This is a genomic window from Aliinostoc maniaoense (assembly GCF_058172895.1).
In genome coordinates, this window is sequence record NZ_CP187952.1 from 1384117 (window position 1) to 1440957 (window position 56841).

The following is a 56841-nucleotide window of genomic DNA, read 5'->3' on the forward strand; positions in this document are numbered from 1 at the left end:
CATACCAACCAGCAAAAATCACTGTCCCAGAATCGGCGGCGCGGATGGTACTTCCGTAGCTAGCAGCAAAATCTAAACCAGCATGAAAGCGGCGATAACCCAAAATCGGATGTACGCGCCAGCCAAAGGAACTGCTAGTAGGTGCATCACTGGGAAAGGCAAATATTCCTGTACCCTTAGCAAAAATATTTCTTTCACGGTTGGCTTTAGCTTGTGCTGCTGCTATCTTTTGTTGAATTAAGGTTTCTAAATTTTTGGAATCTTTCTCTAGTTGATTTTGTGCAGCTTCTAAAGCTAGGCGATCGCTATTTAATCTTTGCACTAATTCAGACTGAGATGTTGCTTGCGCTTGATAATCAGCTTTTTGTGCCAATAATTCCCCTCTAATTAAAGCAATTTCATTTTTCTGTTCTTCTAATTGTGTTTTTTGCTGATTAATTAAGTTGGCTTGAGTTGCTAATTTACCCAAAATTTGCTGGTCTGCCTGATAAACTAACTTTAATTGATAGCGACGACTGATAAAATCACTGAGATTACGGCTTTGTAATAATACTGCCCATCCTTGACTGATTGGCGATCGCTGGAGATACCTTAACCTAGCTATAGTTGCTAGTTGGCGTTCTGTGTAGGCTTTTTCTGCTACAGCTAAATCAGCTTCTAGTTGCTGAAGCCTTTGAGTAGCAGCTTGTAACCGCCTCTCACTCTCTTGAATTTGGCTGTTGGTAGTTTGCAGGTTATTGGCTATTCCAGTCAGCTGATTTTGCGCCGCTTGTTGTATTCTAGTTAAGCGATCACGTTCCTGAATCACGTTCTGGCGTTCTTGATTAATTTGTTGCTGTTGTTGTCGGAGGTTGTTAATTGTCTGTGCAGGTGTTGCAGATATCGGTAGCCAAACCAAAATCCAGCAAAGTATCAACAAACACCAGCCAAATTTCCAGAGTCGAATCAATGGCGTTTTCATGCCGTTTAGTCAAGGGATTGCCAGCATAGATAGCATTGTTCCCAAAACTCAGGCACATATAACACAATACAGGTTCAGCTGGTGCAAGATATCAGGACTTCCGCCAGCTAGTTGTCATCCGCCAGCGTACATTGGGTAGTGCGGGTGCAAGAAACTAATACCAATTCTCCAAAATAAAGCTACACATAGACAGCAGGGGGCAGGGGGCAGGGGGCAGGGGGCAGGGGGCAGGGGGCAGGGGGCAGGGGAAGAATTATCTGTAGCCGGGATTTAGAGAAATGGTATAAAGCAGTAGTTGCTGTAGCGATCGCAGTAGTATTTAAAATATCTCGACTTTTCATATAGCAGTTTGGAATTAATTTAAATTAATTTCCTGAATAATCGTCAATAACTGCTGTTAATTGCACATTAAGGTTATTTTGGGTTTAATTATCAATTTACGTTGACATAAATTGGGGGCAAAATGCAAGCTACAACTAGGGAAAAACCAAATGTGCCTCAACCACCAACTTTTAATTCTGTTGCGGAAGCTAGGTTACATCGCCAACAACGACTAGCAGCAGCTTTCCGCCTATTTTCTCGGTTTGGGTTTGATGAAGGTGTTGCAGGCCATATTACCGCCCGTGACCCAGAAAACCCCAATCATTTTTGGGTGAATCCTTTCGGGATGCACTTTGGCTTAATTAAAGTGAGTGATTTAATTTTAGTTAATCATGAAGGGGAAGTAATTTTTGGCGATCGCCCCGTCAATCGTGCGGCTTTTGCTATTCATTCCCAAATTCACGCAGCCCGTCCCGATGTAGTCGCGGCGGCTCATGCTCATTCACTTTATGGTAAAACCTGGTCTAGTCTTGGTCGTCTGCTTGACCCCCTTACCCAAGACGCTTGTTCTTTTTATCAAGACCATAGTATTTTTGCAGATTATACCGGCGTAGTTCTCGACCCCCAAGAAGGTCAACGTATAGCCCAAACTTTAGGTAATCATAAAGCCATTATTTTACAAAATCATGGTTTGTTAACAGTTGGGCAAACTGTTGATGAGGCGGCTTGGTGGTTCATCACTATGGAACGTTCTTGTCAAGCCCAATTATTAGCGGAAGCTGTTGGTAAACCGACATTAATTCAACCAGAATTTGCTAGTGTGGCACACAGCCAAGTCGGTTCAACTCAAATGGGTTGGTTTAGTTTTCAACCTTTATATGACATGATTGTGCGTCAAGAACCGGATTTGTTGGATTAGGGGTGTGAGGGTGTAGGGGTGTAAGGGTGTGAGGGTGTGAGGGTGTGAGGGTGTAAGGGTGTAAGGGTGTAAGGGAAGAAAGAATGTATTTTGTTCTTTCCCCTACACCCCTATACCCCTATACCCCTATACCCCTATACCCCTATACCCCTATAAATTCGCCTTCCAACTAGCCAAATCACCCAAAGAGCGATCGCGGTAACGTCCGTAGCGTTCCTGTTTATTTTTGATTTTCACGCCTAAATCGGGAAAAATGCCAAAATTCGGCGGCATTGGTTGAAAGTGTTTAGGTGAGGCGGAACTGATAAACTCAAATAATGCCCCCATCATGGTTGTGTTGGGCATTGTCAATGGTTCTTTACCCAAGGCTAACCGCGCCGCATTTATTCCCGCCAAGCAACCACCGGCGGCGGCGGCTGTGTAACCTTCAGTCCCTATCAATTGTCCAGCCGCCAATAATGTGGGACGCTGTTTAAATTGCAAAGTCGGTAGCATTAATTGCGGCGCATTAATAAAGGTGTTGCGGTGCATCACTCCCAACCGCACAAATTCCGCCTTTTCTAAACCGGGAATCATTTGGAAGACTCGCTTTTGTTCCCCCCAACGTAAATTGGTTTGAAAGCCAACCATATTCCACAAATGACCGGCTTTATCTTCTTGGCGTAACTGTACCACGGCATAGGGACGTTCTCCAGTCCGGCTATCAGATAAACCGACTGGCTTTAAAGGCCCGTAGCGCATGGTGTCTTCTCCCCGTTGTGCGAGTTCTTCAATGGGGAGACAGGCTTCAAAAAATTTGGCTGTTTCTCGCTCAAAGTCTTTGAGTTCTGTTTGTTCCGCTTGACAAAGTGCCTCCCAAAACCGCAGATATTGTTCCTTATTCATGGGACAATTCAGGTAGGCGGCTTCACCTTTGTCATAGCGTGATGCCATAAAAGCAATATCGCGGTTGATGGACTCTCCGACAATAATCGGACTAGCGGCATCAAAGAAACTCATGTATTCCATGCCGGTGAAGCGGTGCAAGTCCTCTGCTAAGTCGGGACTGGTTAACGGGCCACTGGCTAAAACGACAATTCCGTCGGGAATAGCTGGAACTTCCCCGCGCCGGAACTCAATTAAAGGATGATTTGCTAAAGTTGCGGTTAAATCTTGCCCAAATTGTCCTCTATCTACAGCCAGCGCACCCCCAGCCGGAACAGCGTGTTCATCGGCTTTAGATATGACTATAGAACCGAGTTGGCGTAATTCTTCGTGCAGCAAACCCGCCGCGCGATCGCTTGCCATTGCCCCAAAGGAATTACTACAAACTAACTCGGCTAAATGTTCTGTGTGGTGGGCAGGGCTGAAACGTTGGGGACGCATTTCATGTAAAATTACTGGCACTCCAGCTTGGGCTATTTGCCAGGCTGCTTCTGTTCCAGCTAGTCCACCTCCAATTACTTGTATCGGTTGTTTGTCCATAGTTACTTTGAATTGATTTAAGTAAGTCGCTCAGAAAAAACCTAACTATCTTAAGAAAGGTAAACTAGGCTAAAACCCTCTTTCCCCCTGCTCCCTGCCCCCTTGCCCCCTGCCTGATGAGAACTACAAATATTTACCCTGTTCTACTTAGTCGCTACGTAAAGCGATAATAGGATCTAATTTGGCGGCGTTTCTGGCGGGAATGACTCCGGCTACTAAGCCAACGGCGAAGGAGAGAGTAAAGCCAACAAACACTGATAAGCCGGAAATCACAAAGGGAAATTTGAAAATAGTGGCAGATACAAAGGCAATGACAACTCCGCTAACAATTCCTACACAACCACCAAGAATAGAAATGACGATCGCTTCGGCTAAAAATTGAGTGAGAATCGCGGAATTAGTCGCGCCTAATGCTTTGCGAATGCCAATTTCTCTCGTTCTCTCAACTACAGAAACTAACATAATGTTAGCAATGCCAATACCACCAACCACGAGGGAAATACCTGCGATCGCTACCACCATAATCGTAAATAAACCGACCACATTTGTAAATGTATTGACAATATCTGCTTGGTTCGTTAAGCGAAAATCATCGGCTTGGGGTGGATAGATATTGTGACGCAGGCGTAAAAGATTGGTAACTTGGAATTGTGCAGCTTCTAACTGTTCCTGATTTTGGGCTTTGACGAGAATCCCACTGACGGAAATACCTGTCAGGGCATTGTTTCCTACCAGTCGCTTAGACATACTAGTCAACGGAATGAAGATTTGGTCATCTCGGTCGATTGGCCCTTGAGAACCTTTAGCCTCCATAATACCAATGACTTGATATGCTTCTCCCTGAATCCTAATTCTCTCACCTATGGGGTTGCCTCTTTCCCCAAATAGGGTTGTTTTAGCTGTCGGCCCAATTACTGCTACTTGTGCAGCCGTCTCCAGTTCTTCTTCAGTGAAAAATCTTCCCTCTTGGGGATAGGTATTTCTTGCCTCTGGGTAATTTAAATCTGTGCCGTAGATGGTGGTGGAGGTATTTGCACCGTTATAGACTACTTGTGCATTGCGTTGTAAGTAAGCCGAGACAATTTCAGCTGATGGTGCTTGTTGAGCGATCGCTTGAGCATCTTCCCAAGTTAAGGTACTAGTAGAACCCACCCCTCGACTAATATTGCCACTCCTAGCCGCCCCTGCCAGAATTTGCAGCACGTTTGTTCCCAGAGCTTGAATTTGCTGCTCTACACTTTTCTGCACACCTTGTCCCACAGAAGTAATCGCAATCACAGAAGCAATCCCAATAATTACCCCTAACATTGTCAATCCCGTGCGTAATTTATTACTCCACAGGGTTTCCGTGGCCATGCCAAAAATCTCTAAAAACGTCACGCGACGACGATGATTTTTTCTATAAACACGCCGTTTCATATAAATTGAGTAATAAGTAATGAGTAATAAGTAACAAGTAATAAGTAATGAGTGATTTTTTCTCCCCTGCCCCCTTGCAATCAAAGCAATAGGATACTTTAATAACTAATAACTGATTTAACGTCCCGCACCTCTAGAAGAACGACCACCACCTCCTGTCCCCGGTAGCAGTCCGCGTCTTGGTCTGGACTGGGTGCGTGTTCCTGGGGGGAAACTGAGCAGGACTTGTTCATCACCGGTTAATCCCGATTTAACTTCAGTAAATTTATTTACCGTTACTCCAGTTTCAATAGGGGTAAACACTGGTTGATTATTTGCACCCATAACAAATACACCTGTGGCATTTTCTTGACGTACTACGGAGGCGGTGGGTATGACTAGAGCATTTTCTAATTCACCGACTTGAAAATCTGCTTCTACATTCATTCCTGATCGCAGTAAATTTTCTGGGTCAGAAAGTGCTACTTTAATTTGAAAGCTGGTGACGTTCTGCTCGACTGTGGCTTGTGCAGCAATTTGACTGACTTCACCTGTAAAAGTTTTGCCAGGATAAGCATCGGCTCTAATTGTCACTTTTTGACCTAAACGAATTTTAGCCACATTAGATTCTGATAAATTTGCTACCACTTCATTAGTTGCGGCTAAAGCCAAAATTGAGGAAGATGTAGCCGAAGAAACCGCACTACCGGAAGTTGTGGGGGTGACGAATGCTCCAGGATCAGCATATTTTTGTGTGACTACACCATCAAAAGGGGCGCGGAGTATGGTGTCATTAATTTGAGACTGAATATTTTGCAGTGAACCAAGAGCAGACATAACTTGAGCGCGGGCTACATCAATATCTTCTCGGCGTGTTCCAGCTTGGAGTAATGCTAAGGCTTCTTGTCTTTGTTTAACTATAGCCCGTACTTGGGCAATATCTTCGGGACGTGAACCAGCTTGTTGTAGGGCTAATGCTTGCTGGGCTTCCTTAACTTGAGCTTGCGCGCTATTGCGATCGGCGCGTTTTTGGTTGAGAATTTGGAGAGCGATCGCTCCAGCGTTGTAAAGTTCCTGATTACGCCGAAAATCATCTTCTGCTTTTTGCAAATTCGCTTGACTACTAGCTAAACGTGCTTGGGCTTGGGCGATATCTTGGGGACGATTTCCCGCTTCAGCTTTTCGTAAATTTGCTTGGGCTTCTTCTAATTGGGCTTGAGCTTGGGCAATATCTTGGGGACGATTTCCCGCTTGGGCTTTTTGCAAATTAGCTTGGGCTTGTGCTAGTTGTCCCCGTGCTTGGGTAAGTTGCCCTTGCAAGTTAGAATCATCCATATAAGCTAGAATTTGCCCTTGTCTGACGGCATCTCCTTCTTTTACTAATAGTTTTTTCAGAATACCAGAGTTTTTAGGACTAACATTAATTGAGCGTTCCGGCTTCACAGTTCCATTCGCAGCCACCGTAATGGTTAACGTCTGCCGTTCTACAGACTGCGTCAGGACTCTGCGCCTTGCTTCCTGACGAGGACTAATAACTACTTGGTAATAAATTATGTAACTAATTCCACCTAAAAGACTCAAGGCAATCAACCAAGATAGCCAATTATTGATGATTTTTTTTTTAGTTTGTCGCACTAATGGCGGTGAGTCTACAGGGTTTGATGTGTCAATTGTCATGTCTAATCCTGTATTAAAAAGAGGTGTAGAAGAAAATTTCAAACAATTTTGGATTTTGGATTTTAGATTTTAGATTGACTTTCTTAATTTTGACATCAGTTCTATGACCTCTCCCCAACCCCTCTCTCTTGAAAAGTTCTGTACGGAGGAAACCTCCGCTCAGACTTTTCGCTCCGACGCGGAGAGGGGCTTTAAACTCAACCAAAAATTAAGGTTTTGAAGCCTCTCTCCTTGTAGGGGAGAGGTTTGGAGAGGGGTTTTTCTCAACCGTCGAACTCACATCACGTTAATTGTGAATTGGCATAACACTGTGATTGATTGTATGGAAAAAATGGCTACAGAGCTAGTTAGTTAGAACTAGGACTGTAACCGGTAAACTCCTTGATGTGAATTTTTGTTTACATTAAATATCAAATTTCTAGAGTCTGATTAATATTCCATTGGGTAATCTAATAAAACCGTTGCTTTGTCTAACTAACCTTCTGGCAGGAACGATTTCTTGAGTAGGAAGAATAATATCACCGTTAGGTAGTCTCCAGTAACCTGGGTTACGGAGTCTGACTATTCTTCTCGATGAAACTATACTTCCATTAGGCAGGCGATAGTCACCATTACGAAGTCTAACTACTTTTTGATAAGATTCTCTATTTCTTGTTTGGTAGACATCTCTATGACGATATCGGCTTTGGGCTTGGGCAGGTGTAGCCATTACCATAGGAGCAAATATTAAAGCAGCAGCCAATAGCATGGTTGCACGGTTTTGTTTCAACATGAAACTGTCTCCTTGTGTGTACTGTGGTTGCTAGATGTTGGGTGTGATACTAATTCAAAATTCAAAAATTCTAGTGAATTAGTGTCTGTATAGGGAAAATATCCGGCTATGGCAGTAATTATCGACTCAGTAGCCATGATTTTATAAGTGAAGAAAGTAACGTATATTTACTAATTGACGTATGCAAAAAGTCATGGATGGGTATATCACTAATTTCACCTCCCTGTCTGCCCTGTATCCCCACACCTTTTAAGTCCAGGTTTTTGCTGCAAATAATTCAATGAAAACTCTGAACCCTAGGAAATCATGAGACTTTCAACCACCCCTACACCCCTAATACCGATTCTCCAAAATAAAGCTACACATAGACAGCAGGGGGCAGGGGGCAGGGGAAGAATTATCTGTAGCCAGGATTTAGAGAAATGGTATAAACCCCTATACCCCTATACCCTTACACCCCTACAACCCCAAGCCCTGTTTTTGACATCTCATGAAATTGCCTTTCACCTCAAGCGGATATCGTTTAAGCTAGCTGAAAGATTATTTGATATGTGATTTAAGAGGCGGTATTGTGCCTAAATACTTTCGGTTAATTTCTCTTTTAGTAGTCTGTGGTTTGTGGAGTATGCCTAAAACTGCTCAAGCTCAGGCTTTGATACCTCATGCTTTACAGTTAGATACTGCCAAATTAGAGAAGCAGGGGTTAGCTTTAGCACAAGAAGCGGCGCAACTAGGCCAGTTTCAGCAATTTGAGTTGGCTTTGCCACGAGCTAGACTAGCTACTCAGTTAGCCCCTAAGAATGACAAGGTGTGGTTTTTGTTGGGTGGTTTGCAGCTGCAAGGCAAAAATTATGATGCAGCGATCGCATCTTTAAATCAGGCTAAATCCCTGAATCCTCAAAATGCGGATGTTTTGTTTGCTTTGGGTTCAGCTAATTTTCAACAAAAAAAATATCAAGCCGCCATAGAAAATTACCAAGCAGGTTTGAAATTAAAACCCAAAGATCCAGAGGGGTTGTTTGATTTAGGCAACGCTTACTATATGGTGGGACGCTTACCAGATGCGATCGCTGAATATAACAAATCTGTTGCTCAAGATCCAAAATTCTGGCCATCTATTAACAACATTGGTTTAATTGAGTACGAACAGGGTAACGTTGATGCTGCCATTAAACGGTGGCGAACTGCTATCAGTATTGATAAGCAAGCCGCAGAACCATTATTGGCTTTAGCTGTAGCCCTATACACTAAAGGCGATCTCAAACAAGGTGAATCCTTGGGAGAAGCTGCTCTCCGCATCGATCAACGCTATGCCAATTTGGATTTTCTCAAAGAAAATCTCTGGGGCGATCGCTTGCTGTCTGACACCAAAAAATTCCTAGAGTTACCCCGCATCCAAGCCGCCTTGGAACAGCGAGAAAGTACACCTAGGTAGGGGGCTTAATTAATTCAAAATTCAAAATTCAAAATTCAAAATTAGGGGGCAGGGGGCAGATAACAAGTGTAGGTTTTTTACCAAGCAGTAAGTAATGAATCTCAGACTAACGAAAGAATCATTGTTTTACTAACCCCTACACCCCTACACCCCTACACCCCTACACCCCTACACCCCTACACCCCTACACCCCTACACCCCTACACCCCTACACCCCTACACCCCTACACCCCAAAACCAAGGTTTTTGGTACACACCGTCAAAAACCTACACCTGTCAGGCAGGATGAGGAACTTAAATTAGTTAACAGTCCCTTGCGAAATCCCCAGATTTATAGTACATATATACTGTTATGAGGAATTGTTCACCAGAAACATTAGTGAAGGAAGATTCCTCAGAAAATGTCGGAAGTTTTTATTAGTTGTCTGAAGGGAGAAGTGCCACAATTTGATCAACAAATTGTTGATGGTCTACCACGGGCTTAGAGATGTAACCATCAGCACCACTGAGCTTAAGAAAGTTTTCACGATCGCCTTCCATTGCGTGGGCTGTGACTAAAATCACAGGTAAATTTGCTGTTTGGGGGTCAGATTTTAACATTTGGGTGATTTTAATTCCATCTACAGACTTACCTTGATAAACACTTCTAGATAAAGAAACATCCATTAAAATGAGGTCTGCTTCTCCTGCTTGGGCAATTTTCATAACTTCTTCGACATTTTCAGTATGTTTAACGCCTAAACCACCTCGTTTGGTCAAAATTTTAGAAAAAACGCGAGCATTAATCAAATCATCTTCAACAATCAAAACAGTTTTCATGAGAATTTAATGTATAGAGGTAAGGGGGACAAATTAAGTCAAAAGTTAAAAGTCAAAAGGAGTCAGTGAGTTGGGGAGACAAAGCCGTCGGCGGGTTTCCCGATTTGAGGCGACTGTGGTTGGCTGTGCCGACTCAAAGCAACTGACCAGCAAAAGTTACAGCTAAAGAAATCCAATCATAGCAACTATCTTGAGTAGGGAAGTGTATATGAGTTAAATTCGGTGAAACTGAATAATAACTTGATGAAACTACTTACATCTTTTGTAATAGTGTATGTAGATACTTTCCATCAAGGATGATACTACGGCTTTTTATACTGTAATAATCAAGATTGTGTTATGAATCCCCTTACATCCGTTATGCTTTGTTTGCTGCATTATTTAGTAACACCGATTTTTGTGTAGTTCAATCTCAGGGAAAAAACTCATGGCAAAACAGTTAAACCTTCTCTCAAAGGGACAGGTAATTACAACAGCCCTGCACACGGAGATGCAACGGTCTTACCTAGAATATGCCATGAGTGTAATTGTCGGGCGGGCATTACCAGATGTGCGTGATGGTTTAAAGCCAGTGCATCGGCGGATTTTATACGCTATGCACGAACTGGGGTTAACACCCGATAGACCTTACCGAAAATGCGCTCGTGTAGTGGGGGATGTATTAGGTAAATACCACCCACATGGTGATCAGGCTGTTTATGATGCCTTGGTGAGACTGGTACAGGATTTTTCTAGTCGTTACCCTTTATTAGCAGGACACGGTAACTTTGGTAGCGTGGATAATGACCCGCCGGCGGCGATGCGTTACACAGAAACCCGTCTTGCACCGATTAGCCATGAAGGAATGCTAACGGAAATTGGGGAAGAAACTGTAGAATTTGTGGGTAACTTCGATAATTCCCAGCAAGAACCGACTGTTTTACCTGCACAGTTGCCTTTTCTATTGCTTAATGGCTGTGCTGGTATTGCTGTGGGTATGGCCACAAATATTCCACCCCATAATTTAGGGGAAATTGTCGATGGTTTAATTGCCCTGATTGATCAACCGGATTTGTCAGATGAAAAGCTTTTAGAGTTAATTCCGGGGCCGGACTTTCCCACAGGGGGGGAAATAGTTGGTGATGCAGGGATTCGAGAAGCTTACATCAGTGGTAAAGGTGGAATTGTCTTGCGGGGAGTCGCCACAATTGAAGAAGTTCCCGGCAGTAGAGGTAGCAAGCGACGGACAGCAATTGTAGTCACGGAATTGCCCTATCAAGTCAATAAGGCTGGATGGATTGAAAAAATTGCTGATCTAGTCAATCATGGTCGCTTACATGGTATTTCTGATATTCGGGATGAAAGCGATCGCGAAGGGATGCGGGTGGTGATAGAACTTAAACGGGATACTAGTCCCCAAGAAGTTCTCCAGCATTTATATCACCAAACTGCTTTGCAAACTAACTTTGGGGCAATTTTGTTGGCTATAGTTGATGGACAACCTCGTCAGTTGAGTTTGCGGCAACTTTTATTAGAGTTTTTAGAGTTTCGAGAACATACCCTCAACCGTCGTTATAGTTATGAGTTGGGGAAAGCCCAAACTCGTTTGCATACCGTGGAAGGGTTACTAAAAGCTTTATCTCATGTGGATGAAGTTATTGAAATTTTGCGACAAGCGGCTGATGGTAGTAGTGCCAAAGTGATCCTTGCTAGCCGACTGGAGTTAAGCGAAAGTCAGGCTGATGCAATTTTAGCTATGCCATTACGTCGTTTGACGAGTTTAGAACAGCAGAACTTACAGCGTGAGTTTGAGGAACTGACTAGCCAAATTGCCTTACTAGACAAATTACTCAGCGATCGCAAAGAATTACTCAAGGCTTTAAAAAAAGATTTGCGATCGCTTAAAAAGAAATATGGTGATTCCCGCCGCACTAAATTAGGGGCAGTCATTACCGAGGAATTACCAAAAGGCAAAGCTACAGACGGACAAAAAAGCTCAAGCAAAATAGCAGCAGAATTAGAACCAGCCGAACCTCTAGAGGAAGTAATTTTAGAATCTACTCACCGGGGTTATGTACGGCGCATTCAACTATCTGGGAAAAAGTCAAAATTAGACAATGGTTTAACTGATAATGATTTCATTATCCAAACTGAATTAACCGACACCCACAAAGATTTATTAGTTTTGACAAGTAGTGGTAAACTCTACCCCGTCAAAATTGGAGATATTCCCCCCACTACAGGACGTTCACCACGGGGAACACCTCTAATTACCATGCTCACAAGTACAGCCCAAGGTACTCAAGAACCTGTGGTTAGTCGCTTTATCCTGCCGACAGATTTAAACACTCAGCAAATAGTTCTCTTGACTAAACAGGGAAGAATTAAGCGTCTGTCTTTAGACGAACTGACTAACCTGACACGGCGAGGCATTACGATTATTAAACTCAAAGATGATGATGAATTGTTATGGACACAATTCACCAAATCTGGGGAAAACTTGATTTTAGCTAGTTCTGGCGGAAGATTGCTGCGTTTTCCAGCCAATGACGAACAACTACCCATCATGGGACGCACAGCAATGGGTTTACAAGCATTACGCATCCTCAGACATCAACACATGGTTGGCTGTGTGAGTGCATCGGCAGCTACACATTTATTGTTAGTCACTGAAGAAGGATATGCTAAACGCTTACCGCTAAATCAAATAAAGCCTGCTAACCGTGCTGATTTAGGTACACAAGCCATAAAATTTGCCACTAAAACAGACAAACTGGCGGCAATGGTAAATGCGATCGCTGATTCTGAAGTAGCACTTGTAACTAATAAAGACCGAGTTTTGCGGATACCTACAGACACTGTACCGATTTTACCCAGAGACGCTAAAGGGGAAAGTATCCTGCAACTCAACCGCGATGAAAAAATTATTACCGTTTCTCCAGTGCGCTCATCTTGAGTAATGAGTAATGAGTAATGAGTAATGAGTGTATTAGATGTAGGTTGGGTTGAGGAACGTAGGCGCAGCCTTCTCGTTCGCGTAGCGTCCCGGAGGGAAGAGTAACCCAACATAAATATCGAAAACTTAACATGGATGCTGGTGTTGGGTTTCCTCGCGTCAACCCAACCTACAATTTCTTTGCAACATTTTAGGCTTGTCAGTTCAGTAGGGTGTGTTAGGCGTAAGCCGTAACGCACCAAAGGCTTTGGAGGAGGTGCGTACTCTTGCTGGAAACACACTAGACTGTCAAATGTCAACTATCAACTGATGTATATCGTGTTTTTACGTAGCTTAAAAAATAAGTGTTGTTATATTACGTCCGAGTTATAACTCATCTGTACACGCTACTAAAAATCAAGTAACTCTCTAAAAGAGCTAAAAAGCTGATAGAACAAGCTTTATTCTAGTAATACTTTGCATTTGCGTTCATTATTTTCTGGGTAACACTGTAAATACCGTAGTAACTATCCACAAAAAACACATGATCATGATATTTTCTTTACTGCTACTTCATAAAGTTGGCGTGAATTGAGAAATCTAAGTAAAGATACTAGTTTGCGATAGCTGTGTTTTGTATGAGGTGTTATATATTATCGACAGGTTAATCAAGACCAGCTTAAGAAATTTAACTGGAATAAATAATGTCAGCACAGCTATTAATATCTGAGCATTCCAGGATAGTAGTGAGTAAAGAGCAGGTTTACTCAGAACTACAGGGAGAAGCAGTCATCCTTGATATCAAATCAGGAGTTTACTACGGATTGAATCAAGTAGGGGCTAGCATCTGGAATTTGATTCAAGTGCCTAAAACTATGGACGAAATTCAAGCCGCATTGCTAGCAGAGTATGATGTTGAACCTGAAACTTGCAAGCAGGAAGTTCTGGTTCTACTGCAAGATTTAGCAGCTAAGGGATTGATAGATATCACCAATGACGCGCCTGCTTAAGTTTTTCCGCCTTGATGATAGCGATCGCTATTTGTTGATCAATACTTTAATTTTATTAGGGTTTGTCAACTTAGGATTATGGTTACTGCCGTTTAGCACCCTACGACAAATTCTAGAGCGGATAGGTCAACCAAACTTTAAAGCTTCACAACCTTCTGTGCATAAAATTATCTGGGCTGTCAATGTCAGCACTAATTTTATACCGGGAGCAAAGTGTTTAGCCCGTGCGTTAACCTGTCAAGTTTTAATGAACCAACGGGGTGAATCGCCACAACTTTGCATTGGAGTCGCTAAGGATGAGACAGGAAAACTCAAAGCTCATGCTTGGCTAGAACACCAAGGAAAGATTGTCATTGGCTATCTAAGTAATCTTTCAACTTATACACCCCTACCTACTTTGCCGAGGAATTAATTATGAGCGGTATTGTTGGGATCTACCATCTCAATGGGCAACCAGTAGAGCATGAAAAACTTACCTGCATGGTAGATGCGATCGCTCATCGGGGAAAAGATGGGGCGGATATCTGGTATTCTGGCTCTGTAGGCTTGGGGCATCGGATGTTGTGGACGACTCCTGAATCTTTGCAGGAGCAGCTACCCATGCTCAACGCCGCCGGCAATTTAGTGTTGACAGCCGATGTCAGGATAGATAACCGCGATGAATTAATCTCTGCATTACAAATCCAGGATTATCCCGCCGAAAAAGTCACCGATAGTTATTTGATTTTAGCCGCTTATGAAAAATGGGGTGAGTGCTGCCCTAAATATCTGATAGGTGATTTTGCCTTTGCCATTTGGGATCAGCGTCAGCAGCATTTATTCTGTGCTAGGGATGCAATGGGAGTTAAACCCTTGTATTACTACAGGTTTCAAGAAACATTTATCTTCGCGTCTGAGATTAAAGCTCTGTTGACATTTCCTGGCGTGCCTTGTCAGATTAACGAAGCAATGGTTGCAGATTATCTGGCGAAAATTTTGTTTTGTGGACGCAAAGAAGATTCATTTTATACAGATATCCGAGAATTGCGGGCGGCGGAAAGTTTAACGATTAATCCCCATCGGATGGACATTAAATCTTATTGGTGTCCTGATCTCAACTATGAAATTAGATTATCCTCAGATGAGCAATATGTAGAGGCTTTTCGAGAAATTTTTATGGAAGCAGTCCGATGTCGGTTGCGGAGTGCTTTTCCTATTGGTTCTACCCTCAGTGGTGGTTTAGATTCCTCCTCAATTGCTTGTACAGCTAGGCAATTATTAGGTGATCAAGGTAAGCAAAAATTACATACTTTCTCAGCAATTTTTCCCAGTTTAGTAGAGATATCCCCCAAAATTGATGAGCGTCCTTACATGGCGGCGGTTTTAGCTCAAGGTGGCTATGCGGCGCACAATATCTATGCAGATCAGTTAAGTCCATTGATGGATGTAGATCAAGTTTATTGGCATGGAGAAGAACCAATCCCCGCACCGAATTTTTATATGGATTGGGCTGTGTTTAAAGCTGCATCTGAACAGAATTTACGGGTTTTATTCACGGGGATTGATGGTGATACAACAATTACCTATGGATTTCAGTATTTATCAGAGTTAGCCGCTTCTGGGCGATGGCTGAAGTTGCTAGAAGAAGGGAAAAGTTTAGCGAAAGTCTGGCAGAAATCCCCCCGTCATGTCATTTGGAACTACGGTTTAAAGTCCGTTGTGCCTGAACCAATGGTAGGAGTTTTACAAAGATTGCGGGGTAGTTACCAAACAGATAATTCTCTACAAGAGTCTTTAACTTTACTCAATCCCGAATTTGCTCAACGAGTGGGGATGAGAGCCAGGATTGCCAGCGAGACAGTAAAATCTTTAATGGATCAAAAGTCTTCTGTATCGGCGAGAGAAGCCCACTGGCTAGCACTTAATAATGGTTCAGTCAGGTACGCTTTGCAATGGTTAGATAAAACCGCAGCCGCCTTTGGTTTAGAAGCTCGTCATCCATTTTGCGATCGCCGTTTGATAGAATTTTGTCTAGCTCTGCCATCAAGTCAAAAATTACACAAAGGCTGGACACGCTCCATTTTACGCAGAGCAATGGAGGGAATTTTACCGAGGGAAGTGCAGTGGCGAATAGGTAAAGGTAATCTCGGTGCTAACTTCCGCCTGAGACTTTTAGGAGACGAAAAAGCGACTCTAGAGCAAGTAATTTTTCAAGAATCCCATCTCATTGAAAACTATGTCAATATACCTGCCCTCAAAACAGCATACTCCCGCTATGCAGCTAATCCCAACGCCGCAGATCCAGAATCGGTAGATATTTTTGTCGCCGTCAACCTCGCTTTATGGATTAAACAATCGGGAGCAATTCGTAATTCGTAATTCGTAATTCGTAATTCGTAATTACTTGGTGTAACGGGGATTTGAAGACAATTAAATACAGTTATTTATTTGATTTTGGATTTTCACATAGTAATTATACTGGGGTCAATATGAGAAATTATGAATTGGCTACTAGGGGTTTTGCTTAAAATCTCTAGGTACATTCTCAAATAAGGAAGATAAACAATGAATAAAAAAGTTTGGACAGCACCTACTGTTACCGTCTACGGTGACGTTGAAGCCATTACAGAGCAAATTAAACCGAAAAAACTCGGCGCGTCTGATGACTTTGGTGTTGCTGGTGTCAGTGACGCTTAGTGATATCCCTTGAAAATATCTTGACTAAGCGATCGCACATCCCTATGATGATGAGCGTGTTTCCCTAATTAGCGTCTGGTTTTACTGAATTTACAAACAGGAGTAGAGTTCATGAGTAAAAAAGTTTGGACAGCACCTACTGTCACTGTCTACGGTAACGTTGAAGCCATCACAGAACAAATTAAGCCCAAAAGACTCGGCGCGTCTGATGACTTTGGTGTTGCTGGTGTCAGTGACGCTTAGAGGAATTTTTCTGAGGATAAACGGCTAATTATATCCTCAGAAAAATATTGAATCTGACTTTTCACGCTATGTAGAAAACTTAACGTGAAACCTAACCCCCAACCCCTTCCCTTGTAGGGAAGGGGAGCAAGAATCAAAGTAGAGACGTTGCATGCAACGTCTCTACAGTTGCAGGGGAGAGGTACTCTAACGAGAAGCCGCTCCGCGTCTTTGGAGAGGGGTTTTTTATATCCCGTGAAAAGTCAGGTATTGAATCACGTTCGTAGTCAGGACTTCAGTCCTGATTTTAGGACTAATACCAATTCATGAAAAGAATGAAACAGATGCGTAGGTTGGGTTGTAGCTTGCTTCCACGGAGTGGTACGAAGTGAAACCCAACAATCACAAGACTTTGAGGTGTTGGGTTTCGTTCCTCAACCCAACCTACATTTGCATCATATTTTTTGTGAAATGGTATAAAGTCCTTACTACGAACTGAATTTTCATGCTCCTGCATTGCATATATCAAAAATAATTTCCAAATGTATAAATACTCGGCGTATGGTTTAGGTATACATTCCCATCTAGTTTTACCTGAGCTACTGGAAGCTGATACAGACTGTGATATCACTGTCACAGTCAAAAATAGTAGTCTGGGATATGTTGAACCTTCTGAGCCTAGAGAATATCTGCAAGTTTCACCACAGGAAACGATAGTTGCAATGAAGGGTGTGGGTATCTTTCACATCCTCAACGGGAAGGAAGTTATTGTCACCCCCGCACCCAATGCAGACAAACGACTGATGCAATTGTGCCTTGCCGGTAGTGCAATGGGGATTTCGCTCTATCAACGGGGTTTTTCACTGTTATTACACGCTAGTGCAGTAGCGGTTGATGATCAAGTTATCTGTTTTCTCGGACATTCTGGTGCGGGTAAATCTTCCGCCGCCGCCGCCATGTTGGCGCGTGGTCATCAGATTGTATCAGATGATATAGTACCTGTGGTTTTGACCTCTCCAATTCAGGTAGTACCCGGCTATCCACAAATGAAGATGAGTCCAGAAGTGGCTACTACCTGCGGTTATGATTTGGAATCGTTGATTTATTTGCATCCTTTGTTGGGTGAGTACGCTTATCGCCGTGAACAGGATTTTGTTGGCACGCCGCAACGGTTGCATAGTTTGTATGTACTGGTGGATAGTGATGAGTTAGCAATTGAGCCGGTGAGCGCGCAAGCTGCGATATTGGAATTAATTACTAATTCTTATGGGATACGTTCTCTACAGCAGGCTATTAACCGTGAACGGCATTTGAGTGCGTGTGTGGAAGTTTTGCAGAGTGTACCTATTTATAGGCTGAAAAGGCCTCGTTCTTTGCCTCTGTTGTCGGAGGTAGGGAGGTATGTGGAGGATTATGTGTGTTCTCGGATGGAACGCAAAGTGGCGCAAAGGTAAACGCGGAGGTACGCAGAGGGGTTTATGGTGAGGAAGTTACGGTTGGTGGGTGTTTTGCCGGCATTGGGTTTAGTGTGGCAAAGTAGTCCTCGGTGGGCGATCGCGCGTACACTGATTTTATTTATTCAGGGTATATTACCTTTAGTATCTATATATATAGCTAAACTGATTATAGATACGGTGGCGGCTAGTTTTAGAAGTGGTGATCAAACGGCTGCTATTAATCAGGTGATATTTTTAGTTATTTTGGCGGGTGTTGTTACTATCACTACTGTTGTCTGTAATGCTTTGGCTGAGTTGGTAAATAATGCCCATTCTCAACGGGTGACAGACTATATTCAAGATATTCTCCACGCTAAGTCTATAGCAGCTGACCTGGAATACTACGAAAATTCTCACTATTACGACACGATGCAACGAGCGCAGCAAGAAGCTCGTTATCGACCACCTTTAATTATCAATCGTCTGGCGCAATTAGGGCAAAGTAGTATTTCTCTGTTAGGGATGATTGGTTTATTGTTATCTTTACATTGGTCTATTGCTGGGGTGTTAATTGTTATTTCCCTACCAGCGATGTTAGTGCGTGTGAAATATGCACGTGTGGTGTATGATTGGCGACGCAAGAAAACATCAATGGAACGCCTATCAGAATATTTAGGTTGGATACTCACATCAGAACAATTTGCTAAGGAAGTTCGCTTATTTAATTTAGGAGATTATTTTGGTCAATGGTATCTCCGTATTAGAAGACAGATATATAAAGAAAGTCTTGCTATTGATAGTAGACGGGCTATTGCTAATTTTATTGCTCAAACTATTTCAGGTGTTGTAGTTTTAGGAGTGTTTACATTTATTATTTTTCAAACTATTCAAGGTGTTTTAAATATAGGAGATTTAGTATTATATTCCCAAGCCTTACAACGAGGGGAAAGTGATATTAAAAGTTTGTTGAGTAGTATGTCGGCTCTCTACGAAGATAATCTATTTTTAGCAAATCTCTATGAATTTTTGGAACTCAAACCCAAGTTAGCTGATCCTGTCAATCCTGTTCCTTTTCCACGTCCTATCCAAAAGGGTATTGTAGTGGAGAATGTGGAGTTTAAATATGCTAACAGTAGTCGTCAAGCGATTAAAAATGTTAACTTGACTATTAAGCCAGGGGAAGTTGTGGCTTTAGTTGGTGAAAACGGTTCAGGTAAAACTACATTAATTAAACTTCTCTGTAGATTATATGATCCGACTTCCGGCTCAATTACTATTGATGGTGTTGACATCAGAGAATTTAAAATTGCCGAATTACGCCACGAAATTAGCGTGATTTTTCAAGATTATGCCAAGTATAATTTCACAGCCCAAGAAAATATTTGGTTCGGCAATATTGATTTACCACCAGCACCAGAAAGTATTATAGCTGCGGCGCAACTTTCCGGTGCTGATGATGTAATTACCAAATTACCCCAAGGTTATGATACTACCCTGGGGCAATTGTTTTCTCAAGGAGAAGAATTAAGTATTGGTCAATGGCAAAAAGTAGCTTTAGCTAGAGCATTTTTAAGAGATTCCCAGTTAATTGTTTTAGATGAACCGACTAGTGCAATGGATGCTAAAGCTGAGTATGAAGTGTTTGAAAAATTCCGCCAACTAATTAAAGATCAATCTGCTATTTTAATTAGTCATCGTCTATCTACTGTCAAAATGGCCGATCGCATTTACGTGATGGATAATGGCACAATTGCAGAAAGCGGTACTCATGAGCAACTCATGGAGATAAATGGGACTTACGCCCACTTATTTGAAACTCAAGCACAACAATATCGTATTTAGGAGGTAGGAAAAAGGTAAGTCAACATAATTTATTAGACATATTTTTCTCCTGTTACCTAATCTACAACCTTGAGCAATCCTCTTTTTATGCCATCTAATACTCTACTAATTTGTTGGCGTTCTCTTTCATTTAAGTCTTCTTTAGATAGCAGTGTGGACATAAGTAACTGCTGATCACATCGCGTAATTCTGCCAAGAGAAAATATGTGTTCTAAAACTGTCTCTAAAGAGATGGGGGTTGAAGTACTGGTGGCTTGCATATTTCTCACCAAAACTTTATGTTTTTTAAAACTAAGTTATTTCAAAATAACAATTTTTCATAAAGTGTGACATTAGTAGTGACACGGAATCAGGGCAGTTGAAACGTTATGATTTTTATGCCTCCTCTGATACTCGCCTTTTCGGTAAAATAACTAGGCACATTAGCAAACAATAGGTTCAAGCTCATGGCGATCGCAAAGATTGGAATTATTGGTGGTAGCGGTTTATATCAAATGGCTGCCTTGAAAGATGTGGAGGAAATACAAATTGAAACGCCTTTTGGTTCACCTTCTGATGCGTTAATTCTCGGAAATTTAGAGGGAGTTAAAGTAGCTTTTTTAGCTCGTCATGGGCGTAATCATACGTTGTCACCTTCCGAGTTACCCTTCCGTGCCAATATCTATGCCATGAAACAGCTAGGTGTAGAGTATTTAATTTCTGCTAGTGCGGTGGGTTCTTTACAAGCGGAAGCAAAGCCACTAGATATGGTAGTGCCAGATCAGTTTATTGATAGAACCAAAAATCGGATTTCTACATTTTTTGGGGAAGGTATCGTTGCACACATTACCTTTGGTGATCCGATTTGTCAAAATTTAGCGATGGTGTTAGGGGATGCGATCGCTTCTCTCAATTTACCAGATGTTACCCTCCATCGTGGTGGTACTTATGTTTGCATGGAAGGGCCAGCATTTTCCACCAAAGCTGAATCAAATCTTTATCGCAGTTGGGGTGCAACCATTATCGGTATGACTAATTTACCGGAAGCTAAGTTAGCCAGGGAAGCAGAAATTGCTTATGCAACCTTAGCACTGGTAACAGATTACGATTGTTGGCATCCAGATCATGATAGCGTCACAGTAGAAATGGTAATTGGTAATTTAAAACGTAATGCTGTGAACGCGCAAAAAGTGATTCAAGAAACCGTGCGCCGCTTGAGTGAAAATCCACCACACAGTGATGCACATTCTGCTTTGAAGTATGCAATTTTAACCAACTTAGCTAAAGCACCTGCGGAAACAAAAGAAAAGTTAGGTTTATTGTTAAAGAAATATTTGTAGACTTACCCTAAAATCATCTAGAGACGCGATTTATCGCGTCTCTCAAGAGCAATTTTCTCACCTATTAAAGCACTCCTAAATCTCTCATTACCTCCACCCATTTATCTGGGGTTGGTAAAGTTTCTTTGAGAAATTCAACGGTAAGATGACTGGCGTTAGCTTTATATAAAAGGGTAGCGTAGGTAAAAGAACTAGCTGGTTTCTTGAAATTATCTTGACCATGAATATAAATCAATTCTGCCAGTTTTTCTTCTACTTTAATAATAGCAGTGGGGGCAAGGCTAAGTAAATCATTCATCCATTGTTTTTTTTGCTGCATAAAATCAACTAATTCTCTATCAGCAGCATCTTTAAAATCACCACAAATCGCCTGAATTTTTTGCCATTTATAACTACCCCAGGGTTTAGCCTTCATTACTGGTAACTGCCATTTCACCATTTCTTCTTGCCAATAATCTTTACTGGCTTCTACTTGGAAAATCTCAAAACTTGGTAAAATTAACCCAGTTAATCTACCACCGTGGCAAGCTCCTGTATCAATGCCATAAGTTTTTGTAGGAATAATCAGTGGTTCATTTCCCACAACGTGATGACCAAAAATAACTGGTTTTCTGCCAGTATACAATTGACTCCAATATGTCTTGCCATAGCGTTTTTCTAAGTGCTTTTCTCCGGCAGTACAACCACATAAAACCTCTGGTTTTTGCTGGTGAATTGGTATCCCATCTTCTACCGCCGCATGAACAAAAATCGCGTCTTCAGTTTCGTGATAATAAGGTAAATTATTAACCCATTCTAAAAATTTTGGATAGCGATCGCCAAATTGTAATTTGACAATTTCCTGAGAATAAGAGAGCGTTTGACGTAGGTGTTTACGTTCGTGATTACCCATCAACACGATCGTGTTAGGACGATGTTTAAGAAACTCATAAACTTTTAAAGAATCAACCCCACGATCAACAATATCTCCCAAGGAAATTAAGAAATCTTCCTCTGTAATTTCCACTTTTGCTAATAACTGCATCAGTTCTGCATAGCAACCATGAATATCACCAACTACAATTGTTCGCATAGTTCAAATTTAATTAAATGTTTTAATATAACAGATTCGATGTTTATGAGGTACAGCAACTGATTGAAAAAAGTAATGAATAATGAGTCACAAGTAAGAAATTTACTCATTACTCATTACTCATTACTCATTACTCATTAGACTTATCGCGTCACGTACCAACCATACACTGTGACACTTGCGTAAGTCCTGATGACATGAAAATTATTACTAGATTAGCATTATGTATCACTGTAGTCATTTGTACAGTCGTGTTGATGCTCAGTATTTACCCTACTACGCTTACTAATTCTCAGCTAACCAATGTTTTCCGTTGTCTCAATTATAACGTTGGTATTGGTAGGACGACGGGTAAATTTAAGAAATATTCAGATTCCTTGGCGGAGTGTGGGAGCGATCGCTACTATATTCCTGTTTACTGACTAATTAATCAAGTTCCTATTCAGGACTAAATTTCTGACTACAAACCTTTAATTAGGTTATAACCGTTAACGATAAATTTATTTCTTTTTACTCTCATGAACTCTCTACAAAACATCCTGAAAATATTAGTTTTACTGAGTTTCATCACCTATATCCAAATACCTCCGGCTGCGGCTGATGTTTTACCTCCCGGAGAATCTCCAGTTTCTTATTGTTTTCAAGTAGCAAATCTTAATAAATATCCAAATCATTTATTAATTGCTCATATTAAATCACAAAACCCCAGCCTGCCAACATATAACAGAATCCTCAAGCAAGGTAAATGTTTAGAACTGAATGGTTATCGGGAATATAGCGATATCTATGCCATTAAAAAATACCAGGTAAAATCTCAGGAGATTATCAAGAGTCAAGCAGGTGAATCTCTGAAAGATTTCAACAGTAAAAAACCCCTGTTAATTCCTACAAAAAATAGTATTTATTCCCTGCGATTATTACCGGATAGATATGGAGTCAAACAAGTAGCTGATGTATTGGAAATTGTGGGAATTACACCGAAGTCTCTGGAATTAAAATACAAGGAAGTTATCTATACCTCTCAAAAAGGCAATTCTGAAAGCAAAGCATATCAATCACAAAATAATCGACCTTTACCTTCTTCAAGTCAGAAGGTGAATTTTTTAAACTTTATCATTCCTGGTATATCCATAGTTAGTATGATGTTAGTTTATCGCACATCAAAACTTTTCAGAAAACCCAATTAATTTTTATAAGATGCCAATAGTTGCTGCCATTGCTTTAGTGTTAATCAGTGCCATTTTATCTGTAGCTTTTCCCCTGGCTACTTATACCTTTACTTTAGCAACCTTTGGACTTACCCATGTTTTAACAGAACTACATTACGTTAATAATCGCTTTCGTCAACGTCTCGATAATAACTTGTGTTTGGAGATTAGTCAGTTATTATTAATCATCATTTTTCTTCGTAGTTCACACTTATTGGGGTTAATTTCTCGTGAATTGAGTATACCTTTAGAGTTAATTTGTGTAGTTGGGTTAGTTGCACTTGTCATCCCAGTATTAATTAAAAAAGACTGGCGATTAGGACTTTTAGGAAGTGCATTATGTGGCATTATGACACTAGGAATCTTTTTGTCAGCAACTCTAACATTGTTGTTATTCACTATTTTACATAACATTACCCCTGTCGGATTTATCGCTGAAAAATTGCGTGGCAAACAACGAAATTATGCTTTATTAGGGTGTGTTGTTGTATTTATTCTGATTCCCTTAGTGATTATTTCTGGAGTTCCCAATCAATTTTTCTCTGATATAGGTTGGCTAAACTTAAACGCATCTCTTTTTCCCGTAGGTGAACTCGATTTGCATTTGGGAGTATTTGTACCACCGCAACTACATCATCAAGGGATATCTAGAACAGCATACAACTATGCAATTGCTGCTTTTTCTGCCGCAGTTTTTTTACAATCAATGCACTACGCTGTAGTAATTGGCATCTTACCAAAGTGGGAAAATACTCATAAAACCAGACTAACTAACAGTTTATTCCCCAGAATGGTGTTATTTTTAAGTACATTATTATTTCTCTATTTTAGTAGGTCATTTATTAATTCTCGCTCCCTATATGGAATTATATCCGCAGTTCATGCTTGGGTAGAAATTCCAGTTTTACTTGTAGCTTTAGCAATTCCAGAAGATACAAAAATAACTTCTCAAAGTATATTATCTCAATAATTTATCAATTAATAAACCTCCTAAAAATGAAGTTAAATTAGCCATCATTGATAAAAATAAACCCTGTCGCCAAGCTAAGTTTAAAATTACAGTATATAAAATACTTTCAATAATAATTACCCCACTTTCTATCAGCCCTACTCTGATGTAAAATTGCATATAGTGGATTAGTATCTGGTTAGTTTCCCAAGCTAAAGGATGAGTAAATAAAGTCGCAATAAAGGCTGCAATCAGCGCGTTAGATATATCTCTAAATGTAAAAAATTGACGGGTAATTCCTAACAAAATTAAAACTAGTGGTACTTCAATTACCCAAGAAATTATTAATGCTAAAAATTGTGTCATAACTAACAGCTATGCAATTTTTGAATAAAATCTGCCATTTACCTAAAATTCTTTATCTAGTTCTAGCGATCGCAATTTCCATTATCGGCTTTTTTGTGATTAATTTAGACACTGGTGCTATAGAAATTACCAGTATAGAGTTTATCGGACAAGCTACATTACCAAAAGGCTTATCCTTCCAAAAAACTGAAGTTGGAGGTTTATCTGGAATTACCTACGATGCTACAACCGATCTTTACTATGCCATCTCTGATGACCGGGGTCAAAAAGCACCAGCGCGTTTTTATACTTTTAAGATAGAATTAAATCAAGGTAATTTGCAAGATAAGGGTGTGCAGACTGTTGGTGTAACTACACTATTAAATGATAGTAATCAACCATTTCCCCCCAGTGAAACTGATACAGAAGGAATTGCTGTCACCAAAAATGAAACAGTATTTATTTCCTCTGAAGGTGACGTGAACCAATTAATTAAACCCTTTATTCAAGAGTTTAATTTAGCTTCTGGTAAAGTTATGCAAACACTACCTATACCCCAAAAATTCTTACCTGATAAAAATAAACAAAAAGGCGTTCGCAACAACTTAGCTTTGGAAAGCCTCACCATTACACCTGATAACAAATATTTATTTACAGCTACAGAAAATGCCCTCATTCAAGATGGGGCGATCGCTGCACCTAATATTGGTACTTCATGCCGCATTTTGCAGTATAATCTCAGCAATAATCAACCCGAAAAAGAGTTTATTTATCGAACTACACCTGTAACATCTTTTTTTAATCCTACAGGTAAATTTGCCAGTGGATTACCTGACTTACTGGCTTTAGATAATCATGGTCACTTTCTCAGTATAGAACGTTCTTTTACTGGATTAGGATTTACTGTTTTTTTATTTGAAATTAATTTAACAACAGCCGATAACATTCATTATATAGATAGTCTAATAGCAGTTGATAGCGAACATATTCAACCTGTACAGAAAAAACTGCTGTTAGATTTAAGAACTCTCGATGTAGCTCTAGATAATATAGAGGGTTTAACCCTTGGGCCAAAACTATCCCGTAGAGAACGCCTTTTAATCCTTGTCAGTGACAACAATTTTAATGCAATTCAACGCACCCAGTTTTTAGCATTTAAGCTCAGAACTGCATCACCTATTATGAGTTTATTCCGTCGGATGTTTCAGTAGATGTTGATAAAAAAACCTATAACTAAGTGCAAGTTCAACTTCTTGACTATCCTCCCCAACACACAAAGACATCAAAAATTTCAAATACTCTCGGTAATATTTTACGTATTAAGTAAAATCACTGTAGTTTTTACCTTGGTTAATTTAGTTGAGCTAGGGATTACGTAAATTTCCTCATCTCTTTTGTTTAGGTAATATGTTACATAGTATTTAAGGAATTTTGTCGAGGTATGAGCAAAACTCTCCTAAAAATTTCAGATATTGATTTTGAGCAATTTTCACATTGTATAAATCAATTGGTAAATTTAAATAAAATTTGCAAGTGAAAATTATTTCTTCCATAAATTAACAATTATTTGATAGCGTAAAGTTTCCAAATATGGTCAACTCAAGAAACGAGCCAGATGTTTATATTGGAAAGTTTTTAAACAATCGCTATTTAATAATAGATTTGATTGGTAAAGGCGGTATGGGACGAGTTTACTTAGCAGAAGATACAGCTAAGGGTGGTAAACAAGTCGCATTAAAAATTCTCATGCTCAGTTTGGCCAATCAACAGCTATCTCAACGCTTCGGCAGAGAAATTTTTATTGGCGCACAACTCGGACGTAAAAGCAAACATATTGTCAGAGTTTTGAGTTATGGTGTCACTGATGATAAAACTCCATTTTATGTTATGGAGTATCTCCAAGGTAAAAATCTCAAGCAAATCTTGAAGGCTCAAACCTTAACAATTGGCAAATTTTTAGATATTTGTTATCAAATTTGTTTAGGTTTAGAATGCGCCCATCAAGGTATTATTCTCAAAGGTGAAATTTATCCAGTTGTACATAGAGACATCAAGCCAGAGAATATATTTATAAATACAGATAATAAAAAAAATGAAATTGTCAAAATTTTAGATTTTGGCATTGCTAAATTTTTAACAGAACGCAGTGGGATGACACTAACAGATTCCTTTATTGGTAGTTTACCCTACTGTTCTCCAGAACATATGGAGGGACGCAAATTACTTGATGTCCGTTCTGATATTTATAGTTTGGGAGTTTTAATGTTTGAAATGCTGACAACAAAGCATCCATTTCAAACACAAACTAACTCATTTGGTAGTTGGTATCAAGCTCATCACTTTCAAACACCACCTACATTCAATGAAGTCAATAATGAGTTAAAAATTCCCCAGGAATTAGAACAATTAGTAATGAATTGTTTAGCTAAAGAAGTAGGCGATCGCCCGCAAAATATTAATGAAATTTTACAAGTTTTAGCACAGGTAAAAAACAAAATTGAAACTAATGTTGGTAGTAGTGATATTTGGGAAAGCCTACCTACAGTACAATTAGTACCTGTAACTTCTATCTCTGAAAAAGAATGCTTACAAAAAAAATGGCCTAAAAATAAACCTATTCAGCCAATTGGTTTTCCTCACTTACTACATACTACCCAAGGTATTATTCCTACATATTGGGCAATGTTACCCAAGCAAGAAATTGTCAGTTTCTTAAATAAAAATCAAAGCACTGAGTTTATTCAAAAAGTCTCAGTTTATCCGATGGTATTATGGGTAACAGTATTATATGATCGACCATTATCTTTGATTCGCTGGTTATCATCTTTTATAGATTTAAACCAAAATCAAGGTCAGAAAATAGTCCGAGTTTTGGCAGAAACAGGATATTATCATTTATTATTTTTTGCCTTAGAAGAACCTCACAATTGCAGTAATGTCATAACTTTAACACTCACCGGTAAGCAGCGTCAGCAATTACTTGATTGGTTAAACTTTAGTCGTACTTTAGAGCCAACTGCATTAATTTCACCTGAAGAAGCCAAAGGTATGCTCAGAGGAGAATATGAAAAAATCAAACTAAAAATCATGGAAACTTTAGTGGCTGATCAACAAATTGATAGATTTAAATTTAAAAATTGGCTCTCTCAAATGATTGAAAGCTTAGTACAGTTTTTTATTCCTAATAACAACAATTAATATTTTATATTGTATAAATTCATCATATTAGAGGTTCTATACAGTGAATCAAAGTGCATTTGCATCTACAAATACAAAGAAGACAAGACTAATTGCTAATCGCTATCAACTGCAAAGAGTAATTGGTAGTGGTGGTATGGGGGAAGTTTTTTTAGCAATTGATACATTATTAGGGGGAACACCAGTTGCAATTAAATTTTTGACGCAAACTGTTGCTGATGCCAAAATTCAAAAAGACTTTGCTCGTGAAGCCTTGATGAGTGCTGCCTTAAGTCAAAAAAGCCTGCATATTGTTAGAGCTTATGATTACGGTGTTACTGACAAAGGAAAACCATTTTATGTCATGGAATATCTCAACGGACAAAGTTTAAAAGACTTAATGCCTTTACCATTACCCAGATTTTTAAATTTAACACGTCAGATTTGTCTAGGTTTACAGTGCGCTCATGAAGGTATTCAAATTGATGGAAAGATTTGTCCTTTAGTACATCGAGACATTAAGCCAGCTAATATATTAGTTGTTCCAGATCCGATATTAGGACAGTTAGTCAAAATCCTCGATTTTGGGATTGCAAAATTTTTGAATTATGCGACTACCATTAGTACCAATAAAGGATTTCATGGTACTTTACCTTATTCTTCACCTGAGCAGCTAGAAGGGGAAAAATTAGACGCACGTTCTGATATTTATAGCTTGGGTGTGATGATGTTTGAAATGCTTACTGGTGAAAAACCTTGGCAACCAGAAACAGATTTATTTGGAGCTTGGTATAAAGCACATCATTTTGAAGCACCCCGAAGCATAGCAGCAGTTAATCCCCACCTGAAAGTACCACAACAAATTAATGATTTAATTATGGCTTGTTTAGCTAAAAAAGTTAGCGATCGCCCCCAAAGTGTTCAGGAATTATTACAAGTTTTAGATGGTGTAGAAAATTCAAAAATAGCTAATTCAGATATAAAATCAAATACTAAAAATACTCCTGCGGTTTCCCTGAATTGTAAATTTATTTTAGCTGTTGAAAAAAACTTTAGACAATTTACTTGGCCTAAAAATAAACCTATACAAGAAATCGTTTTTCCCCAACTCATTAATACTAGTCAGGGAAAGTCGGTGACACTCTTGTTAATGTTGCCAGAAACAGAAATTGAAAAGCTATTAAATGCCAAACTATACAACCGATTTATTTTTATCACATCTCCTCACCCCATGCTTTTATGGGTAACAATGCTCTACACCCAAGAATTTGGAGCTAAATGGCTACCATGCTACCTAGATATGCAAAATCCCTATAACCTGCGTCTAGTATCATCTTTAGCTAATAATGACAGCTATCCTCTCATGTGCTTTACCCTAGAACCCCCCAACAAATGTACCCAAGTAATTACGAGTCAAATTGAACTCAGTCAACGCCAAAAGCTAAAAATGTGGGTAGAACAAAGTCAAAAACTCCCACCAACTACTCAACCCCAGTTGAGTAAAAATCTCCTGAAACAACAGTACAAGCAATTACAGTCTCAAATGTTACAAAAAATGGCTTAGGGAGTGGGTATTGGGGAACTGATAAAAAAATTTTCCAAATTAGGTTGACAAATCCTTGGATGTTAGTCATAATAGGGAAGTTGCCAATTAAGGGACTGTAGTTCAATTGGTTAGAGCACCGCCCTGTCACGGCGGAAGTTGCGGGTTCGAGCCCCGTCAGTCCCGTTCTAATTTATTAAGACCAAGTGCTGAGTGAGTTAATTTGTGAGTGTAGACTGAATATCCTAACTCACAACTCATGACTCAATACTCAGCACTTACGCGCGTGATGTGTAAAGCCCCCAAGTATAAGACACAAAACCAAAAAAAGTTTTGTGTCTTATATGTCTTTTAAGTGGGGGATATAAGCGAATGATCCTTTAGGTTCGGCAGTTGCTTTCCGACGCAAGGCGACAGGAACGCACTGCCTCACCGAATTAATTCGGTCGTGACGTGTGGGAGGACGGTAGAAATAGCATTAATAGCTAATTCCCAATTCTTTTTTCTGTTTAAGTATTCTGTTGCTAAGGTTTCCCGTCTGGTAAATATTCACCCAATTCGTTATCGCTAGGCTTGCTAAAAAAACCAACCCATATTTAATTCTCCAAAATAGGTTATGCTGGTCTTGTAGCGTAATAGGTTATCGATTGCTAGTATACGAGTTCAAGCTAAAGGGTAAACAGCAGCAGTTCAACCTGATTGATGAAGCAATCAGGACTGCTTTGTTTATCCGTAACTCTTGCGTTCGCTACTGGATGGATAACCCAAAAGTCGGCAAGTACGATTTAAGCGCATACTGCAAAGAACTAGCCGCAAACTTTGAGTGGGCAAACAAGCTCAACTCAATGGCTAGACAGGCATCAGCAGATAGGGCTTGGGCTGCAATTTCTCGGTTCTATAGCAACTGCAAGAAAAAAGTTGCAGGCAAGAAGGGTTTCCCAAATTTCAAAAAACGTGGGCATTCTGTGGAGTACAAAACTACAGGATGGAAGTTATCAGAAGATAGAAAATATCTCACCCTGACTGACGGATTTGAGATTGGGAGACTAAAGTTAGTTGGAACTTATGACCTGCATTTTTATAAAATCAAGGATATTAAGCGTGTCCGATTGGTAAAACGTGCAGATGGTTACTACGCTCAATTTTGTATTGCTGTTGACCGAGAAATTAAGGTAGAACCAAGCAAAAAGGTTATTGGTTTAGATGTCGGTTTAAACCACTTCTACACTGATTCCAATGGAGAGAAAGTAGAAAACCCTAGATTCTTGAGGAAATCTGAGAAGGCATTAAAACGCCTACAAAAACGGGTTTCTAAAAAGTTCACAAAAGGTAAACCCCAATCTAATAACTACAAAAAGGCTAGAAACAAACTAGCAAGAAAACACTTGAAAGTTAGTAGACAGCGTAAAGACTTTGCTGTGAAGTTAGCAAAGTGCGTAATCCAGTCTAACGACGTGGTTGTCTATGAAGACTTGCAAGTGCGGAACATGGTTAAAAACCACAAACTAGCCAAAAGTATTAGTGATGCTTCTTGGTATCAGTTCCGGTGTTGGCTGGAATATTTTGGCAAGGTATACGGCAAAATAACCATTGCTGTCCCACCACATTGGACAAGCCAAAACTGCTCTAACTGTGGAAAAACTGTTGTCAAAACTTTGTCAACCAGAACCCATGAATGCCCCCACTGCGGAACTGTTTTAGATCGAGACGAAAACGCAGCACTAAATATTTTAGCGTCGGGATTAAGTACGGCGGGACACGTCGGAACTAACGCTTGGGGAGAGAACGACCTATGCTTGAATCTGGTGACAGATTCAAGTAAGTTGGCTCGGTGAACCAAGAATCCCCGAAATTCTATTTCGGGGAGTGTCAATATAGTAATCATTGCTTTGCGAAAGAGAGAACTATTGTGACTGTCAGAGTCCGAATTGCTCCTAGCCCAACTGGGAATCTACATATTGGTACAGCTAGAACAGCTGTTTTTAACTGGTTGTTTGCCCGTCACCACGGCGGGAAATTTATTTTGCGAATTGAAGACACAGACCTAGAGCGATCGCGTCCCGAATATACAGAAAATATTCTGGAAGGATTGCGTTGGTTGGGACTCAACTGGGATGAAGGACCATTCTTTCAATCCCAACGCCTAGACTTGTACAAACAAGCAGTACAAAAACTCCTAGATCAAGGTTTAGCTTATCGTTGCTACACCACCTCAGAGGAACTGGAAGCCTTAAGAGAAGCCCAAAAAGCCAAAGGCGAAGCCCCCCGCTACGACAACCGCCATCGTCACCTCACCCCAGAACAAGAAGCACAATTTCAAGCCGAAGGCCGCAGTTTTGTCATCCGCTTTAAAATTGACGATGACCGGGAAATTGTCTGGAATGACTTAGTTAGGGAAAAAATGGTTTGGCGCGGTAGTGATTTAGGTGGTGATATGGTTATCGCCCGCGCTGCTGAAGACGGTATTGGTCAACCTCTATACAACTTTGTGGTTGTAGTAGACGATATTGATATGCAAATCACTCATGTGATTCGCGGAGAAGACCATATTGCTAATACAGCCAAGCAAATTCTACTGTATGAAGCTTTAGGAGCAAAAACCCCTGAATTTGCCCATACGCCCTTAATTTTAAACATGGAGGGACGTAAACTATCTAAGCGCGATGGAGTCACATCCATCTCTGACTTTAAGCAAATGGGCTTTACATCAGAAGGTTTAGTAAACTACATGACCTTGCTGGGTTGGTCGCCACCAGACTCTACCCAAGAAATATTTACCTTAGAAGCAGCCGCCAAAGAATTTAGCTTTGAGCGCGTCAATAAAGCCGGGGCAAAATTTGACTGGGCGAAATTAGATTGGTTAAACAGTCAATATCTGCACAATATGCCAGTAGACAAACTCACCGATTTAATTATCCCCTACTGGGAAGCGGCTGGATATCCATTTGATAATGGACGAGATCGTGCTTGGTTAGAAAAGTTAGTTGGTTTACTCAGTGCCAGCTTGACTCGCTTAACAGATGCTGTAGAAATGAGCCAACTGTTTTTTAGCCAGACAGTACAATTAAGTGCAGAAGGTAGCCAGCAATTACAGCAACCAGGTTCTAAGGAAGTTCTGCAAGCCATCATCACAGCCTTAGAAAACCAACCCCAACTAACAGAAGCATCTGCCCAAGACATAATTAAACAAGTGGTGAAAGCCCAAAACGTCAAAAAAGGGTTAGTTATGCGATCGCTCCGCGCTGCCCTAACTGGAGACGTACACGGCCCAGACTTGATCCAATCTTGGTTACTCCTCAATCAAATTGGTTTAGACAAACCACGCTTGAATCAGTCCATAGCGTAGGCAGGGGGGCAGGGGGGAGGGAGCAGGGAGCAGGGAGCAGGGGGGGACAAGGGAGAGGGAGAAATATTTACGCCAATGCCCCATGCCCAATTCCCAATGCCCAATTCCCAATGCCCAATTCCCAATGCCCAATTCCCAATGCCCAATTCCCTAACCTTACTAGTCAATTTCTCTCAAATTGGGAACATAAACTGTAAAATTAATGTCTTCTCAACCACTGAGATAATTATTAAATTACTATGTCGAAAACAACGCTAAATCAATTGATTCGATTATCTTTAATGATAGTTACATTAGGCGTTATATCGGCAATTGCTGCCGCCACCACAGCCCAAGAAACCCCCCCAATATTTGGAGATATCACTATCAGCCAAAAATTTTCTCCAGACCCCCTCACAGTTAGGGGTATGAGTGGTGGCTCAGTAGCAGCAAACAAAATTGCTGGTAGAGTTGATACCTCTACTGGCCCTTGTATTGGATTTGTAGATGAAGCACCAGACCACACGATTAAGTTAAACAATAAATTTGAGTATCTAAAACTTCAAATACAAGCAGATAAAGACACTACTTTGATCGTCAAAGGTCCTGGTGGTACTTGGTGCAACGATGACTTAGAAGACAAAAATCCCGGCATACTGGGCGAATGGCTACCAGGAGATTACCAAGTTTGGATCGGTTCTTACGACAAAGATCAATATTTTCCTTACACTTTACAAGTTACAGAAGTCAAGTAGTCAGTTATCAGTTATCAGTTATCAAGTAACTGTTCATTGATTTAACTCCCTTGTCTCCCTTGTCTCCCTTGTCTCCCCTGCCCCCTGCCCCCTGCCCCCTGCCTCCTGCCCCCCACACCCTCTAATTCCCAATCGCTGCCACGATCGCCATGTTGTATTAGAATTAAGTTAACTTTAATTAAGATTCTTGTCGGCATCTGAGATTTCACATCAGCACCTACAGCTTTGTGGTAATGCCTGATTGGACATCAAATTAAACAAAATGGAGTTATAAACGTCCGTTTTACAACTATCTAGTAACACTGTTGCTAGAAATAACTAATTGTAAATTGGCATCTAGAGGCAAATTAAAATGAAATTCTCTTGGAGAGTCCTGGTACTCTGGACACTGCCTGCTTTGGTAATTGGCTTTTTCTTTTGGCAAGGGGCGTTTGCAGCTAATCCTGCTGACATGAGCAAAAATGCTGCTAACACCCGCATGACCTATGGCCGCTTTTTGGAATATTTGGACGCTGGTCGTGTGACCAATGTGGATCTTTATGAAGGCGGCAGAACAGCGATTATTGAAGCCACAGACCAAGATATTGAAAATCGTGTGCAACGTTGGCGGGTAGATTTACCAATTAACGCGCCTGAGTTAATCAGCAAACTTAAGGAAAAACAAGTTAGTTTTGATGCTCATCCAGTCCGCAATGATGGTGCTATCTGGGGACTTTTAGGCAATTTGATTTTCCCAATCCTATTGATTACTGGATTGTTCTTTTTGTTCCGTCGTTCCAATAATATGCCTGGTGGCCCTGGTCAAGCCATGAACTTTGGTAAATCCAAAGCGCGTTTTCAAATGGAAGCGAAGACTGGGGTAAAATTTGACGACGTAGCCGGGATTGAAGAAGCGAAAGAAGAATTACAAGAAGTTGTCACCTTCTTAAAACAGCCAGAAAGATTTACAGCCGTTGGCGCACGTATTCCCAAAGGGGTGTTGTTAGTAGGCCCTCCAGGTACAGGTAAAACTTTACTAGCAAAAGCGATCGCTGGGGAAGCTGGTGTACCTTTCTTTAGTATTTCCGGTTCAGAGTTCGTAGAAATGTTTGTGGGTGTGGGTGCTTCCCGTGTCCGCGACTTGTTCAAAAAAGCTAAAGATAACGCTCCCTGTATCATCTTCATCGATGAAATTGACGCAGTAGGTAGACAACGGGGTGCGGGTATCGGTGGTGGTAACGACGAGAGAGAACAAACCCTCAACCAGTTACTGACTGAAATGGATGGTTTTGAAGGTAACACAGGCATCATTATTATTGCTGCTACCAACCGTCCTGATGTCTTAGATGCAGCTTTGTTGCGTCCCGGTCGATTTGACAGACAAGTTACCGTCGATGCACCAGACATCAAAGGCCGCTTAGAAATTCTGCAAGTTCACGCACGGAACAAGAAACTTGATCCTAGTGTATCTTTAGAAGCGATCGCCCGTCGCACACCAGGATTCACCGGTGCAGACCTAGCCAACCTCCTCAATGAAGCCGCCATTCTCACCGCTAGAAGACGTAAAGAAGGCATCACCCTCAGCGAAATTGATGACGCTGTAGACAGAGTAGTTGCTGGGATGGAAGGTACACCCTTAGTAGACAGCAAGAGCAAACGCCTCATTGCTTACCATGAAGTTGGACACGCGTTGGTAGGGACTTTATTAAAAGACCATGACCCAGTGCAGAAAGTTACCCTGATTCCTCGCGGACAAGCACAAGGTTTAACTTGGTTTACCCCTAACGAAGAACAAGGTTTAATCTCTCGCTCTCAACTCAAAGCCAGAATTACTGGTGCTTTGGGTGGTCGTGCAGCAGAAGACATCATTTTTGGCGCGGCGGAAGTAACCACAGGTGCAGGCGGTGACTTGCAACAAGTAACCGGCATGGCACGGCAAATGGTTACACGCTTCGGGATGTCTGATTTAGGGCCTCTGTCCTTGGAAAGTCAACAAGGGGAAGTCTTCCTAGGTCGTGACTGGATGACTCGTTCTGATTATTCTGAATCAATTGCGGCTCGGATTGATTCTCAAGTGCGGGAAATTGTCGAACATTGCTACGAAACCGCCAAAAAGATCATCCGGGAAAATCGTACTGTCACCGACCGCATTGTCGATTTACTCATCGAAAAAGAAACCATCGATGGTGATGAATTTCGTCGAATTGTTGCTGAGTACACCGATGTACCAGAAAAATCTCAGTATGTTCCACAACTGTAGTTATTGTTGAAGAAACTCGAAATTGAGAAGGCAGGAGGTGTAATATCTCCTGCCTTTTTATTGATTTTTTGAAATAGTCTCTACAAAAGCTTTATGTTCATTTGACTGCAAACCTGCTTGTAATACTGCCAAAACCTGCTGCATATTTCCATTTAATAAATCTGTTACCGCTAACCACAAACCTGGAAAAACTCGACTGCGGAGAACGTTTTCTTCAGGCAGTAATTCTACATACTCACCCTGTTCTAAATAAAACCAACTGAGTTTTTGATCTAGCACTTGCCAGACTATATATTCTTTCACGCCATTGCGACGGTACGCTTGTTTTTTACCATGAAGGTCAATGGCAACACTACTAGCAGCAATTTCCACAACTAACTCTGGCGCACCTTCGATATAATCATCTTCAGTCAATTTGGCTTCACCACCTGCTTCTGGGGTGATGAGCAGAATCGCATCTGGTTGAGGTTCGTTATCTAAGTCTAGGCGTACAGTTGGTTCAACTCCCAAAGCTACACCAGCTGTAGCGGCTTCATATGTAAATAACCAACCAATAATCCAACCATGCGGTTGACTATGACTTTTAAAACGCAAGGCAGCAGGCATAATGTAGACAATTCCTTCGATCAATTCAGCTTTTTGCAAATTAGGCATGGCGTTATAACGACGCTCAAATTCATACCGGGTGAGTTTGTCGCCGTTTTCTAAAGGAGGAATTGTCCAGTTTTGTGGAGGTGTTTTTACCATGACGATCGCATCTTGGTTGAGCCTAAACTTATCGAAAATTTGGTTTGAAAACCCCGTCCTTCTAGGACGGATTTATGCTTTTTGTGTTAGCATAAGTACGTGGTTAATTGGTCGATACCCATGATTGTCTACGAGTTTAAGGTTAAGGGTAAAGAAAAGCAATACCAGGCAATAGATGAAGCAATTCGTACCAGCCAATTCATTCAAAATAAGTGCTTGCGCTATTGGATGGATAAAAAGGATTCAAAAGTAGATAAGTACGCATTGAATAAATATTGTGCTGTATTAGCGGCAGAATTTCCTTTTGCTGACGAACTCAACTCAATGGCAAGACAATCGGCGGCTGAACGTTCTTGGAGTGCAATTTCTCGGTTTTACGATAACTGCAAGAAAAAAGTTAAAGGTAAAAAGGGGTTTCCTAAATTTAAAAAAAACTGCCGTTCAGTTGAATACAAATCAACGGGATGGAAGTTAACTCTTAATCGTAAGTCGATAACTTTCTCAGATAAGAAAGGGATTGGAACTCTGAAATTAAAAGGGACTTACGACCTGAATTACTACGACATCAAGCAAATTAAGCGTGTCCGTTTGGTACGTCGTGCTGATGGGTATTACGCTCAATTTGCGATTGATATTGATGTCAAGGTAGAAAGTCAACCTACAAATCAATTAGTGGGTATTGACTTGGGATTGAAGTATTTCATTGCTGACAATAAAGGCAATGTCGAACCATCCCCCCAGTTCTACCGTAAGTCAGAAAAACAGTTAAACCGTGCGAATCGCAAAAAGTCTAAAAAGTTCAGCCAAGAAAAGAAGAAAGCTCGCGCCAGACAATCCAACAATTACCACAAAGCTAGAAATAGATATGCCCGTAAGCATTTAAGAGTAAGTAGGCAGCGAAAAGAATATTGCAAGAGATTAGCATACTCCGTCATCCAATCTAATGATTTGGTAGCCTATGAAGATTTAAATGTCAAAGGGTTGGTACATAATCGACATCTAGCTAAATCAATTAGTGATGCTGGTTGGTCAACTTTCCGCTTGTGGTTAGAATATTTTGGTCAGAAATATGGGAAAGTAACTGTTGCTGTTCCTCCCTATAATACGAGTCAAAATTGCTCTAACTGTGGTGAGAAAGTGCAAAAATCTCTGTCTAACAGGACTCATGTTTGTCCACATTGCGGATATGCGGAAGACAGAGACATCAACGCAGCAATCAATATTTTGAGACGAGGACTCAGTACGGTAGGGCATACCGGAACTTACGCTACAGGAGATTTACCCTCTTGGGCGATTGGCCGCGGCCTGTCGTCTAACGGCGAGTCTGTGAATGTAGAATCCCCACGCCTTTAGGCTGGGGAGTGTCAACCTATATTGTTTGTTAGGTTGAGGAAAAAAACTACCAAGTTGGATCACTAAATAAATGGATGGTTAATTCTTCATCTTGGGGTGGTACAGATGTAATGCAAGCACGAATAGTATCTCCATCATCAAATTCTACGGTGCAAGCATGACAAGTTCCCATCAGACAACCAGTGGGAATGAAAACTCCAGCGCGCTCTGCTACATCTAATAGGGGTTCTCCTACTTCAGCCTCAATGGTGACATTATCTGGTAAAAAACGGACACGAATATTCATTGCAAAATTCAAAATATTCTACGAAAAGCAAGCTACCGCATCTTGGTACAAATTGAATCAAGATTTTTGTAGTTTGAGAAATTATCAATTTACGACAAAAAGGGCGTTAAATCTAAATGAGTTTCAATTTCAGTTGCCAAATGATCTAACATCTGTTCTCGTTGTTCTCGGTAGTTAGCAACACCTGTCGGCAAAGATTTTAAGCCTCGCTGTTGACGGAGGCGATTGAGCCAAGCGCGTCGCCAAGGGCCATTATCAAACAATCCGTGAAGATATGTACCCCAAACCGATTGACAATTATCTACCAATCCTAAGTTAGCATCATCAAACAAAGGTTGATAGGCTTGATTATCTCCTGAAATATCTACACGCGATCGCCCTTGATGAATTTCAAACCCAGTGACAGGTAATCCCATTTGGGGGTAATTTGAGGTAACTTGACGCTGACGAGCAATTTTTTGGCCAGTAATCACAGTTTTAATGGGTAAGAGATTTAAGCCTTGATATCTGCCAGCTTGTCCTTCTACACCTTCAGGATCGGCGATAATTTGTCCTAGTATTTGGTAGCCGCCACAAATCCCCAATACTGTGCCACCAGAAGCAGCATAATGTTGAATAGCTTCTGCCATGCCGCTTTTTTGCAGTAAGATTAAATCCGCAATCGTGGTTTTTGTCCCTGGAAGAATCACCGCGTCTGGGTGGCCTAAATCGTGCTTAGGACTAATGTATCGAACTGAGACACTTGGTTCTGATTCCAGGGGATCAAAATCTGTAAAGTTAGAAATTCTGGGTAAGCGAATCACACTGATATTAATATCTGTGTGAGCTTTTGCTGGTTTACGCTCCAGTAAATCTAGAGAGTCTTCGGCGGGAAATAAATGTTGCAGGTAGGGTATGACACCCAAAACAGGAATTTTTGTACGTTCTTCTAACCATTTTATTCCCGGTTCGAGAAGCGATCGCTGTCCCCGGAATTTGTTAATTACTATACCTTTAATTAATTGCCGTTCATCTGGTTCGAGTAGTTCTAATGTACCGACAACGTGGGCAAACGCTCCCCCTCGGTCAATATCAACTACCAGTATTGTGGGAGCATTTAAGTATTTTGCTACCCGCATATTAGTTAAATCACGGTGCTTCAGGTTGATTTCGGCGGGACTACCAGCACCCTCACAAACGATCACATCAAATTCTGTACCTAAATGTTGTAAAGATTCTTCAATTGCCCGCCAACCCATTTCAAAATATTGCTCATAGTAGTCGGCTGCATTTACTTTACCTACGTATCTTCCTCGCATAATGACTTGGGAAGTCATATCTCCTTGGGGTTTGAGCAAAATCGGGTTCATTTCTACCCAAGGAATTACCCCAGCCGCCCAAGCTTGCACCGCCTGGGCATAGCCAATTTCTCCTCCATTGGCTGTAACATAGGCATTTAAAGCCATATTTTGTCCTTTAAAGGGGGCTACTCGCCAGCCACGCCGGGACAAAATCCGACATATAGCTGTAGTTATCAGTGATTTCCCTGCGTGGGAAGTCGTCCCCACTACCATAATAGATTTCATAGCCACTGTTAGATATTAATTCGTAATTCGTAATACTCGCAAAGCGAGAAGCAAGCTACGTAATTCCTAATTCCTAATACCCTACGGGTACTCTCCGAGAACGCCTTCTCTTTCAGAGACGCTAACGCGAATGGCGAACGCGGAGCGTTCTCGGAGAGTAGCAAGCTACGTAATTCGTAATTCCCTACGCGGAAGCAAGTTACGTAATTCCTAATTCCTGACGGGTAAGGTTGAGAGTACATCATTAAGAATGATGTACGTTGGTTGAGTTTTGGGATTATGGCTGGTAAGGGGTAGCTATACACTACTTAATCCATACCCAATGCTCATCGTAGACTGAGGATAGATATTCTGGCTCAAGTTCATGTCAATATGCAACCCAGCTTAACAATTGCACCAATTTACTTGAAGGAAATTGGTAAAGCATTGATAAATGGGTTGATGGGTTTACGTATATATTGTTCCCTATAAATACCGAATCCTAACTTTAGGATTATGAGTTCTAAAAGGGCAATCTCAACCAACGAATCATGGAATTATATAAGCGATCGCTCCATGATGGGGTAGGTAAGTCTTGCCCTTGGTATTTTTCCATAAGTTGATGTCCTAGGGGGGTGAGACGAAAACTATCGGTAATTCCCTGTCCATCAACTTCCCGCCGAAGGATACCGACTTGGATTAACCAACCCAAAGCATTGTCACAGGCTAACTCTGATAGAGATGTTTTGGTATAGCCATTTTTAATTCCATTTTCGGAGGCGATCGCACCTAAAGCAACACTTTGATGACGCATAGTTTCAAATAATTTGATCACAAAGGGAGAACAAATCAGCGATTTTTCAGCCCTTTTAACGCTGTTAGGCGGATAAGCCAGGATTTTAGAATTTTGAGAGTCAACAACAGGCATAGTTTTATCTTGGTTATGGGGAATGGGGCATGGGGAATGGGGCATTGGGCATTGGGAATGGCGCAGGGTGTGGGAGGTGTGGGATGTGTGGGATGTGTGGGATGTGTGGGATGGTGGAAAACAAATCTTTCCCCCCACACTCCCCTCTCTCCCCACACTCCCCCCTCCCTTGTCTCCCTTGTCTCCCTTGTCCCCCTTGTCTCCCTGCTCCCTGCTCCCTGCCCCCTGCTACTTCTTATTTAGTTTTGACACTAAGTCATGAAATCATTGTAAATTATTGTAAAATTTCAGAGTCATCAACAATCTGAAACAGGAAAGGTTCATTATGCCTCTAGCGGTTGGTACAGATGCACCTGCATTTACCGTCAAAGATACCAACGGTAACACCGTATCGTTATCTGATTTTGCTGGAAAAACTGTTGTTTTATATTTTTATCCCAAAGATGACACCCCAGGCTGCACTAAGCAGGCTTGTAGCTTCCGGGATGCTCAACCAGAATATCAAGGCAAGGATGTAGTAGTTCTGGGGGTTAGTGCTGATGATGAAGCTTCTCATCAGGCATTTACCCAAAAATATAATCTGAATTTTCCTTTATTGGCTGACACCAATCAATCTCTCATCAAAGCTTATGATGTTGATGGTGGTGGCTATGCCAAGCGTGTCACCTACGTTATTAGCCCTGAAGGTAAAATTATTCACGTTGATGCTAGCGTCAATACAACTACCCATGCGGGTGATGTTTTAGCAGCTTTGGGACTGAATTAACACTTAATTAACGCCCTGTGCAACTTTCTCTGAAACCTAACCCCCAACTCCTTCCCTACAACGGAAGGGGAGCAAGAATTAAAGCCTCTAAGGCCACTTGCTACAACGTGGGAAACCCACGGAACGCAGTCGCTGCTCCTTGCAGGGGAGAGCTTTGGAGAAAGGTTTTAATAATTAAGTTGCACATCGCGTTAATTGAGTACTGACGAAAGCTGCCTTGCTCCCATTCCTTGTGGGTGGCTTTTTTCCCCTACTCCCTGCCCCCTGCCCCCTGCCTAGACATCATTGATTATTTTTTTAATTGGAAGTCCGGTTATTGATTCGATGGTGTACCTGCTGGTTGGGTTGTACTTGGAGTAGTGATAATTTGTAAAGGAAGTGTTTGGCCTGACTGCTGATTATTATTCTGAATGGCTTTGTTTTGCCTGTCTCTAAATGCCTTGGCTGCATCATCTAGTTGTTGATTTTGCTGGTTAGCATCCCAAGAACCAGTTCCCAATGTTGCCCGATGAATCAGGTCAAACATATTGAAATTGCCGTTACTAAAGTCAATATTATTTTGTTGTTCGGCATTATTGCCACCTGCATCTACTGTGCCGAGTTGAGCCAGGCTAGGTTGGGCTGTGAGTAAGGAAGAGAAGCCAACGCTGGCTACAGTTGCTATTAAGAGTTTAGTAATTACTGAAGGTGATTTTTTCATAAATTCCTCTAACACCATCGCAAATAAGTGAAAATCAAAAGGCAAAAGTACAGAATTTTTTTACTTTTTACTTTTGCCTTTGTTATGCCCCATGACAATTTTAATTGGGGCTAGTTTTATGTTAAGCAAGAGTTCGGCGAAGTTGGGGCTGAATACTGACTAAAGCTACTAAAGCAAACCCTAATAATATTAGCAATGCACCACCAAAGGTAACATCACCCCAAGGGGCTTGCATAACTACGCTACTTAATCCCCAATTGCTGTGAGTATAAAGGTAGCGGATGGGTTCGATGGCGTAACTCAAAGGGTTGAGGGTGGCAATAACCTGCAACCACTTGGGCATGAAGGATAAAGGTGCTAGGGCGGTACTAGCGAATAGCAATGGTAAATTGGTAACGAAAATTACAGCGATTAATTCAATGTGTCCGGGTAGAGCAAAAGCTAAACCCAGAGAAATAGCCGTGACACCTAATGCTAGCAGCAAGACAATAACAGCGATCGCACTTAATCCAACAATATCTGGAAGTCCAGCCCCCAGAAATGCTGCTGCACCAACAATTACAGCCGCTTGCAGTAAGCTTTGACTAATAATAAAGATGGCCGATGCAAACACAATAGAAAAGCGCGAAGCTAAGGGAGCGACTAACAAACGGTTCAAAAAACCAAATTCCCGGTCAAACATCACGGGTAAGCCAGCATTCAATGCTCCCGCAAATGCAGTAAAAACAATTACACCTGCTGCCAAAAATTGACCGTAATTTGTCGTAGTACCAAATAAACCTTGCGGCGCGTTTTGGAACAACGCCCCAAATAAGACTAACCACATGACAGGCTGAATAATACCCGCCAATAAGGTGGAAGGACGACGTTGTAATTGAATAAATAAGCGACGAGTTAAAGCCAGAGTCTCTTGGACTAATTCACCGAAAAAGTTAGGTTGTGTTTCGGTGTAGGCTTGTGGTGATGTGGCAACTTGCCAATTGATATCAGATTTAGGGGTGACACTCATAACAGTATTGGGAATTGGAAGTTGGGCATGGGGCATGGGGCATGGGGCATGGGGCATGGGGCATGGGGCAAGCAGGAAGTGTGGGAGGGGTGGGAGGTGTGGCAGGATAGGGAAGAAATCTTTCCCCCCTCTCTCCCCACACTCCCCACACTCCCCACACTCCCCACACTTCCCCATCTTCCCAGTTCCCAGTCCCCAGTCCCTACCGCATATTTTGTTTCTTCTCAGCTTTAGGATCACGAGTTCCAGCTGCTGCTAGTTCGGCATCCATGAGGGTGCGGCCAGTGGCAGCCAGGTAGACATCATCTAGGCTGGGACGAGATTGGGCAATGCCAAATATGGGTAAGCCTGCGGTATTAAGTGCTTGCTGGACGGTAATCAGCGCATCATTTTGGGGGGTGACTACTAAATTTAGTGAGTTACCTTGTGCGCTATTGATGATTACTTCTTTAACGAAAGATAATCCTTGTAGGAGTTCCTTGGCTTGTGTTGCTTCTTCTGTGGGGGAAAACTCACGGATGCGTAAGGTGATGCGATCGCCTCCTACTCTATCTTTTAACTCGGAAGGTGTACCTACAGCAATCACTACACCCCGGTCAATGATAGCGACGCGATCGGCTAATGCGTCAATTTCTTCTAAATAATGGCTGGTAATTACTACCGTTGTTCCTGATTGCCGCAGTTTCCGTAAAAATTCCCATACCACAAAACGGCTTTCTATGTCAAGTCCTACAGTTGGCTCATCTAAGACCAAAACATCTGGTGCATGAAGCAAACCAGCCGCTAAATCTAGACGCTTACGTAAACCACCAGAGTAAGTCCCAGTTTTCTTATTGGCATATTCTTGCAAACCGAGTAAATCTAAAACTGTCTCAATTCGCTGTTTGGCTACTGCGCTAGGAAGGTGATAAAGTGCCGCTTGCAATTGCAGCAATTCTCTACCAGTGAGCATTTTATCTAAAGCAACTTCTTGCGCTACATAGCCTAGCCGTTGTCTTGCTACTCTGGGGTTATCCAACACAGAAATACCAGATACCTCAATTTTGCCTGCATCTGGAGTAGTGAGGGTACACAGTGCGCGCAGAGTAGTTGTTTTACCTGCACCGTTGGGGCCGAGTAAACCAAAGATTTCCCCTGGTTCTACTTGGAAGGAAACATCCTTAACGGCTTCAACAGTACCATAACGCTTTTGCAGATTTTGAATTAAAACGGCAGCAGCCATCACAGCTAAACCCTAATATACAATTCGCAACAATATCTATATACATTGTAGTGGAGCAGCGTGAGGTCAGGCGATCACATCGCTACACATTGACAATTTCACCCCTAATCGCTTTGTTGGGAGATATTGCGATGAAGAAAAAGTGTATACAGGGGATAGTGCGATCGCTTCGTTGGTATTTCCTGATTTTAAGTTGACTGCTGCTGAAGTTTTACAGTTTCATTAAGGACAGTTAAATTACTCCACGAGCAATCACTAAGAATCCTCGCATCTTTCAGTTTTAATTATTATAAATCTTTTGCAAATCTTCTGCTGCTTGTACTATTTCATCTGATTTACTGCTGTTAATTAATACACACTTCTGCACATGAGAGTTAATCATTTTGGCTCGGCGTGCATAAAATACAGTTAATAAGAATTTCCAGCTAGCAAAAGAAAAGAAAGTTTGATCAAACATCGCCAAAAAACTTTGTAAATCCTTCTGTTTCAAAGCCACTAAACTCCAATGTAGCTTGAGGTAGCTTTTGATAGTTGCCATATTTGGCAAGTAATGATGATGTTTCTTATGCACAAGAGAGTGGATTTTTTCTTTCATCAAAATGTTGGTATGTAACCGTTGAATAAAAGAAAACTTTTGATTGTACGCACCAGTCCAAATTGTGCGGTAAGCCAAACATTGATTGAGAAAAACTCCATCACCAAACTGAGCAATCCGAATCCAAGAATCTATATCATCGCAATTGGTATTTAATTGAGAATCCCATCCCCCTGTCTGCAAAAAAGCATCACGGCGACAAGCAACCTGAGCCGGTGTACCAAAGGGAACTAACTCCAAAAGCATACCGTAATGAATATCCGCTTGGGGAATATAAAAAGCTAAACCTGGCCCAAAGTTAGGCGTGCGACTCAGTTCCTGTTCATTAGTATCAACTTGCGCTGCCACACAAGAGCAAATCACCGCTTCAGGACAAAGAGCGATCGCCTTGGCCATCTGTTCAATACAATTAACATCTAGATAGTCATCATCATCTAAAAACTTAATCCAATCACCACTAGCTTTCTCTACCCCCGCATTGACAGTTGCTGCATGACCTAGATTCACCTGATTGCGGTGATAAACTACAGACTTACCTAAACTTCTCACATATGCTTCTGTTTCGTCAGATGAACAGTCATCTACAACGACTACCTCACAAGGAATAGTCTGTTTCAGTGCAGATTCAATAGCACGACGTAGCCAATGTAGGCGGTTGTAGGTAGAGATAACAATACTGAATTTCATAATCTCACACCTGGAGTAAGAGTTTTTACACTATAACCCCCATCCCTCATAGATCGTATTGGGGATATAACCTAAACATCAGGAATTTCTCTGAATTGAAATTATTGTCACTACCCCACCTCAACTAGTGGACTGAAAGATGATTCTCGATTTATGATGGATGATCGTGAGTTTTTTAATTAGACGAGCCATGAACACTCAAGAAATTATTAGTTCCATTGAAGCGGAACACCTAAAATCAAACATTCCCCAAATTTATGTCGGCGATACAGTCAAAGTTGGCGTAAAAATTAAAGAAGGGGAAAAATACCGCGTACAACCCTACGAAGGTGTTGTGATTGCTATGCGTAACGGCGGTATTAATGAAACTATCACAGTCCGTAAAGTCTTCCAAGGTGTAGGCGTAGAGCGAGTATTCCTCGTCCATTCTCCTCGGATTGATAGCATCAAAGTCATCCGTCGCGGTAAAGTTAGACGTGCCAAACTCTACTATCTCCGTGGCCGGGTTGGTAAAGCCACTCGGATTAAGCAACGCTTTGACCGCGCTTTATAAAAAGTATTTTGGCTCTTGGGTATGCCAGAAATTTTCTTCAGGCGGCATCTGCCGCTAGTTTGTTTCTTCAAAAAAAATGTGCTATCATGGTGATTGTGCGTTAAACTGATAAAAGTTCAGCGTAGCAAACAAACCCAGCCCAGCTTGTGCGCTCTTAGTTCAGTTGGTAGAACGCAGGTCTCCAAAACCTGATGTCGGGGGTTCAAGTCCTCCAGGGCGCGCTCGAAAGTAAAAACACACCCCGAAGCAGTAGCACACCTGTTAAGATATCAGAAGTGCTATTGATTTCGGGTGTAGTTGTTTTATACTTACAGCTTTTTGGCTTCCAGTTAATATTTTGATGGAATAAAGCTGTCAACCTGGATGAAAATTAGCAGAGTATAGCTGTATTGAAAAAGATGGGGGGATAAACGACCATGGCCAAAAAAAATGAAGCAGAAATGCCGGAAACTTCAGGCGGGTTCAACTTCCTGAATTTCTTCCAAGGAACAAGAGAAGAACTAGAAAAAGTAGTTTGGCCTAGTCGCAAGCAACTAGTCAGCGAATCAGCTGCGGTGTTGCTGATGGTGACACTCTCCGCCTCTTTAATATATTTGGTTGATGGATTGTTTGGTTGGGCAGCAAAACAGGTATTCTGATGACTTCTGCAACAGACGAACCAATGGACTCGGCGTTGCAGTCAGAGGAAACAGCAGAAACAGCGTCAAAAGAAGCGCGCTGGTATGCAGTGCAAGTAGCCTCAGGCTGCGAAAAACGGGTGAAAACAAACTTGGAACAGCGCATCCAAACTTTTGATGTGGCTGACAAAATTGTCCAAGTCGAAATTCCACACACGCCATCAGTAAAAATTCGTAAAGATGGCAGCCGTCAGCATACAGAGGAAAAAGTATTCCCCGGCTATGTGTTAGTACGGATGATGATGGATGATGACACTTGGCAGGTGGTACGCAATACATCTCACGTAATTAACTTTGTGGGAGCAGAACAAAAACGTGGCACAGGTAAAAGCCGTGGTCACGTTAAGCCAGTACCCTTGAGCCACTCAGAAGTAGAGCGCATATTCAAGCAAACCACCGAACAAGAGCCAGTTGTCAAAATTGACATGGCCACCGGGGATAAAATTGTCGTACTTTCTGGCCCATTTAAGGACTTTGAAGGCGAGGTAATTGAAGTGAGTCCAGAACGGAGTAAACTAAAAGCCTTGCTATCGATTTTCGGGCGAGATACACCAGTAGAACTGGAATTTAATCAGGTAGAAAAACAGAGCTAAATAACAAATGGCGAAGAAAGTAGTAGCGGTCATTAAACTGGCCCTGAATGCTGGAAAAGCCAACCCAGCACCCCCAGTTGGCCCGGCCCTGGGTCAACATGGTGTGAACATCATGATGTTCTGCAAAGAGTACAATGCCAAAACAGCAGACCAAGCTGGGATGGTAATTCCGGTAGAAATTTCAGTTTATGAAGACCGGAGTTTTACATTTATACTCAAAACGCCACCAGCATCTGTATTGATTCGCAAGGCGGCGAAAATTGAAAGAGGTTCTAACGAACCGAATAAAAAGAAAGTTGGCTCAATTACCACAGCGCAATTGCGGGAAATCGCCCAAACTAAATTGCCTGACCTCAATGCCAATGACATAGAAGCGGCAATGAATATCGTGGCCGGAACAGCTAGAAACATGGGTGTAACTATCACAGAGTAAGTTCACCACCCATAATTACAAGTCATCAGCAAAAATTAGTGGGGGAGAGGCAAAGCTTCGTAGTTACCCCAGGAGATCAAAATGACAAAAAAAATATCCCGACGTTTGCAGGCACTGCAAGCTCAGGTAGAAGATAAAGATTACTCACCTTTAGAGGCTTTGTCACTGCTCAAAGAAACTGCAACAGCTAAATTTCCAGAAGCAGCAGAAGCCCATATTCGTTTAGGTATTGATCCAAAATATACAGACCAACAATTACGTACCACAGTGGCACTACCCAAAGGTACAGGGCAGGTGGTACGAGTAGCAGTCATTGCCCGTGGGGAAAAAGTAACAGAAGCCTCTGGTGCGGGTGCTGACGTAGTTGGTTCAGAAGAACTAATTGACGAAATCCAAAAAGGCAGAATGGATTTTGACAAGTTAATTGCTACACCGGATGTTATGCCACAGGTAGCAAAACTTGGTAAACTATTAGGACCCCGTGGTTTGATGCCATCACCAAAAGGTGGTACAGTAACATTTGACGTAGCAAGTGCGATCGCAGAATTTAAAGCTGGTAAATTAGAGTTCCGGGCTGACCGTACAGGCATCGTTCATGTTATGTTTGGTAAGGCATCCTTCTCGCCTGAAGATTTGTTAGTCAACTTGAAGGCATTACAAGAAACAATTGATCGTAACCGCCCTTCAGGAGCAAAAGGCCGCTACTGGCGTTCAATTTATGTATCTGCCACAATGGGGCCATCAATTAGAGTCGATATTACTGCTCTCAGAGATTTAAAACTGACCGAAGCTGCTTAAGGGTGATTAGTGATTAGGGACTGGGTACTAAGAAAAAGTTAGTCTCTACTAACCTTTACACCGATGCCCCATCCCCTATATGCCCTATGCCCAAAATTGAATAAGCAAAGCCGGAGACAGCAGGTGCTACTCGCTTAATATCCTGCCGAGGTGAAAGCTCTATTGCCAAAAGTGACACTGATAATTGTGTCTTCAATGCGGCAGCCAGAGTATTTATCCTCAACCCCGGCTTAGATAGCTGGGGTTTGTTGTTATGCCCTAGTCAGATCAAAATCATTAAGGGAGAAATCGACAATTATTTTGAGGAGGTGAAACCGACATGGGTAGAACACTAGAAAACAAAAAAGAGATAGTAGCTGATCTCAAAGAAAGTTTGAGTCAGTCAAGTTTAGCACTGGTAATTGACTACCAAGGGCTGACAGTTGCTGAAATTACCGACTTACGGCGGCGGTTACGTCCCACTGGCACTATCTGTAAAGTAACTAAAAATACTTTCATGGGTATTGCCATTCAAGACGATGAAAAATGGCAGCCCCTGTCGGAGTTGTTGAAAGGATCTTCTGCTTTTTTATTAGTTCAAGAAGATTTTTCTTCAGCAATTAAAGCTTACCAAGACTTCCAGAAAGCCTCTAAGAAGACAGAACTTCGTGGTGGCGTAATGGAAGGTCGCCTGCTGCAAGCAACTGATGTCAAGGCTTTAGGAGACTTGCCATCTAAAGAACAACTCATGGGTCAAATTGCTGGAGCTATCAACGCTTTGGCCACAAAAATTGCTGTGGGTATCAACGAAGTTCCTGGTGGACTGGCGCGTGCTTTGCAAGCTGTTGCTGACAAAGAAAATAGTGGTGCAAGTGCCGGTGAATAGGTAAAAGGTGATAGAAAACCAATTACCAATTGCTAGTGACGAATTTACTAAAAAACACATCAAAATTACAGGAGTAATATCAATGTCTGCTGCAACCGAACAAATTTTAGAACAATTGAAATCCTTGACTTTATTGGAAGCTGCTGAATTAGTTAAGCAAATTGAAGAAGCTTTTGGTGTAAGTGCTGCTGCACCTGCTGGTGGCATGATGATGATGGCTGCGCCTGGTGGTGCTGCTGCTGCTGAACCAGTAGAAGAGAAAACCGAGTTTGACGTAGTTCTAGAATCTGTACCAGCTGATAAGAAGATTGCTGTATTGAAAGTTGTCCGTGAAATCACTGGCTTGGGTCTGAAAGAAGCTAAAGACTTGGTAGAAGCTGCTCCTAAAGCCATTAAGGAAGCTATTGCGAAGGAAGCTGCTGAAGATGCTAAGAAACGGATTGAGGAAGCTGGCGGTAAGGTTACAGTTAAGTAGTGAACAGTCAACAGTAAACAGTTATCGGGCGTATAGTGGGGGATTTCAACCCACTACTCATGCTTACCACCAATTAGTGTGGTGTTTCACCTTTGCATTTAATTGATAACTGGTAACTGATAACTAGTAACTGTTAAATTGCTTTCTACTCTTCCTATACCTGTAAAGCTTTTGCTTTTGTGATTCATTACTGAAATTTTCTTGTAATCAAAAAAGGAGTCTTTTTAGACTCCTTTTTTTTGGCAGTACGTCTAATGTCAATTAAAATCTTGCGAATACCTAGATATTTGTACGGGCGGGTTCACCGATATCAAAAGTTAATCGTGAATGATGTTTGTTAACCCGCCCCTACCAAGTTTGATACACCCCACCTATAGGCTATTGATTGGATAGGCAATTTTCCTAATTCACATCAGGCGTGCAGTATAAGGAACTTCAGTTTGGGTTAAGACGATTTCGCTGCTAGATATAGGAAATAATAGGAGTTTTAGGCAAGGACAGAATAACAGTTTGAGCTGATCCCGAACTCAGGTTAATCTAAACTCAGGCGACGAAAATTATACTCCTTAGCACTGGGATGACAACTGATACAAGTAGTGATTTGCACAGGGCGCGGTAAATCGACTTGGGGATGTAACGCTTTAAAATAACGAGAATTATTTACCCGGTAAGGTGTTGCTTCATCTTTTAACTGGGAGCGTGAGAAAGTGGCAAGATATCTCCACACTAGAGTGCGACTGGGATCTAATAGTGGTTGGAGGGTTGCGCCATAGTGCTGTGAGTCTTCTAGCAGGTTTTTCCAAGTTTGGGTGGGTAAAACCGCAGGCGGCAGAGCAATGTGACAACTAGAGCAATTTTCCAGATATAGTTCTTGTCCTAGTTGATATCTGGCGGGAACTACATCAACTGTACCGATTTCTGATACAGGGGTGGCACTTTGGACGTTAGTGGCTAAGGCTAATAGCCAACCCATTACCAGACTCCAAAGCAGAATGGTAAAAATTAATCCTAGCGGACGGCGTTTGAGTTTGGGTTTACGGAACTTACGTTTTACCTGATTTGACATTCCTCACATTCCCAGATACTTAGATTTATCCCTTATTGCTCATAATAAGACTTAAGCTGCGTCAGCGATGTTGCGTTTATGGGTAAGTATTTTAATTTTTTACCGAAAATTTGGGTTTAAGGGAAGTGATCATAGAAATTAGGCTGATGTCCCAGGTTTAACCCAAATCTCTATAAAAATCAGCCATAATATCTCGAATTTCATTAGCATCAATATCTTGTCGGTCAGATTTAGAATAAATTGTGAGCAGCAAAATACTTGTAGGTGATTCAATTTGATAAATCAGGCGGTATCCTGCACTTTTCCCTTTTTGGATATTACTGTTGCGAACTCTCACCTTGTAAACAAAATACTCTTCCCCAAGTCCACTAATTCTATCGCCTACAAAGCCCCCTTGTTGTAACTGCTCAATAATGGGTTGAACATCAGAGCGAATATTGCGAAATCTCTTTGAGAGTCTGTAAAGTTCTGCTTCAAATTCATCGGCGAAACGAATTGAAACTATGTTATCACTCTGCATCAATTCTGTCCCATAGCTCACTAATTGGCCTAGTTTGACCCATTTTGGCTTGTTGTAAGGCTCTCCTCAAGCTAGCTTTAATTTCTTCAACTGGTGTATCATCTGGGTCAAATTCTTCTATATCTACCTGTTCAGGAATTAAGACAATCACCCTTACTTGCTGTGTGTAAGTTGTTTCATGAATTGGCTCATCTAAAATTAGATTTCCTTGAGCGTCAATCTTGCCAGTTACTTCAATTGCTTTCATCTTTTTACCTCATCTTGTAGGAGATCGTAACACGCTGAAAATGGGCATGGGGTATTGAATTTGAGTCAATCGTCATTAAAAATTTAAAACATCTATTGATGCCATGATTTCTAATTCTAAAATTCTATCTTTTGCATCTTTGAGGGCTGCTAAATTTCCTTCTTGATGATAAATAGTTGCAGCTTTTTGAAAGTCTGTAATTGCTGCTTGTAGATTTTTCATGCCAGTATAGATATTACCGCGATTGTAATAGGCATCAGCATAATTATGATTAATTTGAATTGCTTGGGTGTAATCTGCGATCGCGCCTTCTTCATCGCCTAAATCACAACGCACATTGCCCCGATTATAATACACGTCGGCTAGATGGGGATTAATCTTTATTGCTTGAGTATAATCTGCGATCGCTCCTTGATAATCTCCAATATCTGCCCGCACGTTGCCACGATTTTTATAAGCATTGGCATCTTGGGAATTAATCGGAATTGTCTGGTTAAATCCTGGCTGATTTTTGACAATATAACGAGCAATATCAGGATTTTTAGAGACATCTGCATACTGGGGATTAATTTTAATTGCTTGGGTATAGTCTTCAATCGCCCCTTGATTATCTCCTACAAAAGAACGGGCTTCGGCTCGATTTTTATAGGTGATAGCAACATGAGGATTGATGATAATTGATTGAGTATAGTCACTAATTGCTGCTTCATAATCTCCCATTTGTGATAGTGCCAAACCCCGTTTATAGTAAGCTTTGGCATCATTTGTATTTAGCTTTATGACTTGAGAATAATCTGCGATCGCTTTTTCATATTCTCCTATTTGCTCATAAGCTAATCCACGTTGATAGTATAATTCTGCATTGGAATAATTCAGCTTTAAAGCTTGACTATAGTGGCCAATAGATGTTGTATATTCCCCTTTGTTAAAACATTCATCACCCAATTTCTTATAATCAATATCCCTCGGTACAATTGCATCACTAATATTGATTTTTTTTCTCCTTAATTGAGATATAAATTCTGATTTATCCTCATGTTGATCAGGCAGAATTTGTTTATTTAAAATATGGTGATTGTTGACAGAGTTTAATTTGTCTAAATAATAATATAAGCCACCAGCATACAGTAATTGATCTATGCCAAAGGATATACTGCCAGTTTTTAATTTAATCATTCGTGTTGGTAAAAAACCAGCTAGTAACAAGTGATATTCTGATTGTGCCTCATGCACGGCTTCTTGAATTAAAATACAAACTACTACGGCATTTTTTTCAACTTCTTCAGAACTGATTGACCACATGACTCTATCAATCCTACCGTGTCGAGATTTGACTTCAACTCCAATGGATGGGTCAGATGTGAGGGTAAAATCTATTTTACCATCTCCACCAAATCGCTTTTCATAATCTACTTCGGTGATCAAATCACCTAAACGCTCTTTAACAACTTCCTCACCTAATTTTCCCTTGAGGTAGCTAATAAAAACATCCCTTACTGGAGAAACTCGTTTATATTTTTCTGCCATTTGCCAGCAGAAATTGCGTAAGGCTTTTAATCTCTCACCGGAAATAATTGTTAATTCACTATATTGACCTTCGTTTTCACAATGGAGTAAACAACCAGATGATAACCTTTTAATAAAATCAGACTGTAGCGATCGCAGTAGTGTAATCCAGTCCATGAAAAGTTCTGCGAGTTTTTTGCTGAAATTATTTTAATGATATATCCACTTAAAGTAAACCTGATATTGCATATACTTTAGATGTTTTTAGCTGCCAGCGATTTAGGGAGGATCTAATATCACCACATCTTGCCAAAATCTATACTTGTCTTAACATTTATTTTCCTAACTTAATTCTCTGTGCAACTTGCTCTCAAACCTAACCTCCAACCCCTTTTCTACAAGGGAAGAACTGAAAAATTATCAGCAAAATGTCTGGATTGATACAATAAATTCCCAATAGCTGTTATATGCTTCTAAAGCCCTTTACTTTTACCCTAATGGCGGAAATACCGCTAAAAAGCACCAGAATGTAGAGAAATTTACGCTAAGTTAGTACGATTGTGTCTGAGTCAACAGCAACAATTGTGACATGAAGCAAGTGGTTTCCTCCATTCTGGTGATTTACTTTTGAGTGATTCATGCTATGCACTTTTCAACCCAGATAAAAAAACAGGGAAGATTTTTTCTTCCCTGTTTTTGCGATTTTTTTGATTGTCTTGCTTGTTAGCTTCTTTGAGCTTTTGGCGTAACATTTGCCTTTGCTTTTTGAGTTGTCGTTTTCTGGCAGAACCGCCTTTACCTTTATCGTTTCTCCCTTCACGACGGGGGGATTCCCATCTTTTGAGTCTCATGTGTTGTATCTAGGTATTTAGTTAACGGACAGTGGGCAGGAGGAGAATCGAACTCCTATGACCGCAAGGTCGCCACATTTTGAGTGTGGTGCGTCTACCAGTTTCGCCACCCGCCCTTGGTAGGCAACTTTCCCATTATAGTCACTTCCTCAATTTAATGCAAGGAGTAAATCTAAAATTTTTGTCTGTTATTTTGGCAAAGTCACTAAGCTAGGGTCGATATCTTGTAACTGAGCAACACCACTAAGAGACATTGCCACTTTGAACTCATCTTGTAGTAATGAGATCAGATGGGATACACCGGCTTGTCCTGCTAGTGCTAGTCCCCACAAAATAGGTCTACCAACTAATACAGCTTTTGCACCTAGAGCTAGAGCTTTGAGAATATCTGTACCGCGACGGATACCACCATCTAATAATACTTCGATGCGATGATCTACGGCGGCGACTATTTCCGGTAAGGCATCTAAAGAGGCGATCGCACCATCTAGTTGTCTGCCGCCATGATTGGAAACTACAATGGCTTTAGCTCCATACTCCAGAGCGCGCACAGCATCATCTCCTCGTAAAATGCCTTTGAGTACCACGGGTAATGGTGATAAAGATTGCAACCATTCCAAATCGTCCCAAGTTAAGGCAGCATCTAGTTGTTGGGCAAAATAAGTAAACAAACCAGATTCTCCCTGTGCATGGGGAATATTTAAACTAGAAATATTAGTAAGATTCGCTAGATGTAAGCCTGTTGGTAAGGTAAATTGATTACGTCTGTCGCGTTCTCGTTGTCCCAGTACAGGAGCATCAACGGTGAGACACAGAGCTTTATAACCTGCGGCGTAAGCTCGTTCTACTAAAGCACGAGTTAAACCCCGGTCTTTGTGGATGTATAACTGAAACCATTGTAAAGCCTGGGGAAATTTTTCTCTGATATCTGCGACTGCTTCTAAGCTTTGAGTAGACATAGTACTTAACACCATACCTACTCCCGCCGATGCCGCCGCCATTGCTGTGGCTAGTTCGCCATCTGGATGAGCCAGACATTGAAAAGCCATTGGTGCGATTAACAAAGGAAATTCTAAGCTTTGTCCTAAAATTGTGGTTTTAAGGCTGAGTTGGCTAACATCTACTAGCATCCGCGGACGGAGTTTCCAACGCTCAAAACTAGCACGATTATCTCGCAGTGTGATTTCATCCCATGCGCCACTGCTGTAATAGTCAAATGCCATCTTAGACAGATGTGTTTTTGCTAACTGTTCATATTCAAATAAGTTGATGGGTGTTGAAGCGGCTGTCATAATGAGGATCGTTAAGTAAACCAGATCAATCTTAAGTTACTTTTTGTATGTGTAGAATAACCAGGGATTTTTGTTAACGGGAAGTACTGTAGAGACGTTGCATGCAACGTCTCTACATCATTTATTGGGCGCAACTTCACATTAAATTGGTATAACGTTTTAAAACTGAATTAATTAAAGCTTCTTGAAAGGTTATCAATTAAAACCCCAAAAAGCTAGGATCTGAGGACAATGTTAGCAAAGTATAAATAACGAATAAAGTAGTAGCCAATAAATATATTAAGACTTCAAAGCATCCTTTTTTCTTCATCCCAAAAACAATTATCAGACAAATCCCTATAACCTCAATTCCTAAAAAGACCCAAAGCTTTGGCTTAGAATTATCCATGATGAATGGAATATTTGGGGCAAAAGCTGTCATTGCATTTTTTAATTCTTCTATATTAGTGATAGTTGATTTAGCTTGCTTTGGAAGTTCAATTACTAATGGTTCTTGGTTTGCTTTTATCTCTGGTTTCCAGTCAAACTTTAACTGACTGATTCCTAAATCTCTTGTAAATGTAACCTTTTCTAAGGATGCTAAAGAAATAAAGTTATCATTCCGAAAAAGAGATTGTGCGTCTGGAAGCCTCTCACGCTTTATAGAGTTAGCCAGAGAAGCATACTCAATATGCAAGCGGTTATCAGAGAGAAAAACAAATTCAGTACCATTGTCAAAAATAACACTAGCTAGTTTTTGTCCGTCTGGGTAAATTTCGATGGTAATTGTGCCGGAAATAGCTTCATTGTCAATGATAATTTTGTTGTCTTCTCCTGGTTGCAGAGTCAATTTATGTTCTCCAATTGCGTGAAGCTTGACTTTACCTTTGTTCACACCTAACTGGAAGACTTGTTCTGTACCATTTTTTTTGTCTCTGATGATTATATAAGTGTAGTCATCTCTGACATCAAATTGATGAGCAATAGAGAAAACTCCGAGTTCCTTGACTGGTAAAGGTATATTGGTAGAGATTTTCCACAATCCTTTAGCTTCGCGGCTCAAATGTATTCCCACAGGAGCAGCAGGATTCCACCCTACAGTGGTTTTATCTTTTTCTCCGCATCCTGCAAGTAATGTGATACATAACAGAAAACTTAAAACGGAGACAACTAATAATTGCCAAGGGTGTTTAGCACGGTTTAGTAACATTTTTAACTATATTGATGATTTTACAAACAGTATCTAACGGCACTCTACCTATAATCTTTAATCTACACCCTGAATCAGAAGATTTACGGTCATATACTTCATCGTGGTGGTAAAACTGTTTGTAATCCGCTTGATGATGAA

The 56841-nt window shown here is 41.0% G+C and carries 58 protein-coding genes, 3 tRNA genes and 1 other annotated feature (1 of these 62 only partly in view); of the genes, 34 read left to right on the top strand and 27 right to left on the bottom strand.

Features of this window, described 5'->3' with window-relative positions:
* Nucleotides 1-961 carry the 5' portion of a murein hydrolase activator EnvC family protein gene (locus ACPZ3T_RS06145; protein WP_490274384.1) on the bottom strand. It extends 212 nt beyond the left edge of the window, so only the first 961 of its 1173 coding nucleotides appear in the window; the start codon lies at nt 959-961; the stop codon falls past the left edge of the window.
* A 463-nt stretch (nt 962-1424) separates the two neighbouring features.
* Here ACPZ3T_RS06145 and ACPZ3T_RS06150 point away from each other — a divergent pair, with 463 nt between their 5' ends.
* Nucleotides 1425-2201: a class II aldolase/adducin family protein gene (locus ACPZ3T_RS06150; RefSeq protein WP_490274386.1), complete on the top strand. Its 777-nt coding sequence runs from the start codon at nt 1425-1427 to the stop codon at nt 2199-2201.
* A gap of 150 nt (nt 2202-2351) precedes the next feature.
* Here the strand turns inward: ACPZ3T_RS06150 and trmFO are convergent, their stop codons facing one another.
* The 4 genes from trmFO to ACPZ3T_RS06170 form a co-directional block, all read right to left on the bottom strand.
* Nucleotides 2352-3665, bottom strand: a complete 1314-nt coding sequence (trmFO, locus tag ACPZ3T_RS06155) for an FADH(2)-oxidizing methylenetetrahydrofolate--tRNA-(uracil(54)-C(5))-methyltransferase TrmFO (RefSeq protein WP_490274388.1) — start codon at nt 3663-3665, stop codon at nt 2352-2354.
* A 147-nt stretch (nt 3666-3812) separates the two neighbouring features.
* Nucleotides 3813-5084 carry an ABC transporter permease gene (locus ACPZ3T_RS06160; protein ID WP_490274390.1) on the bottom strand — a complete coding sequence of 424 codons (1272 nt, stop codon included), beginning with the start codon at nt 5082-5084 and terminating at the stop codon, nt 3813-3815.
* Between the two features lie 117 nt (nt 5085-5201).
* Nucleotides 5202-6740 (bottom strand): efflux RND transporter periplasmic adaptor subunit, encoded by a 1539-nt coding sequence (locus ACPZ3T_RS06165; RefSeq protein ID WP_490274392.1) that lies wholly within the window; start codon nt 6738-6740, stop codon nt 5202-5204.
* 418 nt (nt 6741-7158) lie between these two features.
* The gene (locus tag ACPZ3T_RS06170; RefSeq protein WP_490274394.1) at nt 7159-7512 is read right to left on the bottom strand and encodes a hypothetical protein; all 354 of its coding nucleotides are present in this window, start codon (nt 7510-7512) and stop codon (nt 7159-7161) included.
* A 306-nt stretch (nt 7513-7818) separates the two neighbouring features.
* On the opposite strand from ACPZ3T_RS06170, the gene ACPZ3T_RS06175 reads away from it, so the two are divergent.
* Both ACPZ3T_RS06175 and ACPZ3T_RS06180 read left to right on the top strand, forming a co-directional pair.
* Entirely contained in the window at nt 7819-8067 is a 249-nt protein-coding gene (locus ACPZ3T_RS06175) for a hypothetical protein (protein WP_490274396.1), read from the top strand.
* 16 nt (nt 8068-8083) lie between these two features.
* Nucleotides 8084-8947 (top strand): tetratricopeptide repeat protein, encoded by an 864-nt coding sequence (locus tag ACPZ3T_RS06180; RefSeq protein WP_490274398.1) that lies wholly within the window; start codon nt 8084-8086, stop codon nt 8945-8947.
* 417 nt (nt 8948-9364) lie between these two features.
* On the opposite strand, the gene ACPZ3T_RS06185 is transcribed toward ACPZ3T_RS06180, so the two are convergent.
* The gene (locus ACPZ3T_RS06185) at nt 9365-9766 is read right to left on the bottom strand and encodes a response regulator (protein ID WP_490274400.1); all 402 of its coding nucleotides are present in this window, start codon (nt 9764-9766) and stop codon (nt 9365-9367) included.
* Between the two features lie 427 nt (nt 9767-10193).
* On the opposite strand from ACPZ3T_RS06185, the gene gyrA reads away from it, so the two are divergent.
* The 8 genes from gyrA to ACPZ3T_RS06225 all read left to right on the top strand — a co-directional run bounded on the left by gyrA (nt 10194) and on the right by ACPZ3T_RS06225 (nt 19866).
* Complete coding sequence (gyrA, locus tag ACPZ3T_RS06190) at nt 10194-12701, top strand: DNA gyrase subunit A (protein WP_490274402.1); 2508 nt, start codon at nt 10194-10196, stop codon at nt 12699-12701.
* A 683-nt stretch (nt 12702-13384) separates the two neighbouring features.
* Nucleotides 13385-13690: a lasso peptide biosynthesis PqqD family chaperone gene (locus ACPZ3T_RS06195; RefSeq protein ID WP_490274404.1), complete on the top strand. Its 306-nt coding sequence runs from the start codon at nt 13385-13387 to the stop codon at nt 13688-13690.
* Nucleotides 13674-14102 (top strand): lasso peptide biosynthesis B2 protein, encoded by a 429-nt coding sequence (locus tag ACPZ3T_RS06200; RefSeq protein WP_490274406.1) that lies wholly within the window; start codon nt 13674-13676, stop codon nt 14100-14102. Before ACPZ3T_RS06195 ends, ACPZ3T_RS06200 begins: the two co-directional genes overlap by 17 nt.
* Nucleotides 14103-14104: 2 nt before the next feature.
* On the top strand, nt 14105-16048 hold the full coding sequence (locus ACPZ3T_RS06205; RefSeq protein WP_490274408.1) for a lasso peptide isopeptide bond-forming cyclase: 1944 nt from the start codon (nt 14105-14107) through the stop codon (nt 16046-16048).
* Nucleotides 16049-16234: 186 nt separating this feature from the next.
* Entirely contained in the window at nt 16235-16366 is a 132-nt protein-coding gene (locus tag ACPZ3T_RS06210) for a hypothetical protein (protein ID WP_490274410.1), read from the top strand.
* Nucleotides 16367-16477: 111 nt separating this feature from the next.
* The gene (locus tag ACPZ3T_RS06215) at nt 16478-16609 is read left to right on the top strand and encodes a hypothetical protein (protein WP_490274412.1); all 132 of its coding nucleotides are present in this window, start codon (nt 16478-16480) and stop codon (nt 16607-16609) included.
* A 521-nt stretch (nt 16610-17130) separates the two neighbouring features.
* Nucleotides 17131-18042, top strand: a complete 912-nt coding sequence (locus tag ACPZ3T_RS06220; RefSeq protein ID WP_490274414.1) for a hypothetical protein — start codon at nt 17131-17133, stop codon at nt 18040-18042.
* A gap of 24 nt (nt 18043-18066) precedes the next feature.
* Nucleotides 18067-19866 (top strand): ABC transporter ATP-binding protein, encoded by a 1800-nt coding sequence (locus ACPZ3T_RS06225; protein ID WP_490274415.1) that lies wholly within the window; start codon nt 18067-18069, stop codon nt 19864-19866.
* Nucleotides 19867-19922: 56 nt separating this feature from the next.
* Here ACPZ3T_RS06225 and ACPZ3T_RS06230 read toward each other — a convergent pair whose 3' ends face one another.
* Nucleotides 19923-20126: a hypothetical protein gene (locus tag ACPZ3T_RS06230; protein ID WP_490274417.1), complete on the bottom strand. Its 204-nt coding sequence runs from the start codon at nt 20124-20126 to the stop codon at nt 19923-19925.
* A 186-nt stretch (nt 20127-20312) separates the two neighbouring features.
* Here ACPZ3T_RS06230 and ACPZ3T_RS06235 point away from each other — a divergent pair, with 186 nt between their 5' ends.
* Nucleotides 20313-21185, top strand: a complete 873-nt coding sequence (locus ACPZ3T_RS06235; protein WP_490274419.1) for an S-methyl-5'-thioadenosine phosphorylase — start codon at nt 20313-20315, stop codon at nt 21183-21185.
* 64 nt (nt 21186-21249) lie between these two features.
* Here ACPZ3T_RS06235 and ACPZ3T_RS06240 read toward each other — a convergent pair whose 3' ends face one another.
* On the bottom strand, nt 21250-22257 hold the full coding sequence (locus tag ACPZ3T_RS06240) for a metallophosphoesterase (RefSeq protein WP_490274421.1): 1008 nt from the start codon (nt 22255-22257) through the stop codon (nt 21250-21252).
* Nucleotides 22258-22454: 197 nt separating this feature from the next.
* Between ACPZ3T_RS06240 and ACPZ3T_RS06245 the strand changes: the two genes are divergently transcribed.
* The 3 genes from ACPZ3T_RS06245 to ACPZ3T_RS06255 all read left to right on the top strand — a co-directional run bounded on the left by ACPZ3T_RS06245 (nt 22455) and on the right by ACPZ3T_RS06255 (nt 24435).
* Entirely contained in the window at nt 22455-22679 is a 225-nt protein-coding gene (locus ACPZ3T_RS06245; protein WP_490274423.1) for a hypothetical protein, read from the top strand.
* A gap of 96 nt (nt 22680-22775) precedes the next feature.
* Nucleotides 22776-23444 (top strand): hypothetical protein, encoded by a 669-nt coding sequence (locus tag ACPZ3T_RS06250; RefSeq protein ID WP_490274425.1) that lies wholly within the window; start codon nt 22776-22778, stop codon nt 23442-23444.
* 10 nt (nt 23445-23454) lie between these two features.
* Entirely contained in the window at nt 23455-24435 is a 981-nt protein-coding gene (locus ACPZ3T_RS06255; protein ID WP_490274427.1) for a hypothetical protein, read from the top strand.
* Here the strand turns inward: ACPZ3T_RS06255 and ACPZ3T_RS06260 are convergent.
* A complete protein-coding gene (locus tag ACPZ3T_RS06260) occupies nt 24424-24780 on the bottom strand; it encodes a hypothetical protein (protein ID WP_490274429.1) in 357 nt (118 codons plus the stop codon). The genes ACPZ3T_RS06255 and ACPZ3T_RS06260 overlap by 12 nt on opposite strands.
* An 11-nt stretch (nt 24781-24791) precedes the next feature.
* On the opposite strand from ACPZ3T_RS06260, the gene ACPZ3T_RS06265 reads away from it, so the two are divergent.
* The 8 genes from ACPZ3T_RS06265 (at nt 24792) to ACPZ3T_RS06300 (ending at nt 33559) form a co-directional block, all read left to right on the top strand.
* Nucleotides 24792-25970 carry an esterase-like activity of phytase family protein gene (locus ACPZ3T_RS06265; protein WP_490274431.1) on the top strand — a complete coding sequence of 393 codons (1179 nt, stop codon included), beginning with the start codon at nt 24792-24794 and terminating at the stop codon, nt 25968-25970.
* Nucleotides 25971-26349: 379 nt separating this feature from the next.
* Entirely contained in the window at nt 26350-27957 is a 1608-nt protein-coding gene (locus ACPZ3T_RS06270; protein ID WP_490274433.1) for a serine/threonine protein kinase, read from the top strand.
* A 43-nt stretch (nt 27958-28000) separates the two neighbouring features.
* Complete coding sequence (locus ACPZ3T_RS06275) at nt 28001-29500, top strand: serine/threonine protein kinase (protein ID WP_490274435.1); 1500 nt, start codon at nt 28001-28003, stop codon at nt 29498-29500.
* A 91-nt stretch (nt 29501-29591) separates the two neighbouring features.
* Nucleotides 29592-29665, top strand: a tRNA-Asp gene (locus ACPZ3T_RS06280).
* A 461-nt stretch (nt 29666-30126) separates the two neighbouring features.
* The gene (locus tag ACPZ3T_RS06285) at nt 30127-31314 is read left to right on the top strand and encodes an RNA-guided endonuclease InsQ/TnpB family protein (protein WP_490274437.1); all 1188 of its coding nucleotides are present in this window, start codon (nt 30127-30129) and stop codon (nt 31312-31314) included.
* A gap of 74 nt (nt 31315-31388) precedes the next feature.
* Complete coding sequence (gene gltX / locus ACPZ3T_RS06290) at nt 31389-32825, top strand: glutamate--tRNA ligase (protein WP_490274439.1); 1437 nt, start codon at nt 31389-31391, stop codon at nt 32823-32825.
* Nucleotides 32765-33022, top strand: coding sequence for a hypothetical protein (locus tag ACPZ3T_RS06295; RefSeq protein ID WP_490274441.1), 258 nt, complete (start codon nt 32765-32767; stop codon nt 33020-33022). The genes gltX and ACPZ3T_RS06295 overlap by 61 nt, the downstream gene beginning before the upstream one ends.
* A 42-nt stretch (nt 33023-33064) precedes the next feature.
* Nucleotides 33065-33559: a hypothetical protein gene (locus ACPZ3T_RS06300; RefSeq protein ID WP_490274443.1), complete on the top strand. Its 495-nt coding sequence runs from the start codon at nt 33065-33067 to the stop codon at nt 33557-33559.
* A gap of 41 nt (nt 33560-33600) precedes the next feature.
* On the opposite strand, the gene ACPZ3T_RS06305 is transcribed toward ACPZ3T_RS06300, so the two are convergent.
* Nucleotides 33601-33756 (bottom strand): hypothetical protein, encoded by a 156-nt coding sequence (locus ACPZ3T_RS06305; protein WP_490274445.1) that lies wholly within the window; start codon nt 33754-33756, stop codon nt 33601-33603.
* A 155-nt stretch (nt 33757-33911) separates the two neighbouring features.
* On the opposite strand from ACPZ3T_RS06305, the gene ftsH2 reads away from it, so the two are divergent.
* Complete coding sequence (ftsH2, locus tag ACPZ3T_RS06310) at nt 33912-35798, top strand: ATP-dependent zinc metalloprotease FtsH2 (RefSeq protein WP_490274447.1); 1887 nt, start codon at nt 33912-33914, stop codon at nt 35796-35798.
* 57 nt (nt 35799-35855) lie between these two features.
* Here the strand turns inward: ftsH2 and ACPZ3T_RS06315 are convergent, their stop codons facing one another.
* A complete protein-coding gene (locus ACPZ3T_RS06315; protein WP_490274449.1) occupies nt 35856-36545 on the bottom strand; it encodes a Uma2 family endonuclease in 690 nt (229 codons plus the stop codon).
* A 120-nt stretch (nt 36546-36665) separates the two neighbouring features.
* On the opposite strand from ACPZ3T_RS06315, the gene ACPZ3T_RS06320 reads away from it, so the two are divergent.
* Nucleotides 36666-37898, top strand: a complete 1233-nt coding sequence (locus tag ACPZ3T_RS06320) for an RNA-guided endonuclease InsQ/TnpB family protein (RefSeq protein ID WP_490277135.1) — start codon at nt 36666-36668, stop codon at nt 37896-37898.
* A gap of 46 nt (nt 37899-37944) precedes the next feature.
* Here the strand turns inward: ACPZ3T_RS06320 and ACPZ3T_RS06325 are convergent, their stop codons facing one another.
* From ACPZ3T_RS06325 to ACPZ3T_RS06335, 3 genes are all read right to left on the bottom strand, one after another.
* Nucleotides 37945-38184, bottom strand: a complete 240-nt coding sequence (locus ACPZ3T_RS06325; RefSeq protein WP_490274451.1) for a 2Fe-2S iron-sulfur cluster-binding protein — start codon at nt 38182-38184, stop codon at nt 37945-37947.
* Nucleotides 38185-38273: 89 nt separating this feature from the next.
* Complete coding sequence (gene cobQ / locus ACPZ3T_RS06330; protein ID WP_490274453.1) at nt 38274-39749, bottom strand: cobyric acid synthase CobQ; 1476 nt, start codon at nt 39747-39749, stop codon at nt 38274-38276.
* A gap of 502 nt (nt 39750-40251) precedes the next feature.
* A complete protein-coding gene (locus ACPZ3T_RS06335; protein ID WP_490277136.1) occupies nt 40252-40656 on the bottom strand; it encodes an Npun_F0494 family protein in 405 nt (134 codons plus the stop codon).
* A 325-nt stretch (nt 40657-40981) separates the two neighbouring features.
* Between ACPZ3T_RS06335 and ACPZ3T_RS06340 the strand changes: the two genes are divergently transcribed.
* A complete protein-coding gene (locus ACPZ3T_RS06340; RefSeq protein WP_490274455.1) occupies nt 40982-41422 on the top strand; it encodes a peroxiredoxin in 441 nt (146 codons plus the stop codon).
* A 313-nt stretch (nt 41423-41735) separates the two neighbouring features.
* On the opposite strand, the gene ACPZ3T_RS06345 is transcribed toward ACPZ3T_RS06340, so the two are convergent.
* The 5 genes from ACPZ3T_RS06345 to ACPZ3T_RS06365 form a co-directional block, all read right to left on the bottom strand.
* Nucleotides 41736-42122, bottom strand: a complete 387-nt coding sequence (locus ACPZ3T_RS06345) for a hypothetical protein (RefSeq protein ID WP_490274457.1) — start codon at nt 42120-42122, stop codon at nt 41736-41738.
* Between the two features lie 121 nt (nt 42123-42243).
* Complete coding sequence (locus ACPZ3T_RS06350; RefSeq protein WP_490277137.1) at nt 42244-43131, bottom strand: ABC transporter permease; 888 nt, start codon at nt 43129-43131, stop codon at nt 42244-42246.
* Complete coding sequence (locus ACPZ3T_RS06355; protein ID WP_490274459.1) at nt 43115-43300, bottom strand: hypothetical protein; 186 nt, start codon at nt 43298-43300, stop codon at nt 43115-43117. Before ACPZ3T_RS06355 ends, ACPZ3T_RS06350 begins: the two co-directional genes overlap by 17 nt.
* Nucleotides 43301-43333: 33 nt before the next feature.
* Nucleotides 43334-44353 carry an ABC transporter ATP-binding protein gene (locus tag ACPZ3T_RS06360; protein WP_490274461.1) on the bottom strand — a complete coding sequence of 340 codons (1020 nt, stop codon included), beginning with the start codon at nt 44351-44353 and terminating at the stop codon, nt 43334-43336.
* A gap of 280 nt (nt 44354-44633) precedes the next feature.
* On the bottom strand, nt 44634-45635 hold the full coding sequence (locus ACPZ3T_RS06365; protein ID WP_490274463.1) for a glycosyltransferase family 2 protein: 1002 nt from the start codon (nt 45633-45635) through the stop codon (nt 44634-44636).
* A 190-nt stretch (nt 45636-45825) separates the two neighbouring features.
* On the opposite strand from ACPZ3T_RS06365, the gene rplS reads away from it, so the two are divergent.
* The 8 genes from rplS to rplL all read left to right on the top strand — a co-directional run bounded on the left by rplS (nt 45826) and on the right by rplL (nt 50029).
* Nucleotides 45826-46188 carry a 50S ribosomal protein L19 gene (rplS, locus tag ACPZ3T_RS06370; RefSeq protein ID WP_490277138.1) on the top strand — a complete coding sequence of 121 codons (363 nt, stop codon included), beginning with the start codon at nt 45826-45828 and terminating at the stop codon, nt 46186-46188.
* 148 nt (nt 46189-46336) lie between these two features.
* Nucleotides 46337-46409: transfer RNA gene (locus tag ACPZ3T_RS06375), tRNA-Trp, on the top strand.
* 195 nt (nt 46410-46604) lie between these two features.
* Nucleotides 46605-46826 (top strand): preprotein translocase subunit SecE, encoded by a 222-nt coding sequence (secE, locus tag ACPZ3T_RS06380; protein WP_490274465.1) that lies wholly within the window; start codon nt 46605-46607, stop codon nt 46824-46826.
* The gene (gene nusG / locus ACPZ3T_RS06385) at nt 46826-47458 is read left to right on the top strand and encodes a transcription termination/antitermination protein NusG (RefSeq protein WP_490274467.1); all 633 of its coding nucleotides are present in this window, start codon (nt 46826-46828) and stop codon (nt 47456-47458) included. The genes secE and nusG overlap by 1 nt, the downstream gene beginning before the upstream one ends.
* Before the next feature lie 7 nt (nt 47459-47465).
* Nucleotides 47466-47891, top strand: coding sequence for a 50S ribosomal protein L11 (rplK, locus tag ACPZ3T_RS06390; protein WP_490274469.1), 426 nt, complete (start codon nt 47466-47468; stop codon nt 47889-47891).
* A gap of 81 nt (nt 47892-47972) precedes the next feature.
* Complete coding sequence (gene rplA / locus ACPZ3T_RS06395) at nt 47973-48689, top strand: 50S ribosomal protein L1 (RefSeq protein ID WP_490274471.1); 717 nt, start codon at nt 47973-47975, stop codon at nt 48687-48689.
* A 92-nt stretch (nt 48690-48781) separates the two neighbouring features.
* Nucleotides 48782-48948, top strand: a sequence feature (ribosomal protein L10 leader region).
* A gap of 60 nt (nt 48949-49008) precedes the next feature.
* Entirely contained in the window at nt 49009-49554 is a 546-nt protein-coding gene (gene rplJ / locus ACPZ3T_RS06400) for a 50S ribosomal protein L10 (RefSeq protein ID WP_490274473.1), read from the top strand.
* Nucleotides 49555-49636: 82 nt separating this feature from the next.
* On the top strand, nt 49637-50029 hold the full coding sequence (gene rplL / locus ACPZ3T_RS06405) for a 50S ribosomal protein L7/L12 (protein WP_490277139.1): 393 nt from the start codon (nt 49637-49639) through the stop codon (nt 50027-50029).
* 532 nt (nt 50030-50561) lie between these two features.
* On the opposite strand, the gene ACPZ3T_RS06410 is transcribed toward rplL, so the two are convergent.
* The 8 genes from ACPZ3T_RS06410 to ACPZ3T_RS06445 form a co-directional block, all read right to left on the bottom strand.
* Nucleotides 50562-51095, bottom strand: a complete 534-nt coding sequence (locus ACPZ3T_RS06410) for a cytochrome C (RefSeq protein ID WP_490274475.1) — start codon at nt 51093-51095, stop codon at nt 50562-50564.
* Nucleotides 51096-51252: 157 nt separating this feature from the next.
* Nucleotides 51253-51615, bottom strand: a complete 363-nt coding sequence (locus tag ACPZ3T_RS06415) for a type II toxin-antitoxin system RelE/ParE family toxin (RefSeq protein WP_490274477.1) — start codon at nt 51613-51615, stop codon at nt 51253-51255.
* On the bottom strand, nt 51605-51862 hold the full coding sequence (locus tag ACPZ3T_RS06420) for a type II toxin-antitoxin system RelN family antitoxin (RefSeq protein WP_490274479.1): 258 nt from the start codon (nt 51860-51862) through the stop codon (nt 51605-51607). Before ACPZ3T_RS06420 ends, ACPZ3T_RS06415 begins: the two co-directional genes overlap by 11 nt.
* Nucleotides 51863-51937: 75 nt before the next feature.
* On the bottom strand, nt 51938-53545 hold the full coding sequence (locus tag ACPZ3T_RS06425; RefSeq protein ID WP_490274480.1) for a tetratricopeptide repeat protein: 1608 nt from the start codon (nt 53543-53545) through the stop codon (nt 51938-51940).
* Nucleotides 53546-54009: 464 nt separating this feature from the next.
* Complete coding sequence (locus ACPZ3T_RS06430; protein ID WP_490274482.1) at nt 54010-54219, bottom strand: hypothetical protein; 210 nt, start codon at nt 54217-54219, stop codon at nt 54010-54012.
* A 32-nt stretch (nt 54220-54251) separates the two neighbouring features.
* Nucleotides 54252-54335 (bottom strand) — tRNA-Leu (locus ACPZ3T_RS06435).
* A gap of 72 nt (nt 54336-54407) precedes the next feature.
* Nucleotides 54408-55511 carry an alpha-hydroxy acid oxidase gene (locus ACPZ3T_RS06440; protein WP_490274484.1) on the bottom strand — a complete coding sequence of 368 codons (1104 nt, stop codon included), beginning with the start codon at nt 55509-55511 and terminating at the stop codon, nt 54408-54410.
* Nucleotides 55512-55710: 199 nt separating this feature from the next.
* Nucleotides 55711-56700: a hypothetical protein gene (locus tag ACPZ3T_RS06445; protein WP_490274486.1), complete on the bottom strand. Its 990-nt coding sequence runs from the start codon at nt 56698-56700 to the stop codon at nt 55711-55713.
* Nucleotides 56701-56841: the final 141 nt, after the last annotated feature.

Coding starts and splice junctions, on each gene's coding strand:
- ACPZ3T_RS06170 (WP_490274394.1), bottom strand. CDS start 7,512: ATGTTGAAACAAAACCGTGCAACCATGCTATTGGCTGCTGCTTTAATA.
- ACPZ3T_RS06225 (WP_490274415.1), top strand. CDS start 18,067: ATGGTGAGGAAGTTACGGTTGGTGGGTGTTTTGCCGGCATTGGGTTTA.
- trmFO (WP_490274388.1), bottom strand. CDS start 3,665: ATGGACAAACAACCGATACAAGTAATTGGAGGTGGACTAGCTGGAACA.
- ACPZ3T_RS06440 (WP_490274484.1), bottom strand. CDS start 55,511: ATGACAGCCGCTTCAACACCCATCAACTTATTTGAATATGAACAGTTA.
- ACPZ3T_RS06430 (WP_490274482.1), bottom strand. CDS start 54,219: ATGAGACTCAAAAGATGGGAATCCCCCCGTCGTGAAGGGAGAAACGAT.
- nusG (WP_490274467.1), top strand. CDS start 46,826: ATGACTTCTGCAACAGACGAACCAATGGACTCGGCGTTGCAGTCAGAG.
- ACPZ3T_RS06265 (WP_490274431.1), top strand. CDS start 24,792: ATGCAATTTTTGAATAAAATCTGCCATTTACCTAAAATTCTTTATCTA.
- ACPZ3T_RS06420 (WP_490274479.1), bottom strand. CDS start 51,862: ATGAAAGCAATTGAAGTAACTGGCAAGATTGACGCTCAAGGAAATCTA.
- ftsH2 (WP_490274447.1), top strand. CDS start 33,912: ATGAAATTCTCTTGGAGAGTCCTGGTACTCTGGACACTGCCTGCTTTG.
- ACPZ3T_RS06300 (WP_490274443.1), top strand. CDS start 33,065: ATGTCGAAAACAACGCTAAATCAATTGATTCGATTATCTTTAATGATA.
- ACPZ3T_RS06340 (WP_490274455.1), top strand. CDS start 40,982: ATGCCTCTAGCGGTTGGTACAGATGCACCTGCATTTACCGTCAAAGAT.
- ACPZ3T_RS06220 (WP_490274414.1), top strand. CDS start 17,131: ATGTATAAATACTCGGCGTATGGTTTAGGTATACATTCCCATCTAGTT.
- ACPZ3T_RS06195 (WP_490274404.1), top strand. CDS start 13,385: ATGTCAGCACAGCTATTAATATCTGAGCATTCCAGGATAGTAGTGAGT.
- ACPZ3T_RS06160 (WP_490274390.1), bottom strand. CDS start 5,084: ATGAAACGGCGTGTTTATAGAAAAAATCATCGTCGTCGCGTGACGTTT.
- ACPZ3T_RS06255 (WP_490274427.1), top strand. CDS start 23,455: ATGCCAATAGTTGCTGCCATTGCTTTAGTGTTAATCAGTGCCATTTTA.
- ACPZ3T_RS06150 (WP_490274386.1), top strand. CDS start 1,425: ATGCAAGCTACAACTAGGGAAAAACCAAATGTGCCTCAACCACCAACT.
- ACPZ3T_RS06415 (WP_490274477.1), bottom strand. CDS start 51,615: ATGCAGAGTGATAACATAGTTTCAATTCGTTTCGCCGATGAATTTGAA.
- ACPZ3T_RS06325 (WP_490274451.1), bottom strand. CDS start 38,184: ATGAATATTCGTGTCCGTTTTTTACCAGATAATGTCACCATTGAGGCT.
- ACPZ3T_RS06235 (WP_490274419.1), top strand. CDS start 20,313: ATGGCGATCGCAAAGATTGGAATTATTGGTGGTAGCGGTTTATATCAA.
- ACPZ3T_RS06210 (WP_490274410.1), top strand. CDS start 16,235: ATGAATAAAAAAGTTTGGACAGCACCTACTGTTACCGTCTACGGTGAC.
- ACPZ3T_RS06260 (WP_490274429.1), bottom strand. CDS start 24,780: ATGACACAATTTTTAGCATTAATAATTTCTTGGGTAATTGAAGTACCA.
- rplL (WP_490277139.1), top strand. CDS start 49,637: ATGTCTGCTGCAACCGAACAAATTTTAGAACAATTGAAATCCTTGACT.
- ACPZ3T_RS06410 (WP_490274475.1), bottom strand. CDS start 51,095: ATGTCAAATCAGGTAAAACGTAAGTTCCGTAAACCCAAACTCAAACGC.
- ACPZ3T_RS06445 (WP_490274486.1), bottom strand. CDS start 56,700: ATGTTACTAAACCGTGCTAAACACCCTTGGCAATTATTAGTTGTCTCC.
- ACPZ3T_RS06365 (WP_490274463.1), bottom strand. CDS start 45,635: ATGAAATTCAGTATTGTTATCTCTACCTACAACCGCCTACATTGGCTA.
- ACPZ3T_RS06185 (WP_490274400.1), bottom strand. CDS start 9,766: ATGAAAACTGTTTTGATTGTTGAAGATGATTTGATTAATGCTCGCGTT.
- cobQ (WP_490274453.1), bottom strand. CDS start 39,749: ATGAAATCTATTATGGTAGTGGGGACGACTTCCCACGCAGGGAAATCA.
- ACPZ3T_RS06245 (WP_490274423.1), top strand. CDS start 22,455: ATGAAAATTATTACTAGATTAGCATTATGTATCACTGTAGTCATTTGT.
- rplS (WP_490277138.1), top strand. CDS start 45,826: ATGAACACTCAAGAAATTATTAGTTCCATTGAAGCGGAACACCTAAAA.
- ACPZ3T_RS06360 (WP_490274461.1), bottom strand. CDS start 44,353: ATGGCTGCTGCCGTTTTAATTCAAAATCTGCAAAAGCGTTATGGTACT.
- ACPZ3T_RS06350 (WP_490277137.1), bottom strand. CDS start 43,131: ATGAGTGTCACCCCTAAATCTGATATCAATTGGCAAGTTGCCACATCA.
- ACPZ3T_RS06250 (WP_490274425.1), top strand. CDS start 22,776: ATGAACTCTCTACAAAACATCCTGAAAATATTAGTTTTACTGAGTTTC.
- ACPZ3T_RS06270 (WP_490274433.1), top strand. CDS start 26,350: ATGGTCAACTCAAGAAACGAGCCAGATGTTTATATTGGAAAGTTTTTA.
- ACPZ3T_RS06215 (WP_490274412.1), top strand. CDS start 16,478: ATGAGTAAAAAAGTTTGGACAGCACCTACTGTCACTGTCTACGGTAAC.
- ACPZ3T_RS06175 (WP_490274396.1), top strand. CDS start 7,819: ATGAGACTTTCAACCACCCCTACACCCCTAATACCGATTCTCCAAAAT.
- rplK (WP_490274469.1), top strand. CDS start 47,466: ATGGCGAAGAAAGTAGTAGCGGTCATTAAACTGGCCCTGAATGCTGGA.
- ACPZ3T_RS06305 (WP_490274445.1), bottom strand. CDS start 33,756: ATGCCGACAAGAATCTTAATTAAAGTTAACTTAATTCTAATACAACAT.
- ACPZ3T_RS06320 (WP_490277135.1), top strand. CDS start 36,666: ATGATTGTCTACGAGTTTAAGGTTAAGGGTAAAGAAAAGCAATACCAG.
- ACPZ3T_RS06240 (WP_490274421.1), bottom strand. CDS start 22,257: ATGCGAACAATTGTAGTTGGTGATATTCATGGTTGCTATGCAGAACTG.
- ACPZ3T_RS06335 (WP_490277136.1), bottom strand. CDS start 40,656: ATGCCTGTTGTTGACTCTCAAAATTCTAAAATCCTGGCTTATCCGCCT.
- ACPZ3T_RS06205 (WP_490274408.1), top strand. CDS start 14,105: ATGAGCGGTATTGTTGGGATCTACCATCTCAATGGGCAACCAGTAGAG.
- rplJ (WP_490274473.1), top strand. CDS start 49,009: ATGGGTAGAACACTAGAAAACAAAAAAGAGATAGTAGCTGATCTCAAA.
- rplA (WP_490274471.1), top strand. CDS start 47,973: ATGACAAAAAAAATATCCCGACGTTTGCAGGCACTGCAAGCTCAGGTA.
- secE (WP_490274465.1), top strand. CDS start 46,605: ATGGCCAAAAAAAATGAAGCAGAAATGCCGGAAACTTCAGGCGGGTTC.
- ACPZ3T_RS06200 (WP_490274406.1), top strand. CDS start 13,674: ATGACGCGCCTGCTTAAGTTTTTCCGCCTTGATGATAGCGATCGCTAT.
- ACPZ3T_RS06165 (WP_490274392.1), bottom strand. CDS start 6,740: ATGACAATTGACACATCAAACCCTGTAGACTCACCGCCATTAGTGCGA.
- ACPZ3T_RS06315 (WP_490274449.1), bottom strand. CDS start 36,545: ATGGTAAAAACACCTCCACAAAACTGGACAATTCCTCCTTTAGAAAAC.
- ACPZ3T_RS06345 (WP_490274457.1), bottom strand. CDS start 42,122: ATGAAAAAATCACCTTCAGTAATTACTAAACTCTTAATAGCAACTGTA.
- ACPZ3T_RS06230 (WP_490274417.1), bottom strand. CDS start 20,126: ATGCAAGCCACCAGTACTTCAACCCCCATCTCTTTAGAGACAGTTTTA.
- gyrA (WP_490274402.1), top strand. CDS start 10,194: ATGGCAAAACAGTTAAACCTTCTCTCAAAGGGACAGGTAATTACAACA.
- ACPZ3T_RS06425 (WP_490274480.1), bottom strand. CDS start 53,545: ATGGACTGGATTACACTACTGCGATCGCTACAGTCTGATTTTATTAAA.